Source organism: Saccharothrix luteola (genome assembly GCF_020859565.1).
Taxonomy (GTDB): Bacteria; Actinomycetota; Actinomycetes; order Mycobacteriales; family Pseudonocardiaceae; genus Actinosynnema; species Actinosynnema luteola.
Map to the genome: position 1 here is coordinate 294,945 of NZ_JAJHUO010000003.1, position 57,671 is coordinate 352,615.

Sequence of the window (57,671 nt, forward strand, 5' to 3'; positions counted from 1 at the left end):
CCCAACTGCGCGGGGGGGGGGGCGGGGGGCCCGGGGGGGGGGGGGGGGGGGCCCCCCCCCCCCCCCCCGCGGTCGGATCACTGCCCGGTGCCGTCGACGACGGTCAGGCGGGCGACACGGTGAAGGTGTGGAGCAGCGTGTTCTGGTTCGGCTTGAGCGTGCAGGCGGAGGTGAACGTGCCGAGGCCGGTCAAGCTGCCGTCGGACCGGCGCGGCGTCAACGTGGTGCTGAAGGCGCCGACCCGGACCGTGGTCGTGCCCGCGTTGGTGAAGGTGACCGGCGCCGTGCCGCCCGTGGCGATCGTGTTGAACGAGCCGGACGCCGGGATGTTCGTCTTGGCCACCACGAGGTTGGCCACGACGTTCTGCACCGCGCCCGCGTTGTCCACCGCGGTGTTGGCGACGGCGGTGCCCTCCACGGTCGTCGCGCCGACCAGCCTGAGCCCGAGCGTGGCGCTCGACGGCACGGTGGCGATGGCGGTCACCCTCGTCGGCGAGACCGGCTGGCCGACCACCGCGGAGTCGGCCAGGTCGGCCACGGTGATGCGGACCGTCATGTCCTGCGTGCCGATCAACGGGAACGGGCAGCTGTACGCCAGGGTCAGGCTCTTGGTGGCGGCCATGCCGGTGCCCGCGCCGGCGAACGCCACCGATCCGACGACGGCGATGGCGGCCGTGAGTGCGCCGATGACCCTGCGACCAGTGAGTTTCAGCATGTGCGTCTCCTCGTCGAGAGCAGTGCGGAAAACAGCGTGTTCGGTGTGCGGCGGAAGGCTACTCGTCAGTAAAGTAGCTTTGTCGTGCAGACTCGGCAAGAGTTTCTTTCACGTTTTCCCCGGCTATGTCAGGGGTGCGACAAAAGCGCCGAAAAGAGTTGTCACGCACGTGACAAATCATTGATCGGCGCTTGTGCGTACGTGGTTCGGGAAAGTAGTTTCGCAGAATGAGCGGAGCGGTGCGGTGAGGATCGCGGTGGTGCTGGCCGCGGTCGCCGCGCTGCTGGGCGCGGCGCTGACCCCGACGTGGGTGGTGCGCCACGCCGAGGTGCGCGCGCCCGTGCTGACGGCCGGCATCGAGCTCGTCTACCGGGTCGAGGGGGTGAGCCGGATCCACAAGCTCCAGTCCGACCTCGCCATCGGTCCCGGGATCCTGCGTGCCGAGATCGACCTCGTCGACGGCACCATCACCGGCGAACTGGAGCTGCCGCCGAGCTACGGCTACTTCATCGTGTTCGGCTTCGTGCCCAACACCGCGCGCACGGACCTGATCCCGGTCGGCAAGGTCACCGGCACGATCAGGGACGGCCACGTCAAGGCGAACGCCAAGCTCCTGATCAACCTCAGCGAGGTCGCCGTCAACGAGCAGCCGTTGGACGTCGGGCAGGCGTGCCGGACCGTCGAACCCGCGTCGATCGACCTGGAGGGTCCGTTCCTGCTCGAGAAGATGCCGATGCGGGGCGTCTACACGATTCCGCCTTTCGGTGGCTGCCAGGGCCGCGAGGGGTTGGACCCGCTGCTGACCGGCCTGATCTCCGGACCGGGCAACACGATCGACCTCACGCTGACCTTGCTCCCGACGATCCCGTGAACCCCGGCGGACCCGCCTGCCCGAGCCGCCGTGGCGGCCCGGCCGCGCCGCCCAGCAACCGCAGCGCCCGCAGCGCGATGCCCATGTCGAACAACGCGTCCGGGTCGTGCAGCTTGGCCCCGAACAGCTCCTCCAGCTGCCGCAACCGGTAGCGGACCGTCTGCGGGTGCACGGCGAGGCTCGACGCGACCTCCGGCGCGCTGCCGCGCGTCTCCACCCACGCGGTCATCGTCTCCCGCATCCGCTGCTGCTGCTTCGGCGTCAGCCCCTCCAACGGCGCCAGCGTCCGCTTCACCAGCTCCCGCACCAGCTCCTCGTCACCGAGCAGCAGCAACGTCGACAGGTGCTCGGTGGTGTCCACCATCGGCCGGTCCGCGATCACGCCCGACTGGATCAGCGTGATGGTGCGGCGCGCCCAGCGCAGCGACTGCCGCGCCGAGGCCAGCGGCACGATCGGGCCGACGGCTGCGCGCCACCCGCCCAGCTTCTGCTCCAACGCGACCAGCTGCCGTTCCGGGTCGGTGAGCAGCAGGCACGGCTCGCTGCCCTCCAGGTCCATCAGGATGTCCTCGTGCAGCGCCGGTATCGGCAGGTGGTGCTGGTCGGTGCGCCGTTCCAGCGCCACCACCAGCACCTTCTCCGGCAACGGCCAGTGCGCGGCCTCGGCGAGCTCGGTCAGCGCGTTCGGGTGGTAGCCCGGTTCGCCGAGGAGCAGCTCCAGCAATCGCTTGCGCCGCCGTTGCAACGCGCCCGCGTGCCGCGCCTGGGCCTCGGCGTAGCCCTCCATCGACCGCAACGACAGCTCGTCGATGTAGGCGAAGATCGCCTCGGCGATCAGGCACATCGTGGCCAGCGGCACGCGTTCGGTCTGCCCGAACTCGGAGATCCGCCGCCACGCCACCCGCGCGCCGATCCGGTACGCCGTCTGCAGCAGGTCGAGGCTGCGCCCGGCGCTGACCTCGAGCTTGCCGAGCAGGCGGAACAGCTTGGCCCGGTCCTCCCGCTGCGCGGTCGGGTCGACCATCCGGTCGATGAACTGGTGTATCGCCTGTTCCACCCCCTCGACCACCACTTGGCCGAACATCCCCTCCAACTTCTGTGAATATTCCGCGATCTGGTTCTGGATTTCCCGGACCATGTCCACGGCCACGTCGCCCGCCCTGGCGCGGAACTTCGGCGCGAGGTCGGCGGGCAGTTGCTCCCACAGGTCCGCGTTCCCGATGAGCGGTAACTCGGAGGCTCGGAGTTCTCCGGTTCTGTTCATGCTGTTCGCCCACCACCAAACGGTTAGGTGTGATTCCGAACACTGTATTTTTGATCATGAAAAGTTGTCAACCACGGCGCACTCCCGTGACAAAGTCGCCAGTGTTGTCGTGCGTCGCGTGACAAGAACGGCGCTAGCGGAGCCGGCGGCGCAGGACCTTCCCGGTCGCGTTGCGCGGCAGCGAGGTCGTCAGCACGACCTCGCGCGGCACCTTGTGCCTGGCCAGCCGGTCGCGCACGAAGAGCTTCAGCTCCTCCGGGTCGACCCGCGCGCCGGGCACCGGCACCACGAACGCCCGCAGCCGCTGCCCGAACTCCGCGTCGGGCACGCCGAGCACCACCGACTCCCGCACCTGGTAGTGCGTGGCCAGCAGGTTCTCCACCTCGCCCGGGTACACGTTCTCGCCGCCGGAGACGATCATGTCGTCCTCCCGGCCGTCGACGAACAGCCGACCGCTCCGGTCGAAGTGCCCCAGGTCGCCGGTGCTCACCAGCCCGTCGACGACGTCCTTGCCGCCACCGCCGGAGTAGCCGCTGAACCGCAGCCGGCTGCCCACGAACACCCGGCCGACCACGCCCGGCTCGGTGATCCGGCGGCCCTGGTCGTCGTAGACGCGCACCCGGCACGTGCGGGGCGGGCGGCCGACCGTGCCCGGCGCCTCGCGCAGGTCCTCGGGCGTGGCCACGGTCGCCACCGCCACCTCGGTCGACCCGTACAGGTCGTGGACGACGTCGCCGAACCGCCTGGTCGCCTCGGCGGCCAGCGGCGCGGGCAGGTCGGCGCCGGAGCTGAGCACCACCCGCAGCGCCGACAGGTCGTGCGACTCCAGCTCCAGCGGGCCCAGGTCGAGGATGCGCCGGAGCATGGTGGGCACGAGCACCAGCGCGGTGGCCCGGTGCCGTGCGGCCGACCCCACCGTCCGCCTCGCGTCGAACTCGCGCGCCAGGACCACCGCGGAACCCAGGCCCATCGCCAGCACCAGGTGCGCGAACCCGATGCCGTGGAACACCGGCGCGGCGATCACCGTCACCTCGCGCGACCGCAGCGGCACGCGGTCCAGGAAGTCGACCGCGGCGAACGGCGAGCGCACCTCCCGGTGCGCGCCCTTGGGCGTCCCGGTGGTGCCGCTGGTGAGCAGCACGACGTCGCCCGGCCGCGCCGGTCGTGGTGGTTCGCGGTCGGGCGCCGACCCGATCAGCTCGTCGAGGTCGCCGGTGGAGAACCTGGCCACGGCGGGCGGCGTCTCCGCCACCACGGGTGCGAAGTCGGGGTCGTGCACCAGCGCGACCACCCGTTCCCGGCGCACCACGTCGGCCAGTTGCGGCCCGGCGAACCCGGTGTTGAGCAGCAGCACCCGCGCGCCGAGCCGGGCGCACGCCAGCATCGCCTCCACCGGCCCGCGGTGGTTGCGGCACAGCACGGCCACCACGTGCGCCGCGCCGATGCCGGCCGCGTGCAGGGTCCGGGCCAGCGCCATGGACCGCTCGTGCAGGTCGGCGTAGGCGCACGGCCCGGTCTCGTCGATCACCGCCGTGGCGTCGGGCTGCTCGCGCACGGCGCGGCGCACCGACCCGAGCAGCGGGCCCCACGCGCGCACCTCGACCAGCGACCGCAGCGCCCGATCGGGCCGGTGCGCTTGGACCATTCCGGCGCGGTGGAGCACCCGGACGCAGTGCGGCAGATGTGACACGCGGGCACCCCCGATTCTCGACAACGCCGATCATTGTTAGTCGCAACGCGGGCCGGGGCGCCAGGCCCCGATCGGGTTTGTGCAGTCGGGTGAGTGTTTCGCGAACCGACTTTGTCACGTGCTTGACAAAGCTTTCCGGTTGCTTGTGCGGTGAGACATCCGTTAGTAACGTACTGGTCGGTAACGTCATTTCGGTCAATTCACACCACTCCTTCGGAGAATACCTGTGGCATTGCGCCGTCGCCTGCTGGGGCTGCTGTTCGCCGCCCTCCTGGTCGCGCTGTGCGGCTTGTCCGTCGCGGCGTACCAGAAGGCGTTCACGTCGCGCGTGACCGTGCTGCTGCGCACCGACCACGTCGGCAACCAGCTCCAGGAGGAGTCGGACGTGAAGCTGCTCGGCGTGCTGGTCGGCGAGGTGCGGGCGATCCGCTCGCACGGCGACGGCGCCGAGGTCGAACTCGGCCTGCACCCCGATCAGGTCGGCCGCATCCCGGCGAACGTGTCCGCCCGGCTGCTGCCGAAGACGTTGTTCGGCGAGCGGTTCGTCAGCCTGGAGCTCCCCGACGACCCGGCAGGCGCGCTCGACGACGGCGCCGTGATCGAGCAGGACCGCACGTCCGGCGCGATCGAGCTGGAACGGGTGCTCGCGGACCTGCTGCCGACGTTGCAGGCCGTGCGGCCGGACAAGCTGTCCTCCGCGCTGACGTCGATGGCCCAGGCGCTGGACGGGCGCGGCGCGACCCTGGGGCAGGCGATCGTGGACCTCGACGCCTACCTGCGCGAGCTGAACCCGCAGCTGCCCGTGCTCAAGGAGGACATCACCAGGTTCGCCGACGTCACCGGCGTGTACGCGGACGCGGGGCCGGACCTGGTGCGGGCGTTGACGGACGCCACCGCGGTCAGCCGCACGATCGCCGAGCAGCGCGCCGACCTCGACGCCGTCTACTCCAGCCTCACCACCGCATCCGCCGACCTGACCGGCTTCCTGCGCGCCAACGGCGAGACGGTGGTCGCGCTGGCGGACCGGTCCCGGCCGACGTTCGAGCTGTTCGCCACCTACTCGCCCGAGTTCGGGTGCGTGCTGAGCGCGGTGAACGCCATCCGGCCGCGGATGGACCAGGTGCTCGGCAAGGGCACCGACCAGCCGGGCGTGCACGCGGAGATCACCGTCGTGCCGCCGGGGGAGAAGTACGTGCCCGGCCGGGACGACCCGGTGCACCGCCGGGGTGGCGGTCCGCACTGCCCGTCCGGTCCGGTCAACGCTGTCGCGCCGGACCAGGTGCCCGAGTGGGCGCGCCTGCTGACCGTGGGGGTCCGATGAGGAACGTCGCCGCGCCGCTGACCAAGTTCCTGGTGTTCGTCGTGGTCACGATCGCCGCGACCGGGTTCCTGGCGGCGACCATCGCGGGCAGCCGGGTCGGCTCCACAGCGGTCTACGAAGCCCGGTTCACCGACGTCACGGCGTTGGCCGAGGGCGACGACGTGCGCATGTCCGGCGTGAAGGTCGGCCAGGTCGAGTCGATGGAGCTGGTGGACGACGAGCTGGTCGACGTCACGTTCTCGGTCGCCGACGGCCGGTCGCTGTCCGCCGACGTCACCGCCACCATCAAGTACCGGAACCTGGTCGGCCAGCGGTACGTCGCGCTGGAGCAGCCCGCCGGGCGGGTGGGGGAGAGGCTGCCGCACGGCGGCCTGATCCCGGTCGAGCGGACGACCCCGGCGCTGGACCTGACCACTTTGTTCAACGGGTTCAAGCCGTTGTTCCAGGCGCTGAACCCCGAGGACGTCAACAAGCTGTCGCACGAGATCATCCAGGTGTTGCAGGGTGAGGGCGGCACGGTGGAGAGCCTGCTCGCGCACACCGTGTCGCTCACCTCCACGTTGGCTGCCAAGGACGACGTCATCGGCAAGGTCGTGGAGAACCTGAACGCCGTGCTGGAAACGGTGAACTCGCGGGACGACCGGTTCGGCGAGCTGCTGACCTCGATGCGGCAGCTCGTGTCCGGCTTCGCCGCCGACCGCGAGCCGATCGGCAACGCCATCACCGGCCTGGCCGCGTTGAGCGACAGCACCGCGTCGCTGCTGGAGCAGGGACGCCAACCGCTCAAGGACGACATCGCCGCGCTCGGGCTGCTCGCGGGCAACCTGGGCAACGCGCCCGAGCTGGAGCCGTTCATCCGAAACCTGCCGGTGAAGTTCGAGGCCATCGGCCGCACCGCGTCCTACGGCTCCTGGCTCAACTTCTACCTGTGCTTCGCCTCCTCGCAGGCGCCGCCCGCGCCCGGCGGACCGCCGGTCGGCATCCCCGTCACCGAATCGAGGTGTCACCGATGACGCCCAAGAGGATCGAACGCAGACCCGTGCTGCTGGGAGCCGTCGGCCTCCTGGTCATCGCGCTCACCGCCGTGCTCACCTTCTTCCTGGAGGACCTGCCGTTCTTCGGCGGCGGTGTGAAGCACACCGCCGAGTTCACCGAGGCGGCCGGCCTGCGCGTGGACGACGAGGTCCGCGTCGCGGGCCTGAAGGTCGGCACGGTGACCGACGTCGAGCTGCGCGAGGGCAGGGTGCGGGTGGCGTTCCGGGTCCGCGGCGTCGAGCTCGGCGACCGCAGCCGGGCCGAGATCCGGATCAAGACCCTGCTCGGGCAGAAGTACCTGGCGCTGGACTCGGAGGGCCGCGACCCGCTCACCGACACCATCCCGGTCGAGCGCACCACCTCGCCCTACGACGTGATCGAGGCGTTCAGCGGGCTGTCGACGACGGTGAGCGAGATCGACACCGACCGGCTGGCGGAGAGCTTCCAGGTGCTCTCGGACACCTTCCGCGACTCCCCGGAGCACGTGAAGCAGGCGTTGGAAGGGCTGTCGGCGCTGTCGAAGACGATCTCCTCGCGCGACGAGCAGCTGGCGTCGCTGATCGCGGGCGCGAACCAGGTCAGCGGGGCGTTGGCGGAGCGCAACACCGACTTCGCCGCGCTCATCACCGACGGCAACCTGCTGCTGGAGGAGATCGGGCGCCGCCGTGACGCGATCGCGGCGCTGCTCGACGGCACGCGGGCGCTGTCCCGGCAGCTGTCCGGCCTGGTCGCCGACAACTCCGAGCAGCTGCGGCCCGCGTTGGAGCAGCTGGAACGGGTCACCGACGTGCTGCGGAACAACCAGGACGCGCTGGACCGCGGCCTCGCGCTGGCCGGGCCGTACTACCGGGTGCTGAACAACTCCCTCGGCAACGGCCAGTGGGTCGACACCTACCTGTGCGGGCTCGTGGTCGACCCGGGCGCGCGGCGCGACTGCCCGACGGGAGGCCGCTGATGTTCGCCCGGACGCGGGGCCGGCGTCGGCTGGTGGTGGCGCTGGCACAGGGATTCGTGCTCGTCCTCGTGGCGACGGCCGTCGTGTGGTGGATCTTCCTGCGGCCGTCGCCGATGCGGGTCGCCGCCTACTTCACCGCCGCCGTCGGCGTGTACGAGGGCTCGGACGTGCGGGTGCTCGGGGTGAAGGTCGGCCGGGTGGTCGGCGTGCTGCCCGAGGGCGGGTCGGTGAGGGTCGACCTCGAACTCGACCACGGCGTCGAGGTACCCGCGGACGCCCGCGCCGTGGTCGTGTCGCCGAACATCGTGGCGGACCGGTACGTGCAGCTCACGCCCGTCTACACCGGAGGCGAGCAGATCGCGCCCGGAGCCGTGATCACCAGCGCGCGCACGGCGGGCACGGTCGAGCTGGACGAGCTGTACACCAGCCTGGACGCGCTGCTCACCGCCCTCGGCCCGAACGGGGCCAACCGCGAGGGCGCGCTGTCCGACCTGCTGAGCACGGGTGCGGCGAACCTGGACGGGACCGGCGCGGCGTTGGGCGAGTCGATCCGGCAGCTCGCGGACGCGGCGAAGACGTTGGCCGGGTCGCGGGACGACCTGTTCGGGACCGTGGACAACCTCCAGTCGTTCACCTCGATGCTCGCGGCGAACGACGAGCAGGTGGGACGGCTGGCCGACCAGCTGGCCGACGTGTCCGGGTTCTTCGCCGCCGAACGGGACGACCTGGGCGCGGCGTTGGGCGAGTTGGCCACGGCGCTGGAGCAGGTGCGGGGATTCGTGCACGACAACCGCGATCGGGTGAAGTCCAGTGTGGACGACCTGGCCGCGCTGACCGGGACCCTGGTGCGGCAACAGGAGTCGTTGACCGAGGTGCTGGAGGTCATGCCGGTCGCGTTGCACAACGTGGTGAACGCCTACGACCCGGCGACCGGGACGTTGAACGCGCGCGCCAACCTGAACGAGTTCGTGACCGACCTGCTGAGCGTTCCCGGAGGTGCGCGGTGAGGCGGCCGGCGGCGGTGGCGCTCGTCCTGGTGCTGACGGGGTGTTCGGCGATGCCGAGCGCCTACGACCTGCCGCTGCCCGGCGGCGCGGACCTCGGCGACCGGCCGTACCGGGTGACCGTCGAGTTCGACGACGTGCTCGACCTCGTGCCGCACGCCGGCGTGAAGGTGGACGACGTGGCGGTGGGCAAGGTCGAGGACATCGGGTTGTCCGAGGACGGCTCCACGGCGCTGGTGCGGGTCGCGGTGCGCGGTGACGTGCTGCTGCCGTCGAACGCCCTCGCCCGGCTGCGGCAGTCGAGCCTGCTGGGGGAGAAGTACGTGGAGCTGGCCGTGCCGGACGAGCGGTCGGCGTCGCCGCTGGTGGACGGCGCGGTGATCCCGGTGACGCGGACCAACCGCAACCCCGAGGTCGAGGAGGTGTTCGGCGCGTTGTCGATGCTGCTCAACGGCGGCGGCATCGCGCAGATCCGGGACATCTCACGGGAGCTGAGCGCCGCGTTGTCCGGCAACGAGGCCGCGGTGAGATCGCTGCTGTCCACTGTGGACTCGTTCGTCGGCGCGATGGACTCGCACAAGGGCGAGATCACCCGCGCTCTGGAAGGGATGGACAAGCTCGCGTCGTCCCTGGAGGCGCGCAAGGGCGATATCGGCGAAGTGCTGGACGGGTTGGAGCCGGGTCTGCGGGTGCTGCACGACCAGCGCGGGCAGCTCGTCGGGCTGCTGAACGCGTTGCGGGAGCTGTCCGACGTCGCCGTGGACACGGTGGACCGCAGCCGTGACGACCTGGTGGCCGACCTGCGGGCGTTGGAGCCGACGTTGCGGCGGCTGGCGGAGTCCGGGCAGAACCTGCCGCAGTCGCTGGAGATGCTGCTGACGTTCCCCTTCACCGACGCCGTGCTGGACGGCATCAAGGGCGACTACCTCAACACCTACCTGACCCTGAAGCCCGGAGGGCGTTGATGATCACTAGGCGGATCAGGGTGCAGGTCGCGCTGTTCGCGGTCATCGCGCTGCTCGGCGTCACGTACGTGAGCGCGAAGTACGTCGGGCTCGTGGTGGTGGACGACGGGTACGCGGTCCGGCTGGAGCTTGCCCGGACCGGTGGCCTGTTCACCGGCGGCGAGGTGACGTACCGGGGTGTGCCGGTGGGCCGGGTCGGGCCGATCCGGCTGGGCGACGGGCAGGTCGAGGTCGAGTTGCGCATCGGGGCCGGCGCCCCGCCGATCCCGGTCGACCTGGAGGCCGTGGTCGCGAACCGCTCGGCGGTGGGCGAGCAGTACGTCGACCTCCGGCCGCGCCGGGACAGCGGGCCGTACCTGGGTGACGGCTCGGTGATCCCGCGGTCGCAGACCAGGCTGCCGCTGCCGGTGGAACAGGTGCTGACCAGCCTGGACGACCTGGCGCGCTCGGTGCCGGTGGAGTCGCTGCGGACCGTGGTGGACGAGCTGGACCAGGCGTTGCGCGGCACCGGGCCGGATCTCCAGGTGCTGCTGGACGCCACGACGGAGTTCATCGGGACGGCCGGCGCGCACCTGCCGCAGACCACGCGGTTGCTGAACGACTCCGTCGCCGTGCTGCGGACGCAGCTGGACCACTCGGCGGCGATCAACTCCTTCGCCGACAGCGCGCTGCTGGTCGCGTCACGGCTGCGTGAGTCGGACGGCGACCTGCGGCGGCTGATCGGGGCCGTGCCGGGCGCGTCGGCGGAGGTGAGCGCCCTGCTGCGGGAGTCGGGGCCGAACCTCGGCATCGTGCTGGCCAACCTCCTGACCACGGCGGACGTCCTCGTCACCCGGCAGGGGGCGTTGGAGGAGGTCCTGGTGACCGTGCCCGACGCGGTGTCGGTGGGCGCGTCGGCGATCGCGTCCGGCCAGGCGCAGTTCGGCCTGGCCCTGACCTTCTTCGAACCCCCGCCGTGCGAGGCGGGCTACGAGTCCACCCCGCGCAAGAGCGGCCTCGACACGTCCACCAGCCCGTTCAACACCGGCGCCGCCTGCACCCTCCCGCGCGGCTCCGCCAGCGGCGTCCGGGGCTCGCAGAACGCACCGCGCTAGTCCGGAACTCCGTCCAGGTCGGCCGGGACCTCGGCAAGGGCGGCCACGAACTCGTCCGGGATGTCGAACCCGATCAGTTCCCGGCCGTTGGAGACTGGCGTCAACACCGGCCGGACACCCCGCGCGACGACGCCGCGGCCCTGCAACATGCGGGTGATGCGCTCGACCGGGCCGGTCAGGCGGTGCGCTGCCTCGTCGTCGACGGTCCCGCTGCCGTAGATGGCGTTGTTGGGGATGAACCCGTCCAGCCGGGCCGCCTCACGGATGAGGTCGGCGTGCGGTCGTTCCTCGAAGTCGAGCTGCCGGAGCAGCTCGGCCACGCCGGCGGGCGTCCAGGTCGCGCCCTCCTGGCTCTCGCTCACCCGGGCGACATCGCTGACCGATTCGCTGCGCACCTCGACCTCGATCGCCGCCGCCCGCCTGAGGAGGTCGACGGGCCGCATCATGTACAGCTGCTTGCCGGACGCGGCGGCGAACTCCTCCACCAACTCGACCCGCGGACCGAGGAAGTCCGACCGGTACCGCCACCACCAGTCCTCTTTCTCGTCACCGGTGACGAGGAGCAGGTCCGCGTCACGCCGCGCCGCCTCCTGGACCGCCTGTGCCCAAACCAGGTAGTCACCCGCCGCGCCCTCGGGCAGGCTCGAATCGTCCTTGCCGGCGTCGAGGTAGCCGGGCGGCTCTTTCGCACCGGCTCGGCGTTTGCCCTCCTGGACGAGCGCCTTCCACTGGCTGTGGTCCGGTTGCGCGCCCACCTTGCCGCGCAGCAGCGCCTCCAACTGGTCGAGTACCGGCTCGCGTCCCGGTAGCCCCGGCGAGTCGGGCGACGGCGGGGTGTGCGACCTGATGGCGGCGACCAGCTCCCGGTGCAGCGCGTCCACCTTGCGCACGAGGTCGTCGCGCACCGCGTCGGCCAACGCCGTGGTCTTCGCCCACTGGTGCAACGCGTCGTCGGCGGCCCGCTGCTGCTTGCCCAACGCCGTGAGCACCTGGTCGGTGGCCGCCGCACGGCCCGCCAGCACCGTCAGCCGGTTGCGCCAGAACTCGCGCATGACCTGGTGCGGCACCCACAGCCGGTCGCCCACCCCGCGCAGCAGGCCGAGCAGGTCGTCACGCGTCGCCTCGTTGTACCGGTAGAGGTTGAGCAGCACGTTGGCGTCGACCACGACCAGCGCCGAGCGGAGGGCTTCCGCCAACTCCTCCTCGGACGGACGCCGGTAGCCGGGGAAGGCGTCGTAGATCCCTGAGTTGCCGTCCGGCTGCTCGACCATGTCCGGTAGATCGTCAGGGCGGCGGTCGGCGTTTCAGGCGGGGGAGACGTAGAACCAAGCGCCGTCCTCGCGGACGAAGTGGCTGTTCTCGTGGAGCACGTCGCGGTGGCCCTGCCAGCGGTAATGGGCGCGGAACTCGACCGTGCCCGTCTTCTGGAACGGGGTGCCGCCGGTGTGCGAGAGGATCTCCAGGTGGGTCCAGCGCTGGTCCGGGTCCAAGTCCAGCGAGGCCGGCCGGGTGCTCGGGTGCCAGGTGGCCAGGAGGTAGTCCTCGTCGCCCAACGCGAACGCGCTGTAGCGGGAGCGCATGAGGGCCTCGGCCGTCGCCGCCTTGCGCCGGCCCCGGTGCAACGGTCCGCAACACTCGTCGTACGGCTCACCCCGGCCGCACGGGCAGCGGTCGGGCACGCTCATTCCGGCCGGTCGCACGCGGTCCGGCCGGAACGGTCGTAGCGCACCCACGCCAGCGCGTTCTCCGCTTCGCGGTCACCGGCCGCCGCCTCCGCCGACAGCGACGCGTGCACCTGGTAGCGCAGGTCGGCGGGCACGGCCGGGTTGGTGAGCAGGTTCGCGCGGACCACCGGGCTCGGGTCGTCGGCGAGCGCCGCCAACGCGTCGGCGGGCGTGGACGGGTCGGTCGACAGCGCCTCGCGCACCGCGACGGACATCGGTTCGGTCACGTGCACAGGATATAAGGAGAGCGGCTCCCCTCCCGTTGACTGCCAGTCGGGGAGGGGAGCCGCTTGGAGGGCTGGGACTACGGCGTCAGCCGCACGCCGCACCGTTCAAAGTGGGAGAAGTGAACGGTGGGGTACCGCCGCTGAAGCTCGCGTTGTAACCGATGGTCGCGGTACCACCGGTCGCGAGTCCGCCGTTCCAGGCCGCGTTGCCGACGCGGACGATGTCGCCGCCGTCGGTCCACGTCCCGTTCCAGCCCTGGGAAACGGTCACACCGGGCGCGGAGAACGTCAGGGTCCAGCCGCTGATGGCCGCGCCCCGGTTCTCGATGACGATCTCGCCGGTGTAACCGCCCGACCACTGGCTCACCACGCGGTGCGTCACCCTGCATCCGTCCCCTGGAGGCGGAGTGGTGGTCGTGGTGGAAGTGGTCGTGGAAGTAGTAGTGGTGGTGGAAGTGGTGGTCGACGTGGTCGTGGACGTCGTCGTGCTGGTCGGTCCAGCCGCGATCGCCATGTCGTACGCCCGCTGCGGCACGAACTGGCCGGCGCCCGCGATGCAGCCGTCGGCCTCACCGGGGAGCTTGATCCACAGGAACGCGGCGATCTGCGAGTCGCCCGTGTTGGTGGTGCTCGGCGTGCCGATCGCCCGGCCCGCCGGGTCGCACCACTCGTCGCCCAACGGCCCGTTGCCGTTGCGGCTGGTGTCGATGACGGCCTTGAACCGCGAGTCGCCCAGGTTGTTGAGCACGGCCTTGGCGAACGACACCTCGTCGCGGGTGTGCCGGTAGTTCGACACGTTCGTGGAGATCCCGTCGGCGCTGTTGGCGATGTCCGCGCCCCGGAGCCGCTGCCCGGCCTCGGCCGGGGTCAGCCACGCCGAGTGGCCGATGTCGAAGTACACCTTCGTCTGCGCGGAACCGCTCTTGAGCTTCTTGCCCGCGTAGGCCATCGACGCCATCGTCTCGGCCTGCTGGGACTGGCTCTGGCAGTTGGTCATGATCGGCAGCACATCGGGTTCCAGGACGATGGACGCCGGACGGCCCGCGATGCCCGCGGCCACCTGGTCGATCCACGCCCGGTAAGCCGAGTGCGAGGGCGCGCCGCCGCCGCTCGCGCCCCCGCAGTCTCGGTTCGGCACGTTGTAGACGACCAGGATCGGGATCTTCCCGGCCGCCGCCGCCGCGCCGACGAACGCGTCGACCTGCCCCCTGACCTCGGAGGTGTTGGTCGTGGTGAACCACCGCGCCTGCGGCGTGTTGACGATCCGGTCGCGGATCACCGCGGCCCGGGAATCGTTCGGGTTCTGCGCGACCCACCTCGCCGCTGAGGTGTTCGGGTCGACGTAGAACGCCGAGTCGGCCGCCTGCGCGGTGGTCGCGCCACCACCGAGGACCAGTGCCACGGCACTGGCGACCAAGGCGCCGGAGAGCGCGCCCGCCGCCGCCAGCCTCGTCTTGTGACGGGGACGGCGGAGGTCGGGGCCGGAGTCGAGTGCGTTGTGTGCTCGCATCGCAAGGTCCTCGCAGCGTCGGTGCTGAACGGGGGCTGACTTCGGCTGGGAGCGCTCCCAGGTGGCAGGACTGTAGCCAGTCGGAAACGGTGAAGAAAAGAGGGCGTGATCCACGGGTGACTTGCGCCGGTTTATACGGTCCGTGAAGAAAACGCCGGATGAACAGCGTGTGAGACAGGTCAGCCGCCGACGAACGAGCGGTTCGTCACCCACTGTGAACTTTTGCCGGTCTGACTACTCCGAACGAGTGACTGAGATCCAGGTCACGGCCGAATCGAAGTTGATGTCGAAAATTCGTCGAATTACGCCGTCCGGTGGCAGCGCGACTGCGCCGAAAAGCTCATCTCTGGTGCGAATAACCGGACATTCTTAGTCTGGGAACGCTCCCAGCACTCTCCCGGACCCTGTTCTCGCCCCGGAGGCAACGCAATGACGCGCACTCCCTCCCGACCTGTCGCGGTGGCCGCGACGACGGCCTTCCTGGCGGCCGTCGCCCTCGCCGCCACCGTGCTGGTGCCGCACCTGAGGCCGATCGCCACCGCCCAGGTGGCGGCCCAGGCCGACCCGCGGGTCGAGCAGCTGCTCGCCCGGATGTCGCTGGACGACAAGGTCGGCCAGATGACCCAGGTCGACCGCGGCGCCCTCGCTTCCACCGCGGACCTGGCCACCTACCGGATCGGCTCGCTGCTGTCCGGCGGCGGCTCCGCGCCGACGCCGAACACGCCCCAGTCGTGGGCCGACATGTACGACAACTTCCAGCGCACGGCCATGTCCACGCCGCTGGGCATCCCGCTGATCTACGGCGTGGACGCGGTGCACGGGCACAACAACGTGCGCGGCGCGACGATCTTCCCGCACAACATCGGCCTGGGCGCCACGCGGGACCCCGAGCTGGTCAAGCGCATCGGCGAGGTCACCGCCAAGGAGGTCGCGGGCACCGGCATCGACTGGAACTTCGCGCCCTGCCTGTGCGTGGCGCGCGACGACCGGTGGGGTCGCACGTACGAGTCGTTCGGCGAGGTGCCGGAGATCCCCACCGCGATGACCACCTACATCGACGGCCTCCAGGGCGCGACCCTCGGCGGCACGGCCGGCTCCGTGCTCGCCACGGCCAAGCACTTCATCGCCGACGGCGGCACGGCTGCGGGCGACGACCAGGGCGACGCGCGGATCACCGAGCAGGAGCTGCGCACCGTGCACCTGCCGCCGTTCAAGGCCGCCGTCGACCGCGGCGTCGGCTCGGTGATGATCTCCTACAGCAGCTGGAACGGCGTCAAGGCGCACGGCCACCGCTACCTGATCACCGACCTGCTCAAGGCCGAACTCGGCTTCACCGGCTTCGTGGTCTCGGACTGGGCGGGCATCGACCAGATCGACGGCGCGACGGGCTTCACCGGCGCGGAGGTCGCCGCGGCGGTCAACGCGGGCATCGACATGGTCATGGTGCCGACCGACTACCGGCGGTTCATCAGCCTGCTCAAGGCGGAGGTGCAGGCCGGCCGCGTGAGCACGGCCCGCATCGACGACGCCAACCGCCGCATCCTGACCAAGAAGTTCGAGCTCGGCCTGTTCGAACGCCCGCTCACCGACCGCTCGCTGACCTCGACGGTCGGCTCGGCCGCGCACCGCGACCTGGCCCGCCAGGCCGTGCGGCAGTCCCAGGTGCTGCTGCGCAACGACGGCGTGCTGCCGCTGGCCAAGTCCGGCCGGTACTTCGTGGCGGGCAAGTCGGCCGACAACATCGGCTACCAGAGCGGTGGCTGGACGATCTCGTGGCAGGGCGGCAGCGGCAACACCACGCCCGGCACCACGATCCTCCAGGGCATCCGCGACCTGGTCGGCTCCGGCGCGTCGATCACCCACGACCGGTACGGCGCCGGGGTGGACGGCTCGTACACCGCGGCCATCGCGGTGGTGGGGGAGACCCCGTACGCCGAGGGCCAGGGCGACCGGCCGAACGGCCTCGGGCTCGACCGCGAGGACCTGGAGACGATCAACCGGCTCCGCTCGGCGGGCATCCCGGTGGTCGTCGTGCTGGTGTCCGGACGCCCGATGGACATCGCGAACCAGGTCGGCGACTGGGACGCGCTGCTCGCCTCCTGGCTGCCCGGCACCGAGGGCCGCGGCGTGGCCGACGTGCTGTTCGGCGACTACAACCCGACCGGCACGCTGCCCATGACCTGGATGAACAGCGGTTCGCAGCAGCCGATCAACGCCGGTGACGGCAAGGCCGCCCTCTACCCGCTCGGGCACGGCCTGAGCTACCGCCCGACCACCACCAGCACCACGCCGACCAGCACCACCACGTCGACGACGACGACCACCACCACGTCGACGACGACCACCACCACGACCACCACGACGACGACCTCCACGCCCCCGCCCGGCGGCTGCGTGGCCACGGCCCGCCTCACCGCCACCTGGCAAGGCGGGTTCCAGGCCGATGTCACCGTCTCCAACACCGGCACCGCCCGGCTGAGCGGCTGGACGGTCACCTGGACGAGGCCTGGCGACCAAACGATCAACTCGCTGTGGAACGGCAGGCTGACCCAGTCGGGCACCTCGGTCTCCGTGGACGACGTCGGCTGGAACGGCACGCTCGCACCCGGGGCTTCGGGGTCCTTCGGGTACACCGCGAGCGGTTCGGCGGTCACGCCCGAGCTGACCTGCCGGGCGAGGTAGCGCAGCGCCGTGGTCACGTTCTGGGAGCGCTCCCCCACGCTGGGTCATTCGGTCCAGTGCCTACCGCCGTTCGGCTCAGGAGGTGGGAGACCGCAAGCCAGATTTGTCAAGGCTTTGTGGCTGAACCCTCTTTTCACGGTGTTTCGTTGCCGTTACAGTCCCGGACTGGGAGCGCTCCCAGAAACCTCCACCGCCCTGCCCCTCGGAGGCACCGCATGCGACGACGCATGTCCGGTGCGCTGGCCGGCACGCTAGCCGTGCTGGTCAGCGCCTTGACGCTGACCCCGTTCCAGCCGTCCGCGACGGCCGCGCCCGCGTTCAACTACGGCGAGGCCCTGCAGAAGTCGATCTGGTTCTACGACGCCCAGCGGTCCGGCGACCTGCCCGCCGACAACCGGGTCAACTGGCGCGGCGACTCGGCGTTGCGCGACGGCAGCGACGTCGGCCTCGACCTGTCGGGCGGCTTCTACGACGCGGGCGACCACGTCAAGTTCGGCCTGCCGTTCGCGGCCACGATGTCGATGCTGGCGTGGGGCGCGGTGGAGAACCGCGACGCCTACGAGAGCTCGGGCCAGCTGCGGCACCTCATGGCGAACCTCAAGTGGGGCACGGACTGGATCATCAAGGCGCACCCGTCGCCCAACGTGGTCTACGGGCAGGTCGGCAAGGGCGACGACGACCACAAGTGGTGGGGCGCGGCCGAGGTCATGCAGATGGCCCGCCCGTCGTACAAGGTGGACGCGTCCTGCCCCGGCTCGGACCTCGCGGGCGAGTACGCCGCGGCGATGGCGTCGGCCTCGATGGTGTTCAAGGCGACCGACCCCACCTACGCCGCCACGCTGCTGACCCACGCCAAGCAGCTCTACAGCTTCGCCGACACCTACCGCGGCAAGTACAGCGCCTGCATCACCGACTCGGCGAACTTCTACAACTCCTGGAGCGGCTACCAGGACGAGCTCGTGTGGGGCGCGATCTGGCTGTACCGCGCCACGGGTGACGCGAGCTACCTGGCCAAGGCCAAGGCGGAGTACCCGAAGCTGTCCACGGAGCCGCAGACCACCACGCGCTCCTACCGGTGGACCATCGCGTGGGACGACAAGTCCTACGGCGCCTACGTGCTGCTGGCCAAGCTGACCGGTGAGGCCGAGTACGTCGCCGACGCGAACCGGTGGCTGGACTACTGGACCACCGGCTACAACGGCAACCGCGTGCGGTACTCGCCGGGCGGCCAGGCGCACCTCGACACCTGGGGCTCGCTGCGGTACGCGGCCAACACCGCGTTCGTCGCGCTGGTCTACAGCGACTGGCTGCGCGAGCGCGACGCCGCGAGGGCGACCACCTACCACGACTTCGGCGCGCGGCAGATCAACTACGCGCTGGGCGACAACCCGCGCAGCTCCAGCTACGTCGTCGGCTTCGGCGCCAACGCGCCGAAGAACCCCCACCACCGCACCGCGCACGGCGCGTGGGCCGACACCATGCAGGAGCCGGTGACCAGCAGGCACGTCCTGTACGGCGCGCTGGTCGGCGGCCCCGGCACGAACAACGACTCCTACAAGGACGACCGCACCGACTTCGTCGCCAACGAGGTCGCGCTGGACTACAACGCCGGGTTCACCGGCGCGCTCGCCCGGCTCTACAAGGAGTACGGCGGCACGCCGCTGGCGAACTTCCCGGTCGCGGAGGCCACCGACGGCCCCGAGCTGACCGTGCAGGCCTCGGTCAACCAGAGCGCGGCCGGCTTCACCGAGATCAAGGCGTTCGTCCTCAACAAGACCGCGTGGCCCGCCCGGATGTTCAACGGCTCGCTGCGCTACTACTTCACCCTCGACGGCGCCACCACGCCGGACCAGATCACCGTCACCACCAACTACAACCAGTGCGGCACGCCCAGCGGCGCCAAGCAGCACAGCGGCTCGGTGTACTACGTGGACGTGCCGTGCCCCGGCGTGTACCCCGGCGGCCAGTCCGCGCACAAGCACGAGGTGCAGTTCCGCATCACCAGCGCGGGCACGTGGGACCCGTCCAACGACTGGTCGTTCGAGGGCCTCGGCACGGGCAACACGGTGGCGCTGACCGAACGCCTGGTGCTGGTCCAGGACGGCCGGGTGCAGTGGGGCAAGGAACCCGGTCCGGCGGTGGTGGACCGCGAGGCGCCCACCGTCCCGATCGGCCTGCGGGCGGTCACCGGCCCCGACAACACCTTCACCCTGGGCTGGAACGCCTCCACCGACAACGTCGGGGTGACCGGCTACGACGTGCTCCGGGCGGACGGCACGATCGTAGGTGCCACGGCCACCCCGACGTTCCCCCTCTCCGGTCTCGCGCCCGGCTCGCACTCCTTCTCGGTGCGGGCCAAGGACGCGGCGGGCAACGTGTCGGCCGCGAGCACGCCGATCGTGATCACCGTGGCGGACAACGGCGACCGCGAGGCGCCGACCGTCCCGAGTGGACTGACGGCCGCCGCGGTCACGAGCACCGGCGCGACGATCACCTGGACCGCCTCCACCGACAACAACGCCGTGGTGGGCTACGACATCCTGCGTCCGGACGGCTCGGTCGCGGCCACCACGACCGGTGTGAGCCACCAGCTGACGGGCCTCACCGCCGACACCGCTTACACCTTCGCCGTCCGCGCCAGGGACGCCGCCGGCAACGTCTCCGCGCCCAGCACCGCGGTGACGTTCCGGACCGCGCGGGGCGGCGCGACCGGCCCGGTCGCCGTGCAGCAGCGCGGCAACGGCTCGGCGAGCGCCAACCAGATCGGCGCGACGCTCGCCGTGGTCAACCGCGGCACGACGGCGGTCGACCGGTCCACCGTCACGCTGCGGTACTGGTTCACCGGCGACACCGCCAACGCCAACTACCAGGTGTTCTGCGACTGGGCGGTGGTCGGCTGCGCCAACGTGCGCGCCACCGTCGTGAAGCTGCCCAACGCCCGGCCGGGCGCGGACTCCTACCTCCAGGTGTCCTTCACCGCGGGCACGCTCGCCGCGGGCGCGAGCACCGGCGACATCCAGTTGCGGGTGGCCAAGTCCGACTGGTCCACCTTCAACCAGGCCGACGACCACAGCTACCGGGTCAGCGCGACCCTCACCGACTTCGACCGGGTGACCGCCTACACCGGCGGAACCCTCGCCTGGGGCACGGAGCCCTAGCACCCAGACTCGGCACGGGGCGTTCTGCGCGCCCAGGCGTCCCGTGCCGACTCCACTCCGCCCCGCCCTTTCAAGCTCGCGGGTCAATGGCTGATCCGTGCAGGAGGAGGACGCATGAGGTACCGCACCAGAGCGGGACGGTTGCGCACCGGTCCGCTCGCGCTGATAGCCGCGGCGGCAACTGCCGCGGGTGTTATGCCGTTCGTCGCGCCGGTGGCGAACGCGGCCGTGGCTTGCACGGTCAACTACCAGGTCACGAACCAGTGGCAGGGTGGCTTCGGCGCCAGCGTGTCCATCCGCAACGAAGGTGACGCGGTCAACAACTGGCGCCTCACGTGGACCTTCCCGGACGGCCAGCGCGTTCAGCAGGGCTGGAACGGCACGTTCTCGCAGAGCGGCGCCGCGGTCACCGTGGCGGCGCCGGGTTGGGCGCCGAACCTCGGCACGGGCGCCACCGTCACGCCGGGCTTCAACGGCTCGTGGACCGGCCAGAACCGGCCGCCCACGGACTTCGCCCTCAACGGCACGCGGTGCACCGGGCCGAACGTCAACGTCGACCCGACGGTGACGCTGACGTCGCCGACGCCCGCGCAGACGTTCCAGTCCGGCCAGGCGGTCCCGCTGGCGGCCACCGCGAGCGACACCGACGGCACCGTCTCCAAGGTCGACTTCCTGGCCGACGGTGTGGTCGTCGCGACCGACACGAGCTCCCCGTACACGGGTTCGTGGACCGGCGCGACCGTGGGCGAGCACGCGATCGTGGCCCGCGCCACCGACGACAAGGGCGGCATCGGCAACTCCAGCATCGCCAGCATCCGCGTCATCGCGGGTCAGGCGATCCAGGCCAGCCCGGCGTCGCTGACCGTGCGGCAGGGTGCCACCGGCACCTTCGGCGTCTCGCTGGCCACCGCGCCGACCTCGAACGTGACGGTCACCGTGGCGCGTTCGGGCGGCAGCACCGACCTCACGGCCGGCCCGGCGTCGCTGACGTTCACCCCGACCAACTGGGCGACCAAGCAGAACGTCACGGTCACCTCGGCGGCCAACGGCGGCGCCCTGGGCACGGCGACGTTCACCGCGAGCGCCACCGGCGCCGCGTCGGCCACGGTCGAGGTGCGGGAGACCAGCGCCGACACCTCGCCGTTCGAGCAGGAGTTCCTGGACCTCTACGCCAAGATCAACGACCCGGCGAGCGGCTACTTCCGCACCTTCTCCGATGGCCTGAAGGTGCCGTACCACTCGATCGAGACGCTGATGGTCGAGGCGCCGGACCACGGTCACCAGACCACGTCCGAGGCGTTCAGCTACTACCTGTGGCTGGAAGCCAGCTACGGCAAGATCGTGGGTGACTGGGCGCCGTTCAAGAAGGCCTGGGCCTCGATGGAGAAGTACATCATCCCGGCCAAGGCGGACCAGCCCACCAACGACAAGTACGACGCCTCCAAGCCGGCGACGTACGCGCCGGAGCACCCGCGGATGGACCAGTACCCGTCGGTGCTCGACTCCGGCGTGCCGGTGGGTCGCGACCCGATCGCGGCCGAGCTGAAGTCGGCCTACGGCAACAGCGACATCTACGGCATGCACTGGCTGCTCGACGTCGACAACACCTACGGCTTCGGCCGGTGCGGCGACGAGTCCGACGCGGCGCCCGCGTACATCAACACCTACCAGCGCGGTTCGTCGGAGTCGGTGTGGGAGACCATCCCGCAGCCGTCCTGCGACACCTTCGCGCACGGTGGCCCCAACGGCTTCCTCGACCTGTTCACCAAGGACGCCAGCTACGCCAAGCAGTGGAAGTACACCAACGCCCCGGACGCCGACGCGCGTGCGGTGCAGGTGGCCATGCTGGCGCAGGAGTGGGCGACCGAGCAGGGCAAGGCCAGCGAGGTCGCGCCCGAGCTGGAGAAGGCCGCCAAGATGGGCGACTACCTCCGCTACGCCATGTTCGACAAGTACTTCAAGAAGATCGGCAACTGCGCCAGCCCGAGCTGCGCGGCCGGTACCGGCAAGGACAGCGCGCACTACCTGATGTCCTGGTACTACGCGTGGGGTGGCGCGACCGACACGTCCGCCGGTTGGGCGTGGCGCATCGGTGACGGCGCGTCGCACCAGGGCTACCAGAACCCGCTCGCGGCCTACGCGTTGGCGAACGTGCCCGCGCTGAAGCCGAAGTCGGCGACCGGCCAGCAGGACTGGGCCACGTCGATGACCCGCCAGCTGGAGCTGCTGCAGTGGCTCCAGTCGGCCGACGGCGCCATCGCCGGTGGTGTCACGAACAGCTGGGAGGGTTCCTACAGCGCGCCGCCTTCGGGCACGCCGACCTTCTACGGCATGTACTACGACGCCCACCCGGTGTGGCGCGACCCGCCGTCGAACCGCTGGTTCGGCTTCCAGGCGTGGCAGATGGAGCGCACCGCCGCCCTGTACGAGAAGACCGGCAACGCGGCGGCCAAGAAGATCCTCGACAAGTGGGTCCCCTGGGCCATCGCGAACACCACCGTCGGCACCGGCGGCCAGTTCCAGATCCCGAACGACCTGACCTGGACGGGCGCTCCGGACAACTGGAACGCCACCAACCCCGGCGCCAACGCGGGCCTGCGCGTCACCGTCGACAACCACAGCCAGGACGTCGGCATCGCCGCGTCCTACGCCAAGACGCTCCTCAACTACGCGGCCAAGTCGGGCAACGCCCAGGCGAAGACCGTCGGCGAGGGCCTCTTGACGGCGATGTTGTCGCACAAGGACGACAAGGGCATCGCGGTGCCGGAGCAGCGCAAGGACTACAACCGCTTCGACGACGTCTACAACACGTCGACGCGTGAGGGTCCTTACGTTCCGACGGGCTGGTCGGGCGACATGCCCAACGGCGACCAGATCAAGCCCGGTGTGTCCTTCGTGGACATCCGCTCGATGTTCAAGCAGGACAAGGACTGGCCGAAGGTCCAGGCGTACCTGGACGGCGGCCCCGCGCCGACCTTCACCTACCACCGGTTCTGGGCGCAAGCTGAGATCGCCACGGCGTTCCAGCTGCACGTGGAGCTGTTCGGGTAGACCCGCGAAGGTCGCCGACACCCCCCTCACGACGTGGTGAGGGGGGTGTTCGGCGTGTCCCGGATCGTCTCAATTGCCGAATGCGCTCGCCGCTGACCTCGCGGATGAAACAACCCTGAAACTTCGGTGTTGACTCCGGCGAGAGAGCTGTGCCACATTTCTGGCACCCCGCCCCGCTGACCCCGGTCGGCGGCGTTGTCGCAGCGATCGAAACGATTCGATTCAGTGAGCTGCACCTTCGAATTATTCGACGAGCGCGAGAGGTGTGCCGTGGACCCGTTGCCGTTCCGCGATCCGGGTCTGCCGGTCGAGGACAGGGTGACCGACCTGCTCGGCCGGCTGACCGACGAGGAGAAGGTGGCGCTGCTGCACCAGTACCAGCCCGCCGTGCCGAGACTGGGGTTGGCGGCGTTCCACACGGGCATGGAGGCGCTGCACGGCGTCGCGCAGGTGGGTGCGGCCACGGTGTTCCCGCAAGCCGTCGGGTTGGCTTCGTCGTGGGACACCGACCTGGTGCGGCGGGTCGGCGAGGCGACCGGCGTGGAGGTGCGGGGCTTCCACCACCGCGACCCGGTCCGGCACGGGCTGAACGTGTGGGCGCCGGTGGTGAACCCGTTGCGCGACCCGCGGTGGGGCCGCAACGAGGAGGGCTACTCCGAGGACCCGACGCTGACCGCCCTGATGGGCACGGCGTACGCGAGCGGGCTGCGCGGCGACCACCCGCGCTACCTGCGGACGGCGCCGACGTTGAAGCACTTCCTGGGCTACAACAACGAGGACGACCGCTGCGTCACGTCGTCCGACCTGCGGCCGAGGGTGCTGCACGAGTACGAGCTGCCGTGCTTCCGGGGACCGGTCGAGGCGGGCGCGGCGGTGGCGGTGATGGCGTCGTACAACCTGGTCAACGGCCGTCCGGCGCACCTGAGCCCGTTGATCGAGCAGGAGTTGCGGACGTGGGCGCCGGACGGTCTCGCGGTCGTCAGCGACGCCTACGCGCCGTCGAACGTGGCCGGGTTGCAGGCGTACCTGCCGACGCAGGCCGAGGGGCACGCGGCGTTGCTGAACGCGGGCCTGGACAGCTTCACCGACCAGGACGACGACCCGACGTTGACGATCGAGAGCGTCACCACGGCGATCAAGGACGGCCTGCTGGACCGGGCGGTGGTGGAGCGGGCCGTCGGCCGGGTGCTCGCGCTGCGGTTCCGGCTCGGCGAGTTCGATCCCGCGCCCAAGGACTCGGACCCGGACGACCCGGCGGAGGCCAACCCCTACCGGGCGATCACCTCGGACGTGATCGGCACGCACGGCGAGCTGGCGCTGGAGGCCGCGCGGCAGGCGGTCGTGCTGCTGCGCAACGAGTCCGCGCTGCCGCTGGCGCGCGGCGCGAAGCTCGCCGTCATCGGCACCCACGCCGACACGGTGTTCGAGGACTGGTACGGCGGCACCCCGCCGTACGAGGTGACCGTCCGAAGGGGACTGGAGGAGTTCACCTCCTCCATCGCCTACACCGAGGGGGTCGACCGGATCGCGCTGCGCGCGGCGGACGGCCGCTACCTCGGGGTGCGCGGCGGCGTCGTGGGCCTGGGGGAGCGGGCGCTGTTCGACCGCTTCGACTGGGGCGGCGGCGTGTGGACGTTGCGGGACGTGGGTTCCCGCCGCTACCTGGGCGTGGCCGAGGACGGTTCGCTGGTCGCCACCGCCGCCGCGCCCGGCGGCTGGGACGTGCGCGAGCTGTTCGAGCCCAGGCTCACCGCCGGCGGTGTGGTGCTGCGCAACACCGTCGGCGGAGCCGACAACCCGGCGACGGTGGAGGGTGGTGCCGTTCGGCTGGACGCCGAGCCGTTCCAGGTCGAACGCGTGGTGGACGGGATCGCCGCCGCCGCGGAGGTCGCCGCGCAGGCCGACACCGCGGTCCTGGTGCTGGGCAACGACCCGCACATCAACGGCCGCGAGACCGAGGACCGGACCACGTTGCGGCTGCCGTCGCTCGACCTGGTGCGCGCGGTGCGGGAGGCCAACCCGAACACGGTGCTGGTGCTGGTGAGCAGCTACCCGTACGCGCTGGACGGCGAGGAAGAGCACCTGCCGGGCATCGTGTGGACCGCGCACGGCGGGCAGGAGCAGGGCCGGGCGGTCGCGGAGGCGTTGTTCGGCGCGTTCTCCCCGTCGGGCAAGCTCACCCAGACCTGGTACCGGTCCGACGACGACCTGCCGGACATCTTCGACTACGACATCATCCGGGCCGGCGGCACCTACCTGTACTTCACCGGCGAGCCGCTGTTCCCGTTCGGCCACGGGCTGTCCTACACCACGTTCGAGTACTCCGACCTCGCGTGGGCCGACGGCGTCGCCACGGTCTCGGTCACGAACACCGGCGACGTCGCGGGCGCGGAAGTCGTGCAGCTGTACGCCGCGGCGCTCGACTCGCGGGTGCGGCGGCCGGTGCGCGAGCTCCAGTCGTTCCGGCGGGTCCACCTCGCGCCCGGCGAGACGGCGGTGGTCGAGCTGCGGTCCGACCAGCTGTGGCACTGGGACGTCGTCACGCACCGCCGGGTGGTCGAGGCGGGTCGGTACGAGCTGCTGGCCGGGGCGTCGTCGCGGGACGTCCGGGCCCGGTTGGTGGTCGACGTGCCGGGGGAGGCGCTCGCGCCGCGCACGGGCGCGTTGCCCGCCTTGGACTTCGACGACTGCGACGACGTGCGACTGGTGGACGACGAGGTCGTGTTCACCCGTGAGGGCGCGTGGATCTCCTTCCAGGACGTGACACCCGGGGCGCGGTCCGCACCACCGGGCACGCGGATCTCGGTCGACGGCACGTCGCTGGTGCTCACCGCCGAGACGGCCGGCGTGCGCGTGCGGGAGGTGCGCTGACGTGGTCACCATCGCCGATGTCGCGCGGCACGCCGGAGTCGCGCCCAGCACCGTGTCGTACGTGCTCACCGGCCGCCGCTCGATCTCCACGGCCACCAAGGCGCGGGTCGAGGCGAGCGTGCGCGAGCTGGGCTACCACCCGCACGCGGGCGCCAGGTCGCTGGCCAGCAACCGCGCCAACGTGCTCGCGCTCGTGCTGCCGATGCGCGAGGGCATGCACATGCCGGTGCTGATGCAGTTCGTCGTCGCGGTCGCCAACGCGGCCCGCCGGCACGACCACGACGTGCTGCTGGTGACCGCCGACCAGGGCGCGGCGGGGCTGCGCCGGGTGGCGGGCAGCGCCCAGGTCGACGGGCTGCTCGTGATGGACGTGGAGATGCACGACGAGCGCGTGCCCGTGCTGCGGGACCTGGACCGGCCGTCGGTGCTGATCGGCTTCCCCGCCGACGCGGCCGGGTTGACGTGCGTGGACCTGGACTTCGCCGAGGCGGGCTCGCGGTGCGTGGACCACCTGGCCGACCTCGGGCACACCTACGTGGCGCTGGTCGGCGCGCCGCGCGCCGTCTACCAGCGCGACACCGGTTTCGCGCACCGGACCATGGCCGGGTTCAGCGCGGCGGCGATGCGTCGCGGCGTCTCCTCGACCACGCTGCCCACGGAACCCGACCACGGGTCGGTGCGGGCCGCCATCACCGGCCTGCTCGAACGCCACCCCGCGGTGACGGGCCTGGTGGTGCACAACGAGGCCGCGCTGCCGTCGGTGGTCGAGGTGCTGCGGTCGTTGGGCCGCAAGGTGCCCGACGACATCGCCGTGATCGCGATCTGCCCGGACGACCAGGCCGAACGGCTGATGCCGCCGCTGACCTCGGTGGCCGTGCCCGCCGAGCAGTTGGGCCACCACGCGGTGGCGCTGCTGATGGCCAAGCTGGACCGGACGCCGACCCCGCCGCTGACGTTGCTGCCGCCCCGGCTGACCGAACGGGCCAGCACGACCCGCTGACCGACGCCCGTCCGTGACCGACCCGGTGCGGACGGGGCGTCCGGCGTCGCGGACCTGCCGCCGCCGCTACCCTCCGGTGGATGAGCGACAACCACGTCGTGGTCATCACCACCACCGACAGCGAGGACGCGGCCGGCACGTTGGCGAAGGCGATCGTGGGGGCGCGGCTGGCGGCGTGCGTGCAGATCAGCGGCCCGGTCCGCAGCGTCTACCGGTGGGACGGCGCGGTCAACGACGACCGGGAGTGGCAGCTCTGGATCAAGACCGCCTACGACCGGGTGGACGAGCTGACCGAGTTCGTCACGGCGCGCCACACCTACGACGTACCCGAGGTGCTGGCCCTGCCGGTGCTCGGCGGCAACCCCGACTACCTGGCGTGGCTCACCGAGGAGACCCGGCCGTCCCCGTGACGGCCGGTTTGGCGGGCCGGTCCCGGGTCACCCCCCACCCATGGTCCCGACCTCGGCGCACGACCTGTACCGGCGGTGGCTCGACGAGCTGTGGAACGGCGGCCCCGACGCCGCCGAACGGCTGGTCGCCGCGGACTTCGTCGGGCACTGGCCGCACCGCGACGTGACCGGACCGGCCGAACTCGCCGCCGTCGTCGGCGAGACCCACGCGATGTTCGGCGACCTGTCCTTCACCCTCGACGTCGGCCCCATCGTCGAAGGCGACCTCGTCGCGGCGCGCTGGACCGGTCGCGGCCGGACGGCGGAGGGGCCGACGAGCTTCTTCGGCAACGACATCCTGCGGGTCCGGGACGGCCTGTTCGTCGAGTACTGGGTCGCGACCTGGACGCAGACCTGATGGCCGGTGCGGCTCACCGCGGCCGGCCGTCCAGGAACGCCGTGATCAGCGCGGCTCCGGTGGCGGCCAGCCAGGCGCGCAGGTCGAGCAGGTCGGGGCGCAGCCGGCGGGTGGCCGCGACGTCGGCCCGGTAGCCGCGCTCGTTCAGCCACTCGTTGGCGTGCGCGAAGTCCTCGCCGATCTGCCTGACGGCCTCGATCGGGACCTGCTCGTACGGCAGCTCGCGGCCGGTGGCCGCCGAGATCGCGGCGGCGATCCCGACCGGCGTGACCTCGTCCCCGGCCAGGTCCTCCGCGCGGCCGATCCACTCGTGCGGCTCGGCGAAGGCCGTCGCGACGAACGCGGCCACGTCGTCCACCGCGATGAGCTGCTGCGGCACGTGCGGTGCCAGGCCGGTGGACACCGTGCCGCCGCGCAGGGCGTAACCGCCGGTGAAGTTCTCCATGAACGACACCGGGCGCAGGACGGTGGCGGGCAGGCCGAGGTCGGCGACGTGCCGTTCGATCCGGTGCTTGCTGACCAGGTTGACCGGCAGCACCTCGGTGGCGTGGCGGCCCGCGCCGGCGACCGAGCTGAACACGAGGTGCCCGACACCGGCCGCCCGGGCGGCTTCGGCGACGTTGACGCCCCAGCGGACCTCGTCGTCGGCGCCGAACCCCGGCGGTGTGCCGGGTGAGCCGACCGTCGGCTGCACGCTGAACACGCCGTGCGCGCCGTCCATCGCGGCGACCAGCGAGCCCACGTCCTCCATGTCGGCGCGCACCAGCGGCGCGGGCGACTCGGCCCTCGCCGGGTCGCGGGTCAGCGCGCGGACGCGCCAACCGTCCGCCAGCAGCCGGGCCGTCACCGCGCGACCTTGCGTGCCGGTCGCGCCGACCACCGCGATCGTCTTGTCCACAGCTCTCCTCAGGTGGTAACCGGGGTGGGACCCCATTTGCTGGGCGGTACGATATGGAGGACCACCCCGGTTAGTCCAGTGCCTTTCGGGAGGAGCCGTCCGATGCGTGCCGACGCGCGCCGGAACCGTGAGCGGATCGTCGAGGTCGCCGGTGTCGCGATCGCCGAGCAGGGCGCGGACGCGTCACTGGAGGAGATCGCCCGCCGGGCCGAGGTCGGGTCGGCCACCCTGCACCGGCACTTCCCGACCCGTCAGGCGCTGCTGGAAGCGGTGTTCACCGACCGGGTCGAGGCGTTGTGCGAGCGGGCCCGCGCCCTGGCCGCCGACCTGGCGCCCGGACCCGCGCTGGTGGCCTGGCTGCGTGCGGTCGGCGGGCACGCGGCGGCGAACCGCGGCCTGGCCGCGTCACTGCTGCGCGGCGCGGACCCGTCCCTCGGCCGCACGTGCCACGCGATGATCACCGCGGCCGGCGACGGGCTGCTGGCGGCGGCCCGCCGTGCGGGCGAAGTGCGCGCCGACGTGGCCGTCGTGGACCTGCTGAAGCTGGCCAACGCCGTCGCGCTGGCCGCGGAGGGCGAGCCCGCCGAAGCCGACCGCCTGCTCACCCTGGCCCTGACGGGCATCCACCCCGAGAGTCCTACCTCCAGCACCCGAGAGTCCTACCTCCAGCACCCCTGAATTCAACGTTCACCACCTCGGCCGCTCGTCGCGAGCGTTGAACTCGGGGGTCGCGAACGTAGGACTCTCGCGGCGTGGACGTAGGACTCTCGGGTGTCAGATGCCCAGGCGCCGCCTCAGCAGGGTGGCCGTGTGCACGGGGTCGGCGTCCGAGCCGTGCCGGACCTGCGTGCGGCAGCTGAAGCCGTCCGCCACCACCGCGGTGCCCGCGTCGGCGGCCCGCACGGCCGGGAACAGGGTCTGCTCACCCACCGCCATCGACACGTCGTAGTGCCCGCGCTCGAAGCCGAAGTTGCCCGCCAGCCCGCAGCACCCCTCCAGCACCGACGCGCTCACCCCGGTCTTGGCCAGCAGCTCCCGGTCCGCGTCCAGCCCCAGCTCCGCGTATTGGTGGCAGTGCGGCTGCACGACCGCCCGCACCTCGCCCGCCACCGGCTCCAGCAACGGCGACACGTGCTCGGCGAACGTGCGCACCGACTCCGCCAACCGCACCACGTCCGGGTCGTCGCCTGCCACCTCCAGCGCGTCGGACCGCAGGAACGCCGTGCAGCTCGGCTCCAGCCCCACCACCGGCACGCCCTCGCGCGTCCACGGCCGCAGCACGCGGGCCGTCCGCCGCACCACCCGCCGCGCCACGCCCAGCTGGCCGGTGGAGAACCACGTCAACCCGCAGCACACCGCACCCCGCGGCACCTCGACCGCCTGACCCGCGTGACCGAGCACGGCCGCCGCGTCGAACCCGATCGCCGGCTCGAAGTGGTTGGTGAACGTGTCCGGGAACAGCAGCACCCGTTCACCGCCGCCACCACCGGCGAACCGCGACTGGAACGACCGCGCGGGCGTCGGCAGCGGCCGTTCCGGCGCCACGCCGCCGAACCGCCCGAGCCGCGCGGTGAGCCCGTTCACCAGCCGCAACCGCAGCCACAGCGGCAACCACCCCATCGAGTAGTGCGCTGCAGGCCGCACCCGTCGCCGGTAGTGGTGGTGCAGGAACTCCGCCTTGTAGGTGGCCATGTCCACGTCCACCGGGCAGTCCCGCTTGCACCCCTTGCAACCCAGGCACAGGTCCAGCGCGTCCCGGACCTCCTCGGACCGCCACCCGCCGCGCACCACCTGCCCGCCGAGCATCTCGAACAGCAGCCGCGCCCGCCCGCGCGTGGAGTGCTTCTCCTCCTTCGTCACCCGGTAGCTCGGGCACATCACCCCGCCGGCCGTGTTCAGGCACTTGCCCACGCCGACGCACCGCCGCGTCGCCGCCGCCAGGTCACCGCCGTCGGCGTGCAGCGCGAGCTTCGCCCTGGTCGGGATCACCGGGGGCGCGACCAGCACGCGCAGGTCCTCGTCCAGCTTCGCGGGCGCGACGATCCGGCCCGGGTTCATCCGGTTGTCCGGGTCGAACGCCGCCTTGAACCGCCCGAACGCCTCGATCGCGGCCGGCGGGTACATCCGGGGCAGCAGCTCCGACCGCGCCTGCCCGTCGCCGTGCTCGCCGGACAACGACCCGCCGTGCGCCACCACCAGGTCCGCCGCGTCCTCCAGGAACGACCGGTGCCCGCGCCGGAAGTCGAAGTCGATCCGCACGTGCAGGCAGCCCTCGCCGTAGTGCCCGTAGGTGACGCCACGCCTGCCGTGCCCGGCCAGCAACGCGTCGAACTCCCGCAGGTAGGCGCCCAGCCGCTCGGGCGGCACGGCCGCGTCCTCCCACCCCGACCACGCCTCGCCGCCGTCGGCCATCCGCGTCGCCAGCCCCGCGCCGTCCTCCCTCACCCGCCACAGCGCGCGCTGCCGCCCCGGATCGGTCACCACCACCGAGTGCGGCGCGAGCGCGGCGGCCCGGTGCGCGACCGAGTCCTCCGCCGTCTCGACGAACAGCCAGCTCTCGCCACGCGGCAGCAGCCGCCGGGACTCGCCGGCCGCCCGCGCCAGCTCGACGTTGAGGCCCTCGATCGTGAGCACGTCCAGCTCGCGCAGCTGCGGGGCCAGGTCGGCGGCGTCGTACGGGCCGTCGAAGCCGAGCACGGCCAGCACCCGGCGCGGCGGGGCCTGCACCAGCCGGACCGTCGCGCCGAGCACGGTCGCGCACGTGCCCTCCGAGCCGACCAACGCCCTGGTCAGGTCCGGCAACGCGTCCAGCCGGTAGCCGGACACCCGCCGGTCCAGCGCGGGGAACCACGCCGGGTCCACCTCGGGCAGGTCGAGCGGCGGGGGAGTGCGGGTGTCGAACCGTCGGCCGTCGGCCAGCAGCACGTCGAGCGCGCGCACGTTGTCGCTGGTCTTGCCCCAGGCCACGGAGTGCGCGCCGCACGCGTCGTTGCCGATCATGCCGCCGAGCGTGCAGCGGGAGTGGGTGGACGGGTCGGGCCCGAACACCAGCCCGTGCGGCCGTGCCGCGTCGTTGAGCCGGTCCAGCACCACCCCGGGCTGCACCACCGCCACCCGCTCGACCGGGTCCACCGAGATCACCCGGTCGAGGTACCGGGAGAAGTCGATCACCAGGCCCGCGCCCGCCGAGTTGCCCGCGATCGACGTGCCGGCGCCCCGGTTCGTGATCGGCACGCCGTGCTCGACCGCCACCCCGACCGCCGCCACCACCCCGTCCACCGACCGGGGCCGCACGACGACCTCGGGCACGTGGCGGTAGTTGGACGCGTCCACGGAGTACAGCGCGCGGTCGGCGGGGTCGGCGAGCACGTCGCCGTCCACCGCGACCCGGAGTTGTTCGACGAATCCGGTCACCGCCCGATTGTGATCCACCTCCGGCCGATGATGGCGTACTTAGGGGTAGGGGATAGCCTCGCGCACGCATCAACCAGCAGCGATGGGAGCAAGCGTGTCGAGGTCCGTTCTGGTCACCGGCGGCAACCGGGGCATCGGTCTGGCGATCGCGCGGGCGTTCGCGGCTCAGGGCGACAAGGTCGCGGTGACGCACCGCGGTTCCGGCGCGCCCGAGGGCCTGCTCGGCGTGAAGTGCGACGTGACCAGCTCCACCGAGGTGGACGCGGCGTTCGCCGAGGTCGAGGCCGCGCACGGGCCGGTCGAGGTGGTCGTGGCGAACGCGGGCATCACCGACGACACCCTGCTGCTGCGGATGACCGACGAGCAGTTCACGCGCGTCCTCGACGCCAACCTGACCGGCGCGTTCCGCGTCGCGCAGCGCGCGTCCAAGGGCATGCTGCGCAAGCGCTACGGCCGCATCGTGTTCATCTCCTCCGTGGTCGGCCTCACGGGCGGCGCGGGCCAGGTCAACTACGCGGCCAGCAAGGCGGGCCTGGTGGGCGTCGCCCGGTCGATCGCCCGCGAGCTCGGCACGCGCAACATCACCGCGAACGTCGTCGCGCCCGGCTTCATCACCACGGACATGACCGACGCGCTGCCGGAGGACCGCAAGAAGCAGATCCTCGCCCAGGTGCCGTCGGGCCGCTACGGCACGACCGACGAGATCGCCGCCGCCGTCACCTTCCTGGCCTCCGACGCCGCCGCCTACATCACCGGCGCGGTGCTGCCGGTCGACGGCGGCCTCGGCATGGGCCACTGAACCGCCGAACACTGGGCGCACACCACTACCAAGCACAACATCTCGGAGGACGGGTTTCAGTGACGGGACTGCTCGAAGGCAAGCGGCTGCTGATCACCGGCGTGATCACGGACGCGTCGATCGCCTTCCACGTGGCCAAGGTCGCCCAGGAGCAGGGCGCCCAGGTCGTGCTCACCGGCTTCGGCCGGATGAGCCTCGTGGAGCGGATCGCCAAGCGCCTGCCGCAGGCCGCGCCGGTGGTCGAGCTCGACGTGCAGAACCAGGAGCACCTGGACACCTTGGCCGACCGGCTGCGCGAGCACGTGGACGGCCTGGACGGCGTGGTGCACGCGATCGGCTACGCCCCGCCGTCGTGCCTCGGCGCGCCGTTCATGGACGCGCCGTGGGAGGACGTGGCCACGGCCATGCACGTCTCGGCGTACTCGTACAAGTCCCTCGTGACCGCCACCCTGCCGTTGATGGGCAGCGGCGCGTCGGTGGTGGGCCTCGACTTCGACGCCCGCCAGGTCTGGCCCGCCTACAACTGGATGGGCCCGACGAAGGCGGCGTTCGAGTCGATCAACCGCTACCTGGCCCGTGAGCTCGGCCCGAAGGGCATCCGGATCAACCTGGTCTCGGCCGGCCCCGTGCGCACGATGGCCGCCAAGTCGATCCCCGGCTTCCCGGCGCTGGAGGCCATGTGGGGCGAGAAGGCCCCGCTGGGCTGGAACGTGGACGACCCGGAGCCGGTCGCCAAGTCCGTGTGCGGGCTGCTGTCGGACTGGTTCCCCGCCACCACCGGCTCCATGGTCTTCGTCGACGGCGGCGTCCACTTCCTGGGCCTGTAGGAACTGTCACTCGGTAGCCGACTCGCGCCGATTTGACACGGCTTCGACCAGCCTGGGGTGCCCGTAAGGGCCCCATGTCAAATCGACGCGAGTCGACGTGCGCTCAACTCACCCCGCCCTCACCCACCCGACCCGGTTGTGCGCCCCACGAGCCACGGCGCGAGGATGTCCGGGTGAGTTACGACGCGCTGCTCTGGCTGTCCTTCGGCGGACCGGAAGGACCCGACGACGTCCGCCCCTTCCTCGAGAACGTGACCCGGGGCCGGGGCGTGCCGCCCGAGCGGTTGGACGAGGTCGAGCAGCACTACCAGCACTTCGGCGGCGTGTCGCCGATCAACGCGCTCAACCGCGCCGCGATCGAGGCCGTGCGCGGCCTGGTCGACCTGCCGATCTACTTCGGCAACCGCAACTGGCACCCGATGGTCGAGGACACGCTGGCCGAGATGAAGGCCGCCGGCGTCCGGCGCGCCCTCGTCTTCCCGACCAGCGCCTACGGCGGCTACTCGGCGTGCCGGCAGTACGACGAGGACGTCCTGCGCGCGCGTGCGGCGGTCGAGGACGCGCCCGAGCTGGTCAAGCTGCGCCAGTTCTTCGACCACCCGCTGTTCGTGGCGTCGTTCGCGGACGCCGTGCGCGCCGCCGCGGCGCAACTGCCCGACGAGGACTACCGGGTGGTGTTCACCGCGCACTCGGTGCCGGTGTCGGCCGACAAGGCCGCCGGACCGCCCGAGGACGGCGGCCACCTCTACTCCCGGCAGGTCGCCGAGGCGTCCCGGCTGGTCGCGGAGGCCGTGGGCGCGGCCGACCACGACGTGGTGTGGCAGTCCCGGTCCGGCCCGCCGCAGGTCCCGTGGCTGGAACCGGACATCGTCGACCACCTCGACGCCCTCTACGACAAGGGTGTGCGCAACGTGGTCGTGTGCCCGATCGGGTTCGTCAGCGATCACCTGGAAGTGGTGTGGGACCTCGACACCGAGGCCCGTGAGCGGGCGCAGGAGCTGGGCATGGGCTTCGCCCGCGCGGCCACGCCCAACGACGACCCCCGGTTCGCCGAACTGGTGGCGGAACTCGTCGCCGAGCACGTGGCGGACGCCCCGGCCCGCAAGCTGTCGGACTTCCCGGCGCTGGGCTGCACGGTCGACGGCGCGTTCTGCGCCACGCGGTGCTGCGAGCCCGTGAAGCGGCCGGGTGCGGGCCGGTGAGCGTGGACTTCAGCTGGTCGCCGAGGCCGGCCGACTGGCGTGACGCGCTGCGCACCTCCGTGCCGCTTTACCGGTGGGCGCCGTGGTTCGCCGCGGTGCTCGGCGTGCTCGGCGCCGTCGTGCTGGCGATGGGCATGACGTGGGCGGGGGTGTTCGGGCTCGTGCTCGCTGTGATCATCATCGCACTCGTCCCGGTGGGCACCGCGGTGAACTTCCACAACCACCCCCTGGCGGCCAAGGCGGTGACCGGCACGGCGGACGCGCACTCGGTGCGGATGTCCGTCGGCGAGGCCGCGCGCAGCGAGCTGAGCTGGGCCGAACTGCCCGGCTGGGTGGAGACGGGGCGCGGTTTCGTGCTGCGGACCGGCACGACCGCCGTGTACGCCGTGCCGCACCGCGCGTTCGCCGACGCCGAGGCGGTCGAGAAGTTCCGCTCCCTGCTGGTGGAACACGTCGGCCCGGCGGCCTGAGCTGTCGCCGGCGCCCGCGTACCCTCGGTAGGCGTGTCTTGTGCGAGTGCGACGCTGGTCGTCTGGACGTCAGCCTGGCTGCATGGTGCGGCCGCGGCCGACGACGTCCTCGACGCCTTGGGGTTCTGGGCCGGTCTGCACGAAGTGGTGGCCGATGACGACGGCACCGCGACGGCGCTCGACCTGCCCGGCCCCGACGAGGCCCCGGTAGGCCCCGCGCTGCTGCTGGCGTCGTTGCGCCGCGCGTCCGCGACCACGGCCCGGCTGGTCATCCCCGTGCCCGGTGACGTGCGCGGGCTCGGTGCCAACGGCCCGCTCGGCAAGTCGGCGCTGCGCGCGGGCGAGGCCGCCGTGCTGCCCGAGGTCGGCGTGGGGCTGGTGCCGAAGCTGGTGGCCGACGGGGTCGTGCGGTGGACGGTGTTCGACCTGCCCGGCGCGCCGGGCGGCGAGCACGTGCCGATCGGCGAGGCCGAGCACGGCCTGGCGTCGGCGATGCGCGAGGCGGCCACCGCGCTGGTGACGTTGGACGTGGCGCGGCACCGGCCGAACGTGCGTGCCGAGATCGCCGCGCTGTCCGCGGAGCACACGGCGCTGGAGTGGCCCGCCGGGATGCCGCCCCGTGCCCTGCGCGTGCTCCAGCGCGCCTCCGAGGTCGCCGCGATCCTCACCGTGGCGGCGTCCGACGCGCCGGGCGGAGCCGTGTCGGCGACCGCGACGAGGGCGCGGGACGAGGCGCTGCGGCCGTTGTCCGAAGCCGTGCGGCGGGCTCGGCTCGCGGCCGTGGACGAAGCCGTCCGGGTCCTTTCGGATCAGGGGGCCGGCCGCCATTAGGCGGCGGCCGTCGTCGAATATTCGACAGCTATTCGGTGACCTTCGAAATAGCCGATTGTCCGGTGACAAGAGGTCGAGTCGAATATTCGACGGCGAACGTACTCCCGAACCGCTGCGGCCCTGGGCCGAACAGGTGATCCGGGTAGCGGCCATTCGCGCTCCGAATCGATTCCGGCAGAACGCGCGCCACGAATCCTGACGGCTGCCGACGTGTCATAAGGCCAGCTCAGCGGGCCTGGCGCAGGGTAGGCGCCCGGGTATAGCCACGGATTATGTCCAGGTCAACCCCTCGTCAACACGAGGTGTCGTGCGTTACGGTACGTCTGGGAGCGCTCCCAGGCAGCTGTTTCGGTCTCGCGTCGAATCCCGATTCGGCGAAATCGCTGGGAGCGCTCCCAGATGGCGGGTTGCTCGCAAGGAGGCGATGCATGAGTCTGCGCACGTTCGTACGTTCCCGGAAAATGACCGGGGCATTGGCGGTGACCTCGGTGGCGGCCCTGTCCGTGGCCGGGGTGGTGGCGTCGACCGCCACCGCCAACGCCGCACCCGGTTGCCGGGTTTCGTATCAAATCAGTAGCCAGTGGCAAGGCGGATTCGGCGCCAACGTCACGGTCACCAACCTGGGTGACGCCATTTCCGGCGGGTGGACGCTGGAGTGGGACTTCGCCGCCGGCCAGCGGGTCCAGCAGGGGTGGAACGGCACGTTCTCCCAGTCCGGGGCACGCGTGACGGTCCGCAACCCCTCTTGGGCCGGCAACCTCGGCACCGGCGCGTCGGTGACGCCCGGCTTCAACGGCTCGTGGACCGGGTCCAACCCGGCGCCCACGCAGTTCCGGTTGAACGGCACGGTGTGCACGGGGTCGATCGACACGACGACCACGACCACGACCACCAGCACGACCACCAGCACCACCACGAGCACGACGACCACGACGACGACCACGGGCAACAACCCGGGTGGTCCGAGGGTCGACAACCCGTACGTGGGTGCCGGGGTGTACGTCAACCCGCAGTGGTCGGCTCGCGCCGCCGCCGAGCCGGGTGGCTCGCGGATCGCGAACCAGCCGACCGGTGTGTGGCTGGACCGGATCAGCGCGATCGCGGGCAACGGCTCGCCGACCACCGGCTTCATGGGTCTGGCGGACCACCTGAACGAGGCCGAGAAGCAGCGCGCCGCGCGTGCGGACGGCCAGTTGGTGTTCCAGTTCGTCGTCTACAACCTGCCCGGCCGCGACTGCGCCGCGCTGGCCTCGAACGGTGAGCTGAAGGCCGACGAGATCGGTCGCTACAAGACCGAGTACATCGACCCGATCGTGAGCATCGTGTCGCGGCCGGAGTACGCGAAGCTGCGCATCGTCCCGGTCATCGAGATCGACTCGCTGCCGAACCTGGTCACCAACGTTTCGCCGCGCCCCACGGCCGTGGCGAACTGCGACACGATGAAGGCGAACGGCAACTACGTCGAGGGCGTGTCCTACGCCGTCGGCAAGCTCGGCGCCATCTCGAACGTCTACAACTACATCGACTCCGGCCACCACGGCTGGATCGGGTGGGGCGACACGGTGCCGGAGTACGACAACTTCTACGCCGCCGCCAAGCAGTTCGCGGCCATCCTGGGCAAGAACGGCGCCACGAAGGACAAGATCCACGGCTTCGTCACCAACACGGCGAACTACTCCGCGCTGGAGGAGCCGTACTGGACGGTCGACGACCTGGTCGGCGGTCGCCCGGTGAAGGAGAACGCCAAGTGGGTGGACTGGAACGACTTCAACGGTGAGCTGGGCTTCGCCACGGCGATGCGCGCCGAGCTGGTCAAGCAGGGCTTCGACAGCAGCATCGGCATGCTGATCGACACCTCGCGCAACGGCTGGGGCGGCCCCAACCGACCCACCGCGAAGTCGACCGCGACCACCGCGGACGCCTACGTGAACGAGTCGCGCATCGACCGTCGCGCCCAGAAGGGCAACTGGTGCAACCAGGCCGGTGCCGGTCTCGGTGAGCGGCCGAAGGCCGCGCCGAAGCCGAACATCGACGCCTACGTCTGGATCAAGCCGCCGGGTGAGTCCGACGGTGCGAGCAAGGAGATCCCGAACACCGAGGGCAAGGGCTTCGACCGGATGTGCGACCCGACTTACGGTGGCAACATCCGCAACGGCAACAACCCCTCGGGCGCCCTTGCCGACGCGCCGCTCTCGGGCCACTGGTTCTCGGCCCAGTTCCAGGAGCTCATGCGCAACGCCTACCCGGCGCTGTGACCATCGGCTGACCGGCACCACAACTGAATAGCTCTGCACTCTCGTAGGCGGCGCCCATTCCGGGCGTCGCCTACGGGCATTTATTCATTTGTGCGCGCCTTTACCGTGGCACGGGTGGACGTCGACGAGATCACCGAGCGGTTGACCCGGCGGTTCGGGCCTCCGGTGGCCGCGTGGTGCGCGCGCGTGCCGGAGCAGGCGGCCGAGGTCGCCGCGCGGTGGGGCCTCTCCCTGGGCGACGTGATGCCGCCGGGTGCTTCGTCGGTGGTGGTGGCGTGCGCGCGTGGGGACGAGCCGCTGGCCCTGAAGCTGAGCCCGGACCCCGTTTTCCTGGCCGAGCAGGCGTCGGTGCTGCGGCACTTCGCCCCGTCCGGCCGCGTGCCCGCCGTGCTGGCCGAGGCGGACGGCGCGGTGCTGATGGAAGCCGTGCGGCCCGGGACGCCGGCCGACGAACTGCCGACCCCGCCGTCGCCGCGGGAGTGGGCCGATCTGGTGGCCGCGCTGCACACCGTGCCGACCGGGGGAGGGCCGTGGCAGTTCCTGCGCGCCCGCTGCGAGGAGGCCTACACCCGCATCGGCCGCCGCCTGGCCGAACCCGCGGTGGCCGCCCACGTCTCGGAGCAGACGTGGACCCGAGCCCTGGACCGCTGCCGCGCGCTGCTCGGCACCCAGCCGCAGGTGCTGCTGCACGGCGATCTCCACCTGGGCAACGTCCTGGGCGGCGGCGAGGTCCTGATGGCGATCGACCCGCGCCCGTGCGTGGGCGACCCGTGCTTCGACGTCGTGGACTACGCCCTGGCCGGCGCGGGCCGCGAGGGCGTGGCCGAGCGCGCGACCGCCGTGGCCGAGGCCGCCTCCCTCGACCCGGACCGCCTGCACGCCTGGTGCCGCGCCCTCGCGCCGATGATCGCCATCGCCTACCTGGACGACGAGGCGGCCCGCACCGAACTGCTCACCCTGGCCCGCTGAACCCGCTGTCACATCCGCGCCCGTGGCGCGCCGGCCGAGCCGATGCTCGGAGTCGGCCGAGCCGACGCTTCGCAGGAGTCCCCGCCCAGGGAACCCCTGTTCTCATTCTCCCAGAAGGGTCCGACAATTCGAGGCGCCGAAGGCTCCACCAGGTGTGAAACCCGAGGTGGAGTGGGTCCACGTCGACCGAAGGCCCATCAGTGCGTAACTTCGGTGGAGTGACCTCTGACCTTCCCACCACCGCAGGCACCCTCCGCGCGGCCGGTCACCTGCCGCGCGGGGTCAAGGCCGAGATCCGGGAGAACCTCCTGGCCGCCCTCCGCGACGGCCGCGACCCGTGGCCCGGCATCGTCGGCTTCGACCGCACCGTCCTGCCGCAGTTGGAGCGCGCCCTCCTCGCGGGGCACGACGTGGTGCTCCTCGGCGAACGCGGGCAGGGCAAGACGCGGCTCCTGCGCACCATCGTCGGCCTGCTGGACGAGTGGACCCCGGTGATCGAGGGCGCCGAGCTGAACGAGCACCCGCTCGACCCCATCACCCCCGAGTCGAAGCGCCGCGCGGCAGAACTCGGCGACGACCTGCCCGTCACCTGGAAGCACCGCGACGAGCGGTTCGCCGAGAAGCTCGCCACGCCGGACACGAGCGTCGGCGACCTGGTCGGCGACGTCGACCCGGTCAAGGTCGCCCAGGGCCGCAGCCTCGGCGACCCGGAGACCATCCACTACGGCCTGCTGCCCCGCTCCCACCGCGGCGTCATCGCCGTCAACGAGCTGCCCGACCTGGCCGAACGCATCCAGGTCGCGCTGCTGAACGTGATGGAGGAACGCGACATCCAGATCCGCGGCTACACGCTGCGGCTCCCGCTGGACGTCCTCCTCGTCGCCACCGCCAACCCCGAGGACTACACCAACCGCGGCCGGATCATCACGCCGCTCAAGGACCGCTTCGGCGCGGAGATCCGCACCCACTACCCGCTGGAGATCGAGGCCGAGGTCGCGCTGGTCCGCCAGGAGGCCCACCTGGTCGCCGAGGTCGGCGACCACCTGCTGGAGGTCATCGCCCGGTTCGTGCGGCACCTGCGCGAGTCGTCCTCGATCGACCAGCGCTCCGGCGTCTCGGCCAGGTTCGCGGTCGCGGCGGCGGAGACGGTGGCCGCCAGCGCCCTGCGCCGCAGCGCGCTGATCGGCGAGAACCCGCCCATCGCCCGCCCGATCGACCTGGAGTCGGTGACGGAGGTGCTGCGCGGCAAGCTGGAGTTCGAGGCCGGCGAGGAGGGCCGCGAGCAGGAGGTGCTGGTCCACCTGCTGCGCCGGGCGACCGCGGACACGGCGCGGTCCACGTTCGCGGGGATCGACCTGCGGCCGTTGGCCGAGCTGGTCTCCGACGGCCACCCCGTGGCCACCGGTGAGCGCGTGCACCCCGGCGACATGCTGGCCGCGCTGCCGGAGCTGCCCGTGCTGCACGACGTGGCGCAGCGGGTCGGCGCGGGCCCCAAGGACCCGGCGGGACGCATCGCGTCGGCCGTGGAGCTGGCGCTGGAATCGCTCTACCTGACCCGTCAGCTGTCCAAGGACAGCGACGACGACCGGACGGTGTACGGATGAGCGGCTACCGGTACGGCCGGTACGTCGACGGGCCCGACCCGCTGGCCCCGCCGGCCGACCTGCGCGCGGCCATGGACGAACTCGGCCGCGAGGTCATGGAGGGCGCGTCACCCGCCTCGGCGCTGCGCGAGCTGCTGCGCCGGGGCCTGCCCGGCACGCGCGGCTTGGACGACCTGACCGCCCGGCTGTGGCAGAAGCGCGCCGCCCTCACCCGGCGTCACCGGCTCGACGGCACGTTGCAGGAGATCCAGCGCCTGCTGGAGGAGGCGCTGGCCGCCGAACGGGCCGCGCTGTTCCCCGACCCGGACGACGAGGCGCGGTTCCGCGAGGCCCGGCTGGACGCGTTGCCGCAGTCGACCGCGGCGGCCGTGAGCGAGCTGGCCGAGTACGACTGGCGTTCCCCGCAGGCCCGCGAGTCCTACGAGCAGATCCGCAACCTGCTCGGCCGCGAGCTGATGGACCAGCGGTTCCAGGGCATGAAGCAGGCCATGGAGAACGTCCGACCCGAGGACGTGCAGCGCATCCAGTCCATGCTCGACGACCTCAACGGCCTGCTCGCCGCGCACGCCGCCGGCGAGGACACGGGCGAGCGGTTCGAGCGGTTCATGCGCGAGCACGGCGAGTTCTTCCCGGAGAACCCGAAGTCGGTCGACGAGCTGATCGACGCGCTGGCCGCCCGGTCCGCCGCCGCCCAGCGCATGATGAACTCGCTGTCCGAGGAGCAGCGCCAGGAGCTGTCGTCGTTGTCCCAGCAGGCGTTCGGCAACACGGGCGTCGGCGCGCAGCTGTCCCGATTGGACGCCCTGCTGCAAGGGCTGCGGCCCGGCGAGGACTGGAACGGTTCGGCCCGGTTCCGCGGCGACAACCCGCTGGGGCTGGGCGAGGGCGCGCAGGCGATGGCGGACCTGGCCGAGCTGGACGCGTTGGCCGAGCAGCTCTCGCAGGGCTACCCCGGCGCGCGGCTGGAGGACATCGACCTGGAGGCGCTGGTCCGCCAGCTCGGCGCGGAGGCGGGCGTCGACGCGCGGCGGCTGGCCGAGCTGGAACGCGAGCTGCGGTCGCAGAACCTGCTGGAACGCGCGCCGGACGGCTCGCTGCGGTTGACGCCGAAGGCGTTGCGGCGGTTGGGCGAGACGGCGTTGCGCGGCGTGCTCGACAGCGCCCGCGAGCAGGGTCAGCGGGACAACTCGTCCGCCGGAGCGGCCGGTGAGCTGATCGGGTCGACGCGGCCGTGGCGGTTCGGGGACACCGAGCCGTGGAACGTGCCGCGGACCGTCACGAACGCCGTGCTGCGGTCGGCGGGCGGCCCGGTCGAGCTCGACGTGGTCGACGTCGAGGTGAGCGAGACCGAGCAGCGGTCACGCGCGGCGGTCGCGTTGTGCGTGGACACGTCCTGGTCGATGGTGCAGGACGGCCGGTGGGTGCCGATGAAGCGCACCGCGCTGGCGTTGCACCACCTGGTGCGGACCCGGTTCCGCACCGACGCGCTGGAGCTGATCACGTTCGGCCGGCACGCCGAGACCGTCGACATCGGGCAGCTCACCGCGTTGGAAGGGGTGTGGGAGCAGGGCACGAACCTGCACCACGCGCTGCTGCTGGCCGGTCGGCACATCCGCAAGCACCCCGACGCGCAGCCGGTGGTTTTGGTGGTCACCGACGGCGAGCCGACCGCGCACCTGGAGCCGACCGGCGACGCCGAGTTCCAATACCCGCCGCTGCCGCGGACCATCGGCAAGACCCTGGTCGAGGTCGACAACCTGGCCAGGCTCGGCGCGTCCATCACCGTGTTCCGGCTCGGCGACGACCCGCGGCTGACCAGGTTCGTCGACACGGTGGCCCGGCGGTCCGGCGGCCGGGTCGTCGCACCCGGCGAGGACGGCCTGGGCGCGGCCGTGGTCAGTGACTACCTTCGGTCGCGCAAACGCCGTTGACGGAGGTGGGGGGGGGGCCGCCGCGGGGGGGGGGCCCCCCCCCCCCCCCCCACCACGGCGCCGCCCCCCCCCCCGGCGCGGCCCCCGCCCGGGGGGGGGGGGGGGGGCGCGGCCCCCCCCCCCCCCCCCCCCCCACCCCGAGGTCACATCACGTGCGGGAACGAGCCCCAGCCGTGGCCGATCTGCTTCGGAGTGGAGAGCGCCAGGCCGTTGTTCGGGTAGTAGAGCAGTTCGCCGGCGGCGTCGACCCCGAGCACGTCCGCGTGCCCGTCACCGCTGAAGTCGGACGCGAAGACCTGGGTGAACGCGTTCCAGCCGTGCCCGATCTGCTTCGGTGTGGAGAGCGCGAGGTTGTTGTTGGGGTAGTAGAGGAGTTCGCCTGCGGCGTTGACGCCGAGCACGTCGGCGTGTCCGTCGCCGCTGAAGTCGGCGGCCATGACGTGGGTGAACGCGTTCCAGCCGTGGCCTATCTGCTTGGGCGTGGAGAGCGCCAGGTCGTTGTTGGGGTAGTAGAGGAGTTCGCCTGCGGCGTTGACGCCGAGCACGTCGGCGTGTCCGTCGCCGCTGAAGTCGGCGGCCATGACGTGGGTGAAGGAGTCCCAGCCGTGGCCTATCTGCTTCGGTGACGAGAGCGCCAGGTCGTTGTTCGGGTAGTAGTGCAGTTCGCCTGCGGCGTTGACGCCCAGCACGTCCGCGTGCCCGTCACCGCTGAAGTCGGCGGCCATGACCTGCGTGAACGAGCCCCAGCCGTGCCCGATCTGATCGGGCGTGGAGAGCGCGAGGCCGTTGTTGGGGTAGTAGAGCAGCTCACCGGCCGCGTTGACGCCCAGCACGTCGGAATGCCCGTCACCGCTGAAGTCCGACACCCGTTCGAGGTCGGGCTCCTCCTGGCAGTTGCGGCTCGTGACGTCACGCCACGTGCGCGACGCCCCGGTGTAGGTGACCCCGTCGAACGTCGCCGCCACGCGCTCCGCACCGGCGAAGCCCCAGGTGGCGCTGCCGTCGCCGTTCGCGTCGAAGCCCTGCTCGTAGTGCAGGTGCGGGTGCCCGTTCGAGGTGGGGCCGCTCTTGCCGACCCGGCCGATCAGCTGACCCCGGGCGACCCGCGCCCCGACCCCGACCGCACGCGAGTCCAGGTGCAGGTAGGTGGTGAAGTGGCCGCCGCCGTGGTTGATCTGGATCATGTGGCCGGCATTGTCGTGGTAGGTGGACTTGTTCACCGTGCCGGCCGCCGGTGCCAGCAGCGCCGCGCCCAGGGTGCCCACCTGGTTCGGCTCGCGCACCATGTCCAGCGCGGGGCTGTGCGCCCACGTGTCCAGCCGCCACTCCTGCCCGCACTCGAACGGCAACTGGAACGCGGGCGCGGCCTGCGCCGGTGACGCGAACACCACCAGCCCGGCCGCGGCGGCCAGGCAAGCGCTCACGGCGGCACGCAGCCGTGCCGTTCTGCCTCGTGACATCCGAGGTCCTCCCCAACGGTCGTCCGGAAACCCCGTCCCGACTGGGACACATCACCGTAGGGAAGCAACCAGGTGCCCGACTATCAGGCGAACGCCCGACAACGCGGCCGGCTCAGTCCTGCCGGTCCTCCTTGACCTCGTCCTTCGTCTCGCGCTCCCGTTCGGTCGAGGCGAGGGCCTTCTCGGTCGTGGCGTCGGGTTCGACCCGGTGCTTGCCGGGCCGCAGCGAGAAGTGGGACTCGTCGCGCATCCGCTCCACCATGTGCGGGTAGTGCAGCTCGAACGCGGGCCGCTCGGACCGGATCCGCGGCAGCTCGGTGAAGTTGTGCCGTGGCGGCGGGCACGTCGTCGCCCATTCGAGGGAATTGCCGAAGCCCCACGGGTCGTCGCGCTCGGCCGGGTCGCCGAACCGGTAGCTGCGCAGCACGTTCCACACGAACGGGAGCACGGACGCGCCCAGCAGGAATGCCCCGATCGTGGAAATCGTGTTCATCAGCGTGAAGCCGTCGCCGGGCAGGTAGTCGGCGTACCGGCGGGGCATGCCGATGTTGCCGAGCCAGTGCTGGATCAGGAACGTGCCGTGGAAGCCCAGGAACGTGGTCCAGAAGTGCAGCTTGCCCAGCGGCTCGTTCAGCATCCGCCCGGTCATCTTGGGGAACCAGAAGTACAGGCCCGCGTAGGTGGCGAACACGATCGTGCCGAACAGCACGTAGTGGAAGTGGGCCACCACGAAGTACGTGTCGGTGACGTGGAAGTCCAGCGGCGGCGAGGCCAGGATGATGCCCGTCAGCCCGCCGAGCAGGAACGTGATGAGGAACCCGATGCTGAACAGCATCGGCGTCTCCAGGGTGATCGACCCCTTCCACATGGTGCCGATCCAGTTGAAGAACTTGATGCCCGTCGGCACCGCGATCAGGAACGTCATCAGCGAGAAGAACGGCAGCAGCACCGCTCCGGTGGCGAACATGTGGTGCGCCCACACCGCCACCGACAGCGCCGCGATGGCGAACGTGGCGAAGACCAGCCCCTTGTAGCCGAACAGCGGTTTGCGGCTGAACACCGGGAAGATCTCCGACACGATGCCGAAGAACGGCAGTGCGACGATGTAGACCTCGGGGTGGCCGAAGAACCAGAACAGGTGCTGCCACAGGATCACGCCGCCGTTGGCGGGGTCGAACACGTGCGCGCCGAGGTGCCGGTCGGCGGCCAGGCCCATCAGCGCGGCGGTGAGGATCGGGAACGCCAGCAGGATCAGGATGCTGGTGACGAAGATGTTCCAGGTGAAGATCGGCATCCGGAACATGGTCATGCCGGGCGCGCGCAGGCAGCACACCGTCGTCACCATGTTGACCCCGCCGAGGATCGTGCCGAGGCCGGACACCGCCAGCCCCATGATCCACAGGTCCGGTCCGATGCCCGGGCTGTGGATGGCGCTGCTCAGCGGCGTGTAGGCGGTCCAGCCGAAGTCCGCCGCGCCGCCGGGCGTGAGGAACCCGGCCATCACGGTCAGCCCGCCGAACAGGAACAGCCAGTAGGAGAACGCGTTGAGCCGGGGGAACGCCACGTCCGGCGCGCCGATCTGCAGCGGCAGGATGTAGTTGGCGAAACCGAACAGGATCGGCGTCGCGTACAGCAGCAGCATGATCGTGCCGTGCATGGTGAACAGCTGGTTGTACTGCTCGTTGGACAGGAACTGGAGCCCCGGCCGGGCCAGCTCGCCCCGGATGAGCAGCGCCATCACGCCGCCGACCATGAAGAACATGAACGACGTGACCAGGTAGAGCATCCCGATCTGCTTGGGGTCGGTCGTGCGGAGCAGCCCCAGGAGCACCGAGCCCTTGGCGCGCCGTCGGGCCGCACCCGGGTGGGTGATCACGGGTTCCGGCTTGAGCGCGGTCATCCCGCCTCCCTGGTCCCGACGACGTGAGCCAGACCACATCGTCCCCCCGTCCGCGGACCGGGGCAAACGCTCAGCCCTGCTTGGGCACCGTGACCTGCTGTTCTATCGCGCCTGACGCCCGTTCGAGGAAGCGGAGCAACTCGACCGGGAACGGCAGCACCAGGGTCGAGTTCTTCTCCGCCGCCACCTCGACGATGGTCTGCAGCAGCCTGAGCTGGAGGGCGGCGGGCGTGGCGGACATGGCCGCGGCGGCCTCGGACAGCTTCTTCGACGCCTGCAGCTCGCCGTCGGCGGTGATGATGCGCGCCCGCCGCTCCCGCTCCGCCTCGGCCTGCCGGGACATGGACCGCTTCATGCTCTCCGGCAGCGCCACGTCCTTGATCTCGACCCGGTCGATCTCGATGCCCCAGGACACGGCCGGGTTGTCGATCATCAGCTCCAGGCCCTGGTTGAGGCGTTCCCGGTTGGACAGCAGGTCGTCGAGCTCGCTCTTGCCGATGATCGAGCGCAACGACGTCTGCGCGACCTGGAGCATGGCGAAGCGGTAGTCCTCGACCGTGACGACGGCGCGCACCGCGTCGACCACCTTGAAGTACACGACGGCGTCCACGCGCACGGTGACGTTGTCGCGGGTGATGCCGTCCTGCGCCGGGATGGGCTGGGTGACGATCTGGAGGTTCACCTTCCGCAGCCGGTCGATGCCCGGCACGACCATGGTGAGCCCCGGTCCGCGCAGCGCGGGTCGCACCCTGCCGAAGCGGAACACCAGGCCCTGCTCGTACTGCTTGACGATGCGCGCGCTGCTCGCGAGGCCGACGGCGAACACGCCCAGCACGCCGATGACGATGTCCAGGATCATCGCGACCATCTCCCAGGTCCCCTGGTCAGAGGGTACGCCCGCGTCCCGCGGAGCGGACGCTTCGTGGCCCGTCCGACCGGCGAGTTAGGGTCGTTCACATGCAGACCTGGTCATCCACTCCTGTCCCGCGGGTAGCGGGCGAGCCGCGCCCGTTGCGGCTGTTCGACACCGCCACCGGTGAGGTGCGCCCGACCGCCCCCGGCGCCACCGCCAGGCTGTACGTCTGCGGCATCACCCCGTACGACGCCACGCACCTCGGGCACGCGGCCACCTACCTGGCCTTCGACCTGGTCCACCGGGTGTGGCTGGACAACGGCCACGACGTGCACTACGTGCAGAACGTGACCGACATCGACGACCCGCTGCTGGAGCGGGCCGAGCGCGACCAGGACGACTGGGTGGTCCTCGGCATGCGGGAGACCGCGCTGTTCCGCGAGGACATGGTGAGCCTGCGGGTGCTGCCGCCGCGCGACTACGTGGGCGCGGTCGACGCGATCCCCGAGGTCGTCGAGGTCATCGGGAAGCTGCTGGCCGGCGGCGCGGCGTACCGGGTCGACGACCCCGAGCACCCGGACGTCTACTTCGACCACACGGCGACCGAGCGGTTCGGCTACGAGTCGAACTACGACCTGGAGACGATGGGCAGGTACTTCGCCGAGCGCGGCGGCGACCCGGACCGGCCCGGCAAGCGCCACCCGCTGGACGCCCTGCTGTGGCGCGCCGCCCGACGGGGTGAGCCGTCGTGGCCGTCGGAACTGGGTGCCGGCCGGCCCGGTTGGCACATCGAGTGCAGCGCCATCGCGCTGAACCGGCTCGGCACGTCGTTCGACGTGCAGGGCGGCGGGTCGGACCTGATCTTCCCGCACCACGAGTTCTCCGCCGCGCACGCCGAGGCGGCGACCGGCGAGCACCCGTTCGCCCGCCACTACGTGCACGCGGGCATGATCGGGCTGGACGGCGAGAAGATGTCCAAGTCGCGCGGCAACCTGGTGTTCGTGTCCAAGCTGCGCGCGCAGAAGGTCGACCCGAACGCGGTGCGGCTGGCGTTGTTCGCCGGCCACTACCGCACCGACCGGCCGTGGAGCGACGGCCTGCTGGCCGAAGCCGAGGCGAGGCTCGCGAAGTGGCGGCTCGCGGGGTCCCTGTCGACGGGGCCGAGCGCGGTCGCCACCGTGGCCCGCCTGCGCGACCACCTCAGCGACGACCTCGACACGCCCAAGGCGTTGGCGGCGCTGGACGCGTGGGCGGCCGAAGCCCTCACGACCGGCGGCTCGGACCACACGGGCCCGACCCTCTTCCGCGCCGCCGTCGACTCGCTGCTGGGCGTGGAGCTCTAGCCTCGCGGATGCGCCGAGCGGCGCCCGTCCGACCAGCGCCTTTGCCGCTGGTCGTGGCATACGACGGGGCCGTCCCGCAGTGGGACGGCCCCGCCGGTCACGTCAGGCTCAGACGTCGAGCGTCCAGCTGTTGATGTAGCCCGTGTCCAGGTACGCCTGGTCGCGGACGCGCAGCTTCCAGGTGCCCGCGGCGGCCTCGGAGGAGGCGTTCACGGTGAAGGTGCGGTTGATGTTGTCGGTGCCGCCGCCGCTGCGGTTGTGCAGGTTGTACACCGAGCCGTCCGGAGCGACCAGGTCGACGATGAGGTCACCGATGTAGGTGTGCACGATGTTGACCTGCACGCTCGTGGTCGCCGAAGCGTTCGTGGCGCAGGTCAGCGCGATCGGGCTGGAGACGTCGGAGTTGTCGCCGATCGCCACGTCGGTGCCGTTGGTGACCGCGTCGCAGGACCCGCCGGTGGACGTGACCGTCCACGAGAACGTGGTGCTGCCGGTGCGCGAGGCCGAGTCGGTCGCCGTGACCGTCACCGAGGACGTGCCGGTGGCCGTCGGCGTGCCGGTGATCAGGCCCGAGGAGCTGATCGACAGGCCGGCGGGCAGGCCGGTGGCCGTGAACGTGTAGGGCGCGGTGCCGCCGCTCGCGGACAGCTGCAGGCTGACCGCCGTGCCGACGACGGTCGACTGGTTGCCCGGGTTGGTCACGGCCGGGCCGCCGGGGGTCGCCGTGCCGGTGAACAGCAGCTTGTTCGCCGAGCCGGTGCCCGGGCTGGTGATCTTGTCGGAGGTGGCGGCGGCGACGATCGCCGCGTTCACCGTCGGCGGGGTCGCGGTCGGGTTGTCCGCCAGGTACAGCGCGGCGGCGCCGGCCACGTGCGGCGACGCCATCGACGTTCCGCTGATCGTGTTGGTGGAGGTGTCGTTGGTCATCCACGCCGACGTGATGTTCTGGCCGGGCGCGAACAGGTCGGTGCAGGTGCCGAAGTTCGAGAACGAGGCGCGTGCGTCGGTGTTGGTCGACGCGTTCACGCTCAGCGCCTCGGCGACCCGCGCCGGGGAGTAGTTGCACGCGTTCGCGTTGGAGTTGCCCGACGCCACCGCGTAGGTGATGCCCGCGGCGATGGAGTTGCGCACCGCGGTGTCCAGGGCGGTGTCGACGCCGCCGCCCAGCGACATGTTGGCGACCGCGGGCTTGACGGCGTTCTGGGTGACCCAGTTGACGCCGTTCACCACGCCCGCCGTGGTGCCGGAGCCGGCGCAGTTGAGCACCTTGACCGCGATGAGCTGCACGCCCTTGGCCACGCCGTGCGCCGTGCCGCCGACGGTGCCGGCGACGTGGGTGCCGTGGCCGTTGCAGTCGGTGTTGTTGGTGTCGACGGTGTTGGTGCCCCAGGTCGCCCGGCCGCCGAAGTCGGAGTGGGTCGTCCGGATGCCCGTGTCGATGATGTACGCCCGCACGTTGCTCGCGGTCGTCGAGTAGTTGTAGGCGCTGTCCAGCGGCAGGTTGCGCTGGTCGATGCGGTCCAGGCCCCAGGACGGCGGGTTCTGCTGGACGGCGTCGACCGAGATCGGCAGGTCGGCCTGCACGAACGCGACCCGCGGGTCGGCGGCCAGGCGCCTGGCCTGCGACGCGGACATGGTGGCGTGGAAGCCGTTGAGCGCGTGCTGCCAGGCCACGCGGACCTGGCCGCCGTACTTGTCGACCAGCGAGGACGCGGTCGAGGCGGACGCGGATCTCGGCGACGACGAGTCGTTGAGGGCCACGATGTAGGAGCCGGGGACGGCGTCGGCGCGCTCGGCGCCGAGCACGTCGCCCTCGGCCGCCGCCACGCCGACGTTCGCGAAGGCCAGCGCGGCGGCCGACACGGCGGCCAGACCGAGCACGGCCAGTCTTCTGGTGGTTCGGGCGTCTCCCATGGAGGGTTCTCCCTTTGGGCAGGGCTGCGCGGCCGTGCCGGGCGGGTGCGCCGGTCGGCCGTGCGATGCAGGGGATGGGAACGTCCGCGCGAACGGGGTGGAGCGACCTGGTCACATGCATGGTCGGGACAAAAGCGGTCGCTCGTTAGCGCCGATAGTCGTAACTACGTCGAATCAGGGCCGATCGAGCACGATCAGGACGGGTCGGAGGGCCGGTCGGGTGAACCCGGCGCGCCCAGTCGCTCGTCCCGGTACGTCCGCCAGTGCTTGAGCATGTTCGGCAGCTCGGCGTGGAAGAACTCGAAGAACATCAGGGTCTCGGCGATCCGCCTGCCCGCCGGCGTGTCGGCGCCGAGCGCGCTGATGCCCTCCCTGAGCGGTCCGGTCATCCGGCGGAGCATCTCGTCGCGGCGGAACAGCGCCTCGTACCAGAGGTCGTCGAGCACGCGGTAGATGTCGCGGCGCGTGCCCGTCTCCCGCTCCCGGCTCACCAGGCCGACCTGGGTGAGGTAGCGGACCGCGCCGGAGATGGCGGCGGGGGAGACGCGCAGCAGGTCGGCCAGCTCGGCGGAGGTCATCTCGCCGGAGTCGGCGGCGAGCAGCGCGACGAACACCCTGGCGGGCATCCTCGCCATGCCGGACTCGGTGAACACCGAGGAGAAGCGCTCGATGAAGCGCAGCACGGCCTGATCGTCCCGCTCGTCCACCTGTGTCACCGCCGGATCATCCCTTCGAGGCCCACTGATCGGGTGGCAGTTTATACGCTTCCTTAACTTCACGACTTTGTGAAATCACTGTAACTTACCGCCCATGACTGCTGCGATATCCGTGTCGGGCCTGGTCAAGACCTTCGGTCCGACGCGTGCACTCGACGGTCTCGACCTGACCGTCCGCGAGGGGGAGGTGCACGGCTTCCTCGGGCCCAACGGGTCGGGCAAGTCAACCACCATCCGGGTCCTGCTGGGTCTGCTGCGCGCCGACGCGGGCTCCGCGTCGCTGCTGGGCGGTGACCCGTGGCGCGACACCGCCGAGCTGCACCGCAGGCTCGCCTACGTGCCCGGCGACGTGAGCCTGTGGCCGAACCTGACCGGCGGCGAGGTCATCGACCTGCTGGGCAGGCTGCGCGGCGGGCTGGACGAGAAGCGCCGCGCCGAGCTGCTGGAGCGCTTCGAGCTGGACCCGCGCAAGAAGGGCCGCGCCTACTCCAAGGGCAACCGGCAGAAGGTGGCCCTGGTCGCGGCGCTGGCCTCGGACGTGGAGCTGCTGATCCTGGACGAGCCGACCTCCGGGCTCGACCCGCTGATGGAGGCCGTGTTCCAGGAGGCGGTGAACGAGCTGCGCGGCAAGCGGACCGTGCTGCTGTCCAGCCACATCCTGGCCGAGGTCGAGGCGCTGTGCGACCGGGTCAGCATCATCCGCAACGGCCGCACCGTCGAGACCGGCACGTTGGCCGACCTGCGCCACCTCACCCGCACCAGCGTCTCCGCCGAGCTGGTCGGCGAGCCCACCGGGCTGACCGGGGTGCACGACCTGGTGGTCGAGGGGAACCGGGTGCGGTTCGAGGTCGACACCGACCACCTGGACGCGGCGCTGCGCGCGTTGGTCGGCAGCGGTGTCCGCACGCTGACCAGCCGGCCGCCGACGTTGGAGGAGCTGTTCCTGCGCCACTACGAGGACGAACTGCCCGCCGGGCAGGCCGAGGGGGCGATGTCGTCGTGACCGGCCTCGGCTCGCTGGTGCGCCTGGCGCTGCGCCGCGACCGGCTGCTGCTGGCCGTGTGGATCGTCGGCCTGGTCGGCATCACGCTGTCGACCGCGTCGACGGTGGGCGAGCTGTACGGCTCGCTCGAGTCTCGGCAGCAGCTGGGTGCGACGGCGGGTAGCAACCCGGCCTTCCTGGCCATGCTCGGCCCGCTCTACGACGCGTCGACGACCGGTGGCGTGCTGGCCTGGCGGTGGGGCGTGTTCGGCGCGCTGCTCGTCGGCCTGATGTGCATGTTCCTGGTCACCCGGCACACCAGGGCGGAGGAGGAGACGGGCCGGCTGGAGCTGATCGGCTCGGCCGTCGTCGCCCGGCACGCGCCGCTGGCCGCCGCCGTGGTGGTGGCGCTGCTGGCGAGCACGGTGATCGGCCTGCTCGTCGCGCTCGGCCTGACCGGTCTCGGCGAGTCGGCGTCCGGGTCGTTCGCGCTCGGCCTCGCCTTCGCGTCCGTCGGCTGGGTGTTCACCGGCGTCGGCGCGGTCAGCGCGCAGCTGTCGGAGAGCGCGCGCACGGCCAACTCGATCTCCGGCGCCGTGCTCGGTGTCGCCTACCTCCTGCGGGCCGTCGGCGACGCGGCGGGCGACGAGGGGCCGACGTGGCTGACCTGGCTGTCGCCGCTGGGGTGGCTGGAGCGGACGAGGGCGTTCGCGGGCGACCGGTACTGGGTGCTGCTGCTGCCGGTGGCGTTGTTCGCGGTGCTGGTCGCGGTCGCGTCGACGTTGGTGACCAAGCGCGACCTCGGGGGTGGCCTGGTGCCGACCCGGCTCGGCCCGGCCCGCGCGCCCGGCTCGCTGGGCAGCGCGTTCGGCCTGGCCTGGCGGTTGCAGCGGGGCATGCTGATCGGCTGGACGCTGAGCCTGTTCGTGCTCGGCGCCGTCTACGGCTCGGTCGCGCGCGGCGTGGAGCAGATGCTGGAGGCCAACCCGGCGTTGCAGCAGATCATCTCGCAGCTGGGCGGCGCGGGCGCGATCGTGGACGTCTACCTGGCGTCGATCATCGGCATCATCGCCCTGTTCAGCGCGATCTACGTGGTGCAGTCGACGTTGCGGCTGCGCGCCGAGGAGACCGACTTCCGGGCCGAGCCGGTGCTGGCCACGCCGGTCAGCCGGTTCGCGTGGGTCGGCAGCCACCTGGTGTTCGCCACCGTCGGCACGCCCGTCGTGCTGGCCGCCGCGGGCCTGGGCGCGGGTCTGGTGCACGGCGCGCGCGTCGGTGACGTCGGCGGCCAGGTCGTGCGGCTGGTCGGCGCGGCGTTGACGCACGTGCCGGCGGTCTGGGTGGTCGCGGGCCTCGCGCTGGCGCTGTTCGCGCTCGTGCCGAAGCTGGCGTCGGCGAGCTGGGCGGTGATCGTGGTGTTCCTGGTGCTCGGCCAACTCGGGCCGCTGCTCCAGCTCGACCAGTGGGCCATGGACCTCTCGCCGTTCACGCACATCCCCAAGGTGCCGGGCGCGGACGTGACCGCGACGCCGTTGCTGTGGTTGACGCTGGTCGCGGCGGCGCTGGTGGCGGTCGGGTTCGCCGGTTTCCGGCGGCGGGACGTCGGCTGAAAGTCTGAAAGAGCTCTTTCGAAAGGACTCTTTCAGGTATACCGTCGGGGCCATGGATCTCCCAGGGCCCCGACGGATCACCGATGTCGACGCGCTGAAGGCGCTGGCGCACCCGCTGCGCGTGTCGCTGTTGAACCACCTGCTGGCGGTCGGTCCCCGCACGGCGAGCGAGTGCGCCGAGGCCGTGGGGTCGACCGCCTCCAACTGCAGCTGGCACCTGCGGCAGCTCGCGAAGTCCGGCTTCGTCGAACGGGTCGAGGCCGGCGACGGGCGGGAGCGGCCGTGGCGGGCCACCTCGGTCGGCTACGACGTCGGCGCGTTCGCCGACGACCCGGAGGTGCGCACGCAGCAGGACGCGCTGCTCGCGCTGGGGCTCAACGAGGACAACCGGCTGGTGCAGCGGTTCCTGGACCGGCAGCACGAGCTGCCGCGCGAGTGGCTGGAAGCCTCCGCGATGCACGGCTACACGGTCAACGTCACCGCCGAGGAGCTGTCCGGCCTGCTCGGCATGATCGACGACATCCTGCGGCCGTACCTGGTGCCGGTGCGCCAGGACGTGCCCGAGGGCGCGCTGCCCGCGCACGTCGGCATCCGGGCGTTCCCGCGATGACCGGGCCGCTGGGTGTGCCCGCGTTCCGCCGGCTGTGGGTCGCCGGGTTCGTCTCCGAGATCGGCGACTGGGTGCTGCTGGTCGCGCTGCCGGTGTACGTGTACCAGCGCACCGGCTCGGCCGCGGCGACCGCGACGACGTTCGTGGTGGCGTTGCTGCCGAGCCTGGCGCTGTCGCCGCTGGCAGGCGTGCTGGCCGACCGCTGGGACCGGCGGAAGCTGATGCTGGTGGTGAGCCTCGCGCAGGCGGTCGCGCTGCTGCCGCTGCTGACCGGCGATTTGGTCCTGGTGAACGTGGTGACGGCGGTGCAGGCCGGGCTGGCGGCGTTGTTCGAACCGGCCAAGAACGCGTTGCTGCCGACGCTGGTGCCGCGCGACCAGGTGCCGGCGGCCAACGGGCTGGTGGGCTTGAACGCCAACCTGGCGCGGCTGGTCGGCGCGTCGGTCGGCGGCCTGCTCCTCGGCTGCACCGGGCTGCCGGGCGTGGTGCTGGCGGACGTGGCGTCGTTCCTGCTCGCGGCGGCGCTGCTGGCGACGCTCGGCACGGAGGACCCCGTCCGTGCGGCGGGGAAACCCGCGTGGCGGGCCTGGCTGGACGGCCTGCGCGAGATCCGCGGCCCGTTGCGGCCGATGGTCGCCGTGGTCGGGTTGATGGCGACCGGCCAGGGCCTGTTCGTGGTGCTGTTCGTGGTGTTCGTGACCGAACGGCTCGGTGGTGGCGCGGCCGAGGTGGGGTTGCTGCGCGGCGTGCAGGCGGTGGGCGGGTTGCTCGGCGGCCTGCTGGTCGGCGTGCTGGCCCGTCGCCTGGAGCCCGGCAGGCTCCTCGGCGCGTCGCTGGTCGGCTTCGCCGCGGTCGCCGCGCTGGGCTGGAACGGGCCGCACGTGACCACCGCGCTGGTGTTCTACCTGGCCGCGTTCGTGGTGGTGGGCGTGCCGGGCGTGGTCGCGGGCGCCGGGACGATGTCGGTGCTCCAGCTGCACGCGTCCGACGAGGTGCGCGGCCGGGTGATGGCGACGTTCGTCAGCCTCTACGACGGCGGTCAGGCGCTCGGCATGGTGCTCGCCGGCGCCCTCACCCCCGTGCTCGGCCTGTCCGCGCTGCTCAACGCCCAGGCCGCGCTCTACCTGGCGGCCGGCGTGCTGGCGCTGCTCACCCTCGGCGCCCGGGTTCCGGTCAGGGGCGTGACCGGCGGCTGAGCAGCAGGACGGGCGGCACGGCCAGCACCAGCCCGGCCGGCACGAGGAACGCGCTCACCGGGTCGAGGTGGTACAGCGGCACGAAAGCCACCGGCGACACCGCGCCGCCCAGGAACCGCAGCGACTGCACCACCGACACCGACCCGCCCGGGTTCGCCTCGTCCGAGGACAGCACCAGCGCGTTCAGGCCGACGATCACCGCCTGGCTGAACGCGCCCGCCGCCGCCCACGACACGCCCACCGCCACCACCGACGGCAGCACGCCGACGCCGACCAGCAGCACCCCGCCGACCGCCGCGCCGAACAGCGCCCACCGCCGCGCGCCGAACCGGTCGATCGACCACCCGGTCAGCCGTGCGGTGAAGATCCCGACCAACCCGAACCCGGTCAGCACCAGCCCCCGCTCGCCCGCGCCCAGCCCGAACGAGTCGCCCAACCGCAGGGCGACCAGGAACGACAGCCCGCCCAGGCAACCCCAGGCCACGAACCCGACCGCGGCCGGCCTCAACGTCCGGGGCCGCCACGCGCTGCGCAGACGTGGCCGCTCGTCCCGGCGCGGCAGGTCGGCGGGCAACCCGACCACCGCCAACGCGCCCGCCACCACCGCCGCGCCGACGAACGCCCACCGCCACGACGCCTCGGCCGCCAGGCCGCCCAACAACGGCGCCGACGTCTGCCCGGCGGCCTGCATGGACGCGAAGACGCCCAACGCCCGCCCCAACCGGGCCTTCGGCGTCACCGTTGCGATCGCCGCCAACAGCAGGGGAGTGGTGAACGCGTTGGCCGCACCCTGCACGGCCCGCCCGCCCATCAACGCGGGAAACGACCACGACACCGCGCACAACACGGACGCCAGGACGTAGACGGCGTACGCGACGCGGACGGTCCGTCGTGCGCCCCACCGTTCACCCAACGTGCCGGAGACCAGCATGAGCAGCGCGAACGGCACCAGGTACCCGGTCAGGGTGGCTGCCGCCGCGCCGGCGGAGACGCCGAAATCCCCGCCGACCTCGGGCAGCACGGACGTCGTCATCGCGCCACCGAAGGGCCCGAGGAACCCGCCCGCGTACAGCGCCGCCACCCGGACCCGGGACTTGTCCACAGGAACCGATCTCACCGGCGACATCGTCGGTCCTGCGGGGCAGGGTAGAAGCAGGGGTCCCCTCGGCGAGGACCTCCGCGAAGCCGCGCGGTCCGGCAGGTCCGGGTCGTCGGGTCGGGCGGAGTCACATCCCGGTCGGCCCGCGGCCCGGCCCGCGGCCACGCCGCCGCAGGTACCGCTCGAACTCGGCCGCGATCGCGTCACCGCTCGCCTCGGTGATCTGGATCTCCGCGTCCCCGCGCTCCTCCAACGCCCGCACGTAGTTGCGCACGTCCTCGTCCTCGTCGGCCATCTCGCTGACCGTCCGCTCCCACTCCTCGGCCTGCTCGGGCAGCGCGCCGAGCGGCACCTCGACGTCCAGCACCTCCTCGACCCGGTGCAGCAGCGCCAGCGTCGCCTTCGGCGAGGGCGGCTGGGACACGTAGTGCGGCACGGCCGCCCAGAACGAGATCGCGGGCACGCCCGCCTGCACGCACAGGTCCTGGAACACGCCGACGATCCCGGTCGGCCCCTCGTACCGCGACCGCTCCAGCCCGTACTTCGCCGCCGCCGCCTCGTCGTACGCCGTCCCCGTCACGGGCACCGGCCGGGTGTGCGGGGTGTCCATCAGCAGCGCGCCCAGCGTGACCACGGTGGTCACGCCCAGGTCCTCGATGTGGCCGAGCAGCTCCGCGGCGAACTTCCGCCACCGCATGTTCGGCTCGATCCCGTGCACCAGCACCACGTCGGTGGACGACCCGGGCGGACGGCAGACCGACAGGCGGGTCGTCGGGAATTCCACCCGTCGGGTGACACCGTCCACCAGGCGGACGGTGGGGCGGGTCACCTGGAAGTCGTAGTA

The 57,671-nt window shown here is 71.6% G+C and carries 45 protein-coding genes and 1 pseudogene (1 of these 46 only partly in view); 30 read left to right on the plus strand and 16 right to left on the minus strand.

Features of this window, described 5'->3' with window-relative positions:
* Positions 1-103: 103 nt before the first annotated feature.
* Positions 104-715: a DUF6801 domain-containing protein gene (locus tag LNK82_RS04760; RefSeq protein WP_230565688.1), complete on the minus strand. Its 612-nt coding sequence runs from the start codon at positions 713-715 to the stop codon at positions 104-106.
* A gap of 244 nt (positions 716-959) precedes the next feature.
* Between LNK82_RS04760 and LNK82_RS04765 the strand changes: the two genes are divergently transcribed.
* On the plus strand, positions 960-1,586 hold the full coding sequence (locus tag LNK82_RS04765; RefSeq protein WP_230565689.1) for a hypothetical protein: 627 nt from the start codon (positions 960-962) through the stop codon (positions 1,584-1,586).
* On the opposite strand, the gene LNK82_RS04770 is transcribed toward LNK82_RS04765, so the two are convergent.
* Positions 1,555-2,850, minus strand: coding sequence for a PucR family transcriptional regulator (locus LNK82_RS04770; RefSeq protein ID WP_230565690.1), 1,296 nt, complete (start codon positions 2,848-2,850; stop codon positions 1,555-1,557). The genes LNK82_RS04765 and LNK82_RS04770 overlap by 32 nt on opposite strands.
* A 133-nt stretch (positions 2,851-2,983) precedes the next feature.
* Entirely contained in the window at positions 2,984-4,540 is a 1,557-nt protein-coding gene (locus LNK82_RS04775) for an AMP-binding protein (RefSeq protein WP_308257158.1), read from the minus strand.
* A 226-nt stretch (positions 4,541-4,766) separates the two neighbouring features.
* Here LNK82_RS04775 and LNK82_RS04780 point away from each other — a divergent pair, with 226 nt between their 5' ends.
* Genes LNK82_RS04780 through LNK82_RS04805 form a run of 6 tightly spaced genes read left to right on the plus strand, consistent with a single transcriptional unit; the run spans position 4,767 to position 10,914 of the window.
* Positions 4,767-5,861 (plus strand): MCE family protein, encoded by a 1,095-nt coding sequence (locus LNK82_RS04780; protein ID WP_230565691.1) that lies wholly within the window; start codon positions 4,767-4,769, stop codon positions 5,859-5,861.
* Positions 5,858-6,874 (plus strand): MCE family protein, encoded by a 1,017-nt coding sequence (locus tag LNK82_RS04785; RefSeq protein WP_230565692.1) that lies wholly within the window; start codon positions 5,858-5,860, stop codon positions 6,872-6,874. Before LNK82_RS04780 ends, LNK82_RS04785 begins: the two co-directional genes overlap by 4 nt.
* A complete protein-coding gene (locus LNK82_RS04790) occupies positions 6,871-7,851 on the plus strand; it encodes an MCE family protein (RefSeq protein WP_230565693.1) in 981 nt (326 codons plus the stop codon). Before LNK82_RS04785 ends, LNK82_RS04790 begins: the two co-directional genes overlap by 4 nt.
* Positions 7,851-8,858, plus strand: coding sequence for an MCE family protein (locus tag LNK82_RS04795; RefSeq protein WP_230565694.1), 1,008 nt, complete (start codon positions 7,851-7,853; stop codon positions 8,856-8,858). The genes LNK82_RS04790 and LNK82_RS04795 overlap by 1 nt, the downstream gene beginning before the upstream one ends.
* The gene (locus tag LNK82_RS04800; RefSeq protein WP_372470404.1) at positions 8,855-9,820 is read left to right on the plus strand and encodes an MCE family protein; all 966 of its coding nucleotides are present in this window, start codon (positions 8,855-8,857) and stop codon (positions 9,818-9,820) included. Before LNK82_RS04795 ends, LNK82_RS04800 begins: the two co-directional genes overlap by 4 nt.
* Positions 9,820-10,914, plus strand: a complete 1,095-nt coding sequence (locus tag LNK82_RS04805) for an MCE family protein (RefSeq protein WP_230565695.1) — start codon at positions 9,820-9,822, stop codon at positions 10,912-10,914. The genes LNK82_RS04800 and LNK82_RS04805 overlap by 1 nt, the downstream gene beginning before the upstream one ends.
* Here the strand turns inward: LNK82_RS04805 and LNK82_RS04810 are convergent.
* The 4 genes from LNK82_RS04810 to LNK82_RS04825 form a co-directional block, all read right to left on the minus strand.
* Positions 10,911-12,185, minus strand: a complete 1,275-nt coding sequence (locus tag LNK82_RS04810) for a PIN-like domain-containing protein (RefSeq protein WP_230565696.1) — start codon at positions 12,183-12,185, stop codon at positions 10,911-10,913. The genes LNK82_RS04805 and LNK82_RS04810 overlap by 4 nt on opposite strands.
* A gap of 33 nt (positions 12,186-12,218) precedes the next feature.
* Positions 12,219-12,599 (minus strand): YchJ family protein, encoded by a 381-nt coding sequence (locus LNK82_RS04815; RefSeq protein WP_230565697.1) that lies wholly within the window; start codon positions 12,597-12,599, stop codon positions 12,219-12,221.
* Entirely contained in the window at positions 12,596-12,865 is a 270-nt protein-coding gene (locus tag LNK82_RS04820; RefSeq protein ID WP_230565698.1) for a hypothetical protein, read from the minus strand. Before LNK82_RS04820 ends, LNK82_RS04815 begins: the two co-directional genes overlap by 4 nt.
* A gap of 85 nt (positions 12,866-12,950) precedes the next feature.
* Entirely contained in the window at positions 12,951-14,375 is a 1,425-nt protein-coding gene (locus LNK82_RS04825) for a glycoside hydrolase family 6 protein (RefSeq protein WP_230565699.1), read from the minus strand.
* 429 nt (positions 14,376-14,804) lie between these two features.
* Here LNK82_RS04825 and LNK82_RS04830 point away from each other — a divergent pair.
* The 8 genes and pseudogenes from LNK82_RS04830 to LNK82_RS04865 all read left to right on the plus strand — a co-directional run.
* Positions 14,805-16,643 (plus strand): annotated as a pseudogene (locus tag LNK82_RS04830) (glycoside hydrolase family 3 protein); the annotation flags it as partial.
* A gap of 126 nt (positions 16,644-16,769) precedes the next feature.
* On the plus strand, positions 16,770-17,057 hold the full coding sequence (locus LNK82_RS04835; protein WP_230565831.1) for a cellulose binding domain-containing protein: 288 nt from the start codon (positions 16,770-16,772) through the stop codon (positions 17,055-17,057).
* Between the two features lie 215 nt (positions 17,058-17,272).
* Positions 17,273-20,215, plus strand: a complete 2,943-nt coding sequence (locus LNK82_RS04840; protein ID WP_230565700.1) for a glycoside hydrolase family 9 protein — start codon at positions 17,273-17,275, stop codon at positions 20,213-20,215.
* 114 nt (positions 20,216-20,329) lie between these two features.
* Positions 20,330-23,266 carry a glycoside hydrolase family 48 protein gene (locus LNK82_RS04845; RefSeq protein ID WP_230565701.1) on the plus strand — a complete coding sequence of 979 codons (2,937 nt, stop codon included), beginning with the start codon at positions 20,330-20,332 and terminating at the stop codon, positions 23,264-23,266.
* Positions 23,267-23,536: 270 nt separating this feature from the next.
* Positions 23,537-26,137, plus strand: a complete 2,601-nt coding sequence (locus LNK82_RS04850; protein WP_230565702.1) for a beta-glucosidase family protein — start codon at positions 23,537-23,539, stop codon at positions 26,135-26,137.
* Position 26,138: 1 nt separating this feature from the next.
* On the plus strand, positions 26,139-27,137 hold the full coding sequence (locus LNK82_RS04855) for a LacI family DNA-binding transcriptional regulator (protein WP_230565703.1): 999 nt from the start codon (positions 26,139-26,141) through the stop codon (positions 27,135-27,137).
* Positions 27,138-27,217: 80 nt separating this feature from the next.
* A complete protein-coding gene (gene cutA / locus LNK82_RS04860) occupies positions 27,218-27,547 on the plus strand; it encodes a divalent-cation tolerance protein CutA (RefSeq protein WP_230565704.1) in 330 nt (109 codons plus the stop codon).
* Between the two features lie 40 nt (positions 27,548-27,587).
* Positions 27,588-27,944 (plus strand): ester cyclase, encoded by a 357-nt coding sequence (locus LNK82_RS04865; protein WP_230565705.1) that lies wholly within the window; start codon positions 27,588-27,590, stop codon positions 27,942-27,944.
* Positions 27,945-27,957: 13 nt separating this feature from the next.
* On the opposite strand, the gene LNK82_RS04870 is transcribed toward LNK82_RS04865, so the two are convergent.
* On the minus strand, positions 27,958-28,842 hold the full coding sequence (locus tag LNK82_RS04870; protein WP_230565706.1) for an NmrA/HSCARG family protein: 885 nt from the start codon (positions 28,840-28,842) through the stop codon (positions 27,958-27,960).
* Between the two features lie 102 nt (positions 28,843-28,944).
* On the opposite strand from LNK82_RS04870, the gene LNK82_RS04875 reads away from it, so the two are divergent.
* A complete protein-coding gene (locus tag LNK82_RS04875; RefSeq protein WP_230565707.1) occupies positions 28,945-29,520 on the plus strand; it encodes a TetR/AcrR family transcriptional regulator in 576 nt (191 codons plus the stop codon).
* 96 nt (positions 29,521-29,616) lie between these two features.
* Here the strand turns inward: LNK82_RS04875 and LNK82_RS04880 are convergent, their stop codons facing one another.
* Complete coding sequence (locus tag LNK82_RS04880) at positions 29,617-32,256, minus strand: FAD-binding and (Fe-S)-binding domain-containing protein (RefSeq protein ID WP_230565708.1); 2,640 nt, start codon at positions 32,254-32,256, stop codon at positions 29,617-29,619.
* A 94-nt stretch (positions 32,257-32,350) separates the two neighbouring features.
* Here LNK82_RS04880 and fabG point away from each other — a divergent pair, with 94 nt between their 5' ends.
* The 9 genes from fabG (at position 32,351) to LNK82_RS04925 (ending at position 43,144) form a co-directional block, all read left to right on the plus strand.
* Complete coding sequence (gene fabG / locus LNK82_RS04885) at positions 32,351-33,055, plus strand: 3-oxoacyl-ACP reductase FabG (protein WP_308257159.1); 705 nt, start codon at positions 32,351-32,353, stop codon at positions 33,053-33,055.
* Positions 33,056-33,114: 59 nt separating this feature from the next.
* The gene (gene fabI / locus LNK82_RS04890) at positions 33,115-33,882 is read left to right on the plus strand and encodes an enoyl-ACP reductase FabI (protein ID WP_230565710.1); all 768 of its coding nucleotides are present in this window, start codon (positions 33,115-33,117) and stop codon (positions 33,880-33,882) included.
* A gap of 173 nt (positions 33,883-34,055) precedes the next feature.
* Positions 34,056-35,084, plus strand: coding sequence for a ferrochelatase (locus LNK82_RS04895; protein WP_230565711.1), 1,029 nt, complete (start codon positions 34,056-34,058; stop codon positions 35,082-35,084).
* Complete coding sequence (locus LNK82_RS47585) at positions 35,081-35,554, plus strand: YcxB family protein (RefSeq protein ID WP_230565712.1); 474 nt, start codon at positions 35,081-35,083, stop codon at positions 35,552-35,554. The genes LNK82_RS04895 and LNK82_RS47585 overlap by 4 nt, the downstream gene beginning before the upstream one ends.
* A gap of 33 nt (positions 35,555-35,587) precedes the next feature.
* Positions 35,588-36,385, plus strand: coding sequence for an Rv1486c family protein (locus LNK82_RS04905; RefSeq protein ID WP_230565713.1), 798 nt, complete (start codon positions 35,588-35,590; stop codon positions 36,383-36,385).
* Between the two features lie 461 nt (positions 36,386-36,846).
* Complete coding sequence (locus LNK82_RS04910; protein WP_230565714.1) at positions 36,847-38,640, plus strand: glycoside hydrolase family 6 protein; 1,794 nt, start codon at positions 36,847-36,849, stop codon at positions 38,638-38,640.
* 114 nt (positions 38,641-38,754) lie between these two features.
* Positions 38,755-39,609 carry an aminoglycoside phosphotransferase family protein gene (locus tag LNK82_RS04915; RefSeq protein ID WP_230565715.1) on the plus strand — a complete coding sequence of 285 codons (855 nt, stop codon included), beginning with the start codon at positions 38,755-38,757 and terminating at the stop codon, positions 39,607-39,609.
* A 218-nt stretch (positions 39,610-39,827) separates the two neighbouring features.
* Positions 39,828-41,213: a sigma 54-interacting transcriptional regulator gene (locus LNK82_RS04920; RefSeq protein WP_230565716.1), complete on the plus strand. Its 1,386-nt coding sequence runs from the start codon at positions 39,828-39,830 to the stop codon at positions 41,211-41,213.
* On the plus strand, positions 41,210-43,144 hold the full coding sequence (locus LNK82_RS04925) for a vWA domain-containing protein (RefSeq protein ID WP_230565717.1): 1,935 nt from the start codon (positions 41,210-41,212) through the stop codon (positions 43,142-43,144). Before LNK82_RS04920 ends, LNK82_RS04925 begins: the two co-directional genes overlap by 4 nt.
* Before the next feature lie 143 nt (positions 43,145-43,287).
* On the opposite strand, the gene LNK82_RS04930 is transcribed toward LNK82_RS04925, so the two are convergent.
* From LNK82_RS04930 to LNK82_RS04940, 3 genes are all read right to left on the minus strand, one after another.
* On the minus strand, positions 43,288-44,604 hold the full coding sequence (locus LNK82_RS04930; RefSeq protein ID WP_230565718.1) for an FG-GAP-like repeat-containing protein: 1,317 nt from the start codon (positions 44,602-44,604) through the stop codon (positions 43,288-43,290).
* A gap of 112 nt (positions 44,605-44,716) precedes the next feature.
* On the minus strand, positions 44,717-46,504 hold the full coding sequence (ctaD, locus tag LNK82_RS04935; protein WP_230565719.1) for an aa3-type cytochrome oxidase subunit I: 1,788 nt from the start codon (positions 46,502-46,504) through the stop codon (positions 44,717-44,719).
* A gap of 70 nt (positions 46,505-46,574) precedes the next feature.
* Positions 46,575-47,363: an SPFH domain-containing protein gene (locus LNK82_RS04940; protein WP_230565832.1), complete on the minus strand. Its 789-nt coding sequence runs from the start codon at positions 47,361-47,363 to the stop codon at positions 46,575-46,577.
* Between the two features lie 98 nt (positions 47,364-47,461).
* Here LNK82_RS04940 and mshC point away from each other — a divergent pair, with 98 nt between their 5' ends.
* On the plus strand, positions 47,462-48,700 hold the full coding sequence (gene mshC / locus LNK82_RS04945) for a cysteine--1-D-myo-inosityl 2-amino-2-deoxy-alpha-D-glucopyranoside ligase (protein ID WP_230565720.1): 1,239 nt from the start codon (positions 47,462-47,464) through the stop codon (positions 48,698-48,700).
* Between the two features lie 108 nt (positions 48,701-48,808).
* Here mshC and LNK82_RS04950 read toward each other — a convergent pair whose 3' ends face one another.
* Complete coding sequence (locus LNK82_RS04950; RefSeq protein WP_230565721.1) at positions 48,809-50,614, minus strand: S8 family peptidase; 1,806 nt, start codon at positions 50,612-50,614, stop codon at positions 48,809-48,811.
* A 194-nt stretch (positions 50,615-50,808) separates the two neighbouring features.
* Positions 50,809-51,330, minus strand: a complete 522-nt coding sequence (locus LNK82_RS04955) for a GbsR/MarR family transcriptional regulator (RefSeq protein WP_230565722.1) — start codon at positions 51,328-51,330, stop codon at positions 50,809-50,811.
* A 94-nt stretch (positions 51,331-51,424) separates the two neighbouring features.
* On the opposite strand from LNK82_RS04955, the gene LNK82_RS04960 reads away from it, so the two are divergent.
* From LNK82_RS04960 to LNK82_RS04975, 4 genes are read left to right on the plus strand one after another with little or no spacing between them, the layout of a single operon-like run.
* Positions 51,425-52,333, plus strand: coding sequence for an ABC transporter ATP-binding protein (locus tag LNK82_RS04960; protein WP_230565723.1), 909 nt, complete (start codon positions 51,425-51,427; stop codon positions 52,331-52,333).
* The gene (locus LNK82_RS04965) at positions 52,330-53,922 is read left to right on the plus strand and encodes an ABC transporter permease (RefSeq protein ID WP_230565724.1); all 1,593 of its coding nucleotides are present in this window, start codon (positions 52,330-52,332) and stop codon (positions 53,920-53,922) included. The genes LNK82_RS04960 and LNK82_RS04965 overlap by 4 nt, the downstream gene beginning before the upstream one ends.
* A 52-nt stretch (positions 53,923-53,974) precedes the next feature.
* On the plus strand, positions 53,975-54,532 hold the full coding sequence (locus LNK82_RS04970; protein WP_230565725.1) for an ArsR/SmtB family transcription factor: 558 nt from the start codon (positions 53,975-53,977) through the stop codon (positions 54,530-54,532).
* A complete protein-coding gene (locus LNK82_RS04975; protein ID WP_230565726.1) occupies positions 54,529-55,728 on the plus strand; it encodes an MFS transporter in 1,200 nt (399 codons plus the stop codon). Before LNK82_RS04970 ends, LNK82_RS04975 begins: the two co-directional genes overlap by 4 nt.
* Here LNK82_RS04975 and LNK82_RS04980 read toward each other — a convergent pair.
* The gene (locus LNK82_RS04980) at positions 55,706-56,854 is read right to left on the minus strand and encodes an MFS transporter (protein WP_230565727.1); all 1,149 of its coding nucleotides are present in this window, start codon (positions 56,852-56,854) and stop codon (positions 55,706-55,708) included. The genes LNK82_RS04975 and LNK82_RS04980 overlap by 23 nt on opposite strands.
* 100 nt (positions 56,855-56,954) lie before the next feature.
* On the minus strand, positions 56,955-57,671 hold the 3' portion of the coding sequence (locus LNK82_RS04985; RefSeq protein WP_308257160.1) for a PAC2 family protein. 180 nt of this gene lie beyond the right edge of the window; the window shows 717 of its 897 coding nt (coding positions 181-897); the start codon falls outside the window, past its right edge — the gene reads right to left on this strand; the stop codon is at positions 56,955-56,957.

Excerpts from the sequence above, each read along its gene's own strand:
- LNK82_RS04760 (WP_230565688.1), bottom strand. The coding sequence starts at position 715 with ATGCTGAAACTCACTGGTCGCAGGGTCATCGGCGCACTCACGGCCGCC.
- LNK82_RS04770 (WP_230565690.1), bottom strand. The coding sequence starts at position 2,850 with ATGAACAGAACCGGAGAACTCCGAGCCTCCGAGTTACCGCTCATCGGG.
- LNK82_RS04785 (WP_230565692.1), top strand. The coding sequence starts at position 5,858 with ATGAGGAACGTCGCCGCGCCGCTGACCAAGTTCCTGGTGTTCGTCGTG.
- LNK82_RS04790 (WP_230565693.1), top strand. The coding sequence starts at position 6,871 with ATGACGCCCAAGAGGATCGAACGCAGACCCGTGCTGCTGGGAGCCGTC.
- LNK82_RS04795 (WP_230565694.1), top strand. The coding sequence starts at position 7,851 with ATGTTCGCCCGGACGCGGGGCCGGCGTCGGCTGGTGGTGGCGCTGGCA.
- LNK82_RS04805 (WP_230565695.1), top strand. The coding sequence starts at position 9,820 with ATGATCACTAGGCGGATCAGGGTGCAGGTCGCGCTGTTCGCGGTCATC.
- LNK82_RS04810 (WP_230565696.1), bottom strand. The coding sequence starts at position 12,185 with ATGGTCGAGCAGCCGGACGGCAACTCAGGGATCTACGACGCCTTCCCC.
- LNK82_RS04815 (WP_230565697.1), bottom strand. The coding sequence starts at position 12,599 with ATGAGCGTGCCCGACCGCTGCCCGTGCGGCCGGGGTGAGCCGTACGAC.
- LNK82_RS04825 (WP_230565699.1), bottom strand. The coding sequence starts at position 14,375 with ATGCGAGCACACAACGCACTCGACTCCGGCCCCGACCTCCGCCGTCCC.
- LNK82_RS04840 (WP_230565700.1), top strand. The coding sequence starts at position 17,273 with ATGCGACGACGCATGTCCGGTGCGCTGGCCGGCACGCTAGCCGTGCTG.
- LNK82_RS04845 (WP_230565701.1), top strand. The coding sequence starts at position 20,330 with ATGAGGTACCGCACCAGAGCGGGACGGTTGCGCACCGGTCCGCTCGCG.
- cutA (WP_230565704.1), top strand. The coding sequence starts at position 27,218 with ATGAGCGACAACCACGTCGTGGTCATCACCACCACCGACAGCGAGGAC.
- LNK82_RS04865 (WP_230565705.1), top strand. The coding sequence starts at position 27,588 with ATGGTCCCGACCTCGGCGCACGACCTGTACCGGCGGTGGCTCGACGAG.
- LNK82_RS04875 (WP_230565707.1), top strand. The coding sequence starts at position 28,945 with ATGCGTGCCGACGCGCGCCGGAACCGTGAGCGGATCGTCGAGGTCGCC.
- LNK82_RS04910 (WP_230565714.1), top strand. The coding sequence starts at position 36,847 with ATGACCGGGGCATTGGCGGTGACCTCGGTGGCGGCCCTGTCCGTGGCC.
- LNK82_RS04925 (WP_230565717.1), top strand. The coding sequence starts at position 41,210 with ATGAGCGGCTACCGGTACGGCCGGTACGTCGACGGGCCCGACCCGCTG.
- LNK82_RS04930 (WP_230565718.1), bottom strand. The coding sequence starts at position 44,604 with ATGTCACGAGGCAGAACGGCACGGCTGCGTGCCGCCGTGAGCGCTTGC.
- ctaD (WP_230565719.1), bottom strand. The coding sequence starts at position 46,504 with ATGACCGCGCTCAAGCCGGAACCCGTGATCACCCACCCGGGTGCGGCC.
- LNK82_RS04940 (WP_230565832.1), bottom strand. The coding sequence starts at position 47,363 with ATGATCCTGGACATCGTCATCGGCGTGCTGGGCGTGTTCGCCGTCGGC.
- mshC (WP_230565720.1), top strand. The coding sequence starts at position 47,462 with ATGCAGACCTGGTCATCCACTCCTGTCCCGCGGGTAGCGGGCGAGCCG.
- LNK82_RS04950 (WP_230565721.1), bottom strand. The coding sequence starts at position 50,614 with ATGGGAGACGCCCGAACCACCAGAAGACTGGCCGTGCTCGGTCTGGCC.
- LNK82_RS04960 (WP_230565723.1), top strand. The coding sequence starts at position 51,425 with ATGACTGCTGCGATATCCGTGTCGGGCCTGGTCAAGACCTTCGGTCCG.
- LNK82_RS04970 (WP_230565725.1), top strand. The coding sequence starts at position 53,975 with ATGGATCTCCCAGGGCCCCGACGGATCACCGATGTCGACGCGCTGAAG.
- LNK82_RS04975 (WP_230565726.1), top strand. The coding sequence starts at position 54,529 with ATGACCGGGCCGCTGGGTGTGCCCGCGTTCCGCCGGCTGTGGGTCGCC.
- LNK82_RS04980 (WP_230565727.1), bottom strand. The coding sequence starts at position 56,854 with ATGTCGCCGGTGAGATCGGTTCCTGTGGACAAGTCCCGGGTCCGGGTG.